General features: G+C 31.3%; 62 protein-coding genes, 1 other RNA gene and 1 pseudogene (1 of these 64 cut by a window edge). 47 read left to right on the top strand and 17 right to left on the bottom strand.

Features of this window, described 5'->3' with window-relative positions:
* Both B2217_RS01775 and nusB read right to left on the bottom strand, forming a co-directional pair.
* Positions 1–122, bottom strand: the start of a protein-coding gene (locus B2217_RS01775; protein WP_291122026.1) for a DUF1573 domain-containing protein. It extends 370 nt beyond the left edge of the window; 122 of the gene's 492 nt are visible here — the first part of the coding sequence; the start codon lies at positions 120–122; its stop codon lies beyond the left edge, outside the window.
* A 44-nt stretch (positions 123–166) separates the two neighbouring features.
* Positions 167–1,189 carry a transcription antitermination factor NusB gene (gene nusB, locus B2217_RS01770; RefSeq protein WP_286512255.1) on the bottom strand — a complete coding sequence of 341 codons (1,023 nt, stop codon included), beginning with the start codon at positions 1,187–1,189 and terminating at the stop codon, positions 167–169.
* Here nusB and B2217_RS01765 point away from each other — a divergent pair.
* Positions 1,180–2,937, top strand: a complete 1,758-nt coding sequence (locus tag B2217_RS01765; RefSeq protein WP_180905861.1) for an ABC transporter ATP-binding protein — start codon at positions 1,180–1,182, stop codon at positions 2,935–2,937. The genes nusB and B2217_RS01765 overlap by 10 nt on opposite strands.
* A 117-nt stretch (positions 2,938–3,054) precedes the next feature.
* Positions 3,055–3,435: a PUR family DNA/RNA-binding protein gene (locus B2217_RS01760; protein WP_114998930.1), complete on the top strand. Its 381-nt coding sequence runs from the start codon at positions 3,055–3,057 to the stop codon at positions 3,433–3,435.
* 56 nt (positions 3,436–3,491) lie between these two features.
* On the opposite strand, the gene B2217_RS01755 is transcribed toward B2217_RS01760, so the two are convergent.
* Positions 3,492–4,013, bottom strand: coding sequence for a hypothetical protein (locus B2217_RS01755; RefSeq protein WP_180905862.1), 522 nt, complete (start codon positions 4,011–4,013; stop codon positions 3,492–3,494).
* Between the two features lie 180 nt (positions 4,014–4,193).
* Positions 4,194–5,387, bottom strand: coding sequence for an ADP-forming succinate--CoA ligase subunit beta (sucC, locus tag B2217_RS01750; RefSeq protein ID WP_180905863.1), 1,194 nt, complete (start codon positions 5,385–5,387; stop codon positions 4,194–4,196).
* Positions 5,388–5,790: 403 nt separating this feature from the next.
* On the opposite strand from sucC, the gene B2217_RS01745 reads away from it, so the two are divergent.
* The 3 genes from B2217_RS01745 (at position 5,791) to B2217_RS01735 (ending at position 7,942) form a co-directional block, all read left to right on the top strand.
* Positions 5,791–6,465 carry an ABC transporter ATP-binding protein gene (locus B2217_RS01745; RefSeq protein ID WP_180905864.1) on the top strand — a complete coding sequence of 225 codons (675 nt, stop codon included), beginning with the start codon at positions 5,791–5,793 and terminating at the stop codon, positions 6,463–6,465.
* On the top strand, positions 6,466–7,230 hold the full coding sequence (locus B2217_RS01740; protein WP_180905865.1) for a TIGR02757 family protein: 765 nt from the start codon (positions 6,466–6,468) through the stop codon (positions 7,228–7,230). It begins immediately after the preceding gene.
* A 61-nt stretch (positions 7,231–7,291) separates the two neighbouring features.
* Entirely contained in the window at positions 7,292–7,942 is a 651-nt protein-coding gene (locus B2217_RS01735; RefSeq protein ID WP_180905866.1) for an alpha/beta hydrolase, read from the top strand.
* Positions 7,943–7,985: 43 nt separating this feature from the next.
* On the opposite strand, the gene B2217_RS01730 is transcribed toward B2217_RS01735, so the two are convergent.
* Positions 7,986–8,501: a Smr/MutS family protein gene (locus B2217_RS01730; protein ID WP_114998950.1), complete on the bottom strand. Its 516-nt coding sequence runs from the start codon at positions 8,499–8,501 to the stop codon at positions 7,986–7,988.
* 104 nt (positions 8,502–8,605) lie between these two features.
* On the opposite strand from B2217_RS01730, the gene B2217_RS01725 reads away from it, so the two are divergent.
* From B2217_RS01725 to B2217_RS01680, 10 genes are read left to right on the top strand one after another with little or no spacing between them, the layout of a single operon-like run.
* Positions 8,606–9,790 (top strand): glycosyltransferase, encoded by a 1,185-nt coding sequence (locus B2217_RS01725; RefSeq protein WP_180905867.1) that lies wholly within the window; start codon positions 8,606–8,608, stop codon positions 9,788–9,790.
* Positions 9,777–10,688, top strand: coding sequence for a glycosyltransferase family A protein (locus B2217_RS01720; protein WP_180905868.1), 912 nt, complete (start codon positions 9,777–9,779; stop codon positions 10,686–10,688). The genes B2217_RS01725 and B2217_RS01720 overlap by 14 nt, the downstream gene beginning before the upstream one ends.
* A 3-nt stretch (positions 10,689–10,691) precedes the next feature.
* A complete protein-coding gene (locus tag B2217_RS01715; protein WP_180905869.1) occupies positions 10,692–12,134 on the top strand; it encodes an MBOAT family O-acyltransferase in 1,443 nt (480 codons plus the stop codon).
* Between the two features lie 3 nt (positions 12,135–12,137).
* A complete protein-coding gene (locus B2217_RS01710) occupies positions 12,138–13,070 on the top strand; it encodes a hypothetical protein (protein ID WP_280045528.1) in 933 nt (310 codons plus the stop codon).
* Between the two features lie 4 nt (positions 13,071–13,074).
* Entirely contained in the window at positions 13,075–14,223 is a 1,149-nt protein-coding gene (locus B2217_RS01705; RefSeq protein ID WP_180905871.1) for a glycosyltransferase, read from the top strand.
* Positions 14,224–14,232: 9 nt separating this feature from the next.
* Positions 14,233–15,060 carry a hypothetical protein gene (locus B2217_RS01700; protein ID WP_180905872.1) on the top strand — a complete coding sequence of 276 codons (828 nt, stop codon included), beginning with the start codon at positions 14,233–14,235 and terminating at the stop codon, positions 15,058–15,060.
* Entirely contained in the window at positions 15,061–15,936 is an 876-nt protein-coding gene (locus B2217_RS01695; protein ID WP_291122025.1) for a UbiA prenyltransferase family protein, read from the top strand.
* Positions 15,926–17,248, top strand: a complete 1,323-nt coding sequence (locus tag B2217_RS01690) for an FAD-binding oxidoreductase (RefSeq protein ID WP_291122024.1) — start codon at positions 15,926–15,928, stop codon at positions 17,246–17,248. Before B2217_RS01695 ends, B2217_RS01690 begins: the two co-directional genes overlap by 11 nt.
* Entirely contained in the window at positions 17,245–17,970 is a 726-nt protein-coding gene (locus tag B2217_RS01685; RefSeq protein ID WP_038335306.1) for an SDR family NAD(P)-dependent oxidoreductase, read from the top strand. The genes B2217_RS01690 and B2217_RS01685 overlap by 4 nt, the downstream gene beginning before the upstream one ends.
* Positions 17,970–18,560 (top strand): HAD-IB family phosphatase, encoded by a 591-nt coding sequence (locus B2217_RS01680; RefSeq protein ID WP_291122023.1) that lies wholly within the window; start codon positions 17,970–17,972, stop codon positions 18,558–18,560. The genes B2217_RS01685 and B2217_RS01680 overlap by 1 nt, the downstream gene beginning before the upstream one ends.
* 5 nt (positions 18,561–18,565) lie before the next feature.
* Here B2217_RS01680 and B2217_RS01675 read toward each other — a convergent pair whose 3' ends face one another.
* Positions 18,566–19,921, bottom strand: a complete 1,356-nt coding sequence (locus B2217_RS01675; protein ID WP_291120772.1) for a hypothetical protein — start codon at positions 19,919–19,921, stop codon at positions 18,566–18,568.
* Between the two features lie 71 nt (positions 19,922–19,992).
* On the opposite strand from B2217_RS01675, the gene B2217_RS01670 reads away from it, so the two are divergent.
* Genes B2217_RS01670 through B2217_RS01625 form a run of 10 tightly spaced genes read left to right on the top strand, consistent with a single transcriptional unit; the run spans position 19,993 to position 30,548 of the window.
* Positions 19,993–21,129, top strand: a complete 1,137-nt coding sequence (locus tag B2217_RS01670; RefSeq protein ID WP_291122022.1) for a glycosyltransferase — start codon at positions 19,993–19,995, stop codon at positions 21,127–21,129.
* A 3-nt stretch (positions 21,130–21,132) separates the two neighbouring features.
* Positions 21,133–21,681, top strand: a complete 549-nt coding sequence (locus tag B2217_RS01665; protein ID WP_181816277.1) for a serine O-acetyltransferase — start codon at positions 21,133–21,135, stop codon at positions 21,679–21,681.
* A 6-nt stretch (positions 21,682–21,687) separates the two neighbouring features.
* On the top strand, positions 21,688–22,752 hold the full coding sequence (locus B2217_RS01660; RefSeq protein WP_291122021.1) for a glycosyltransferase: 1,065 nt from the start codon (positions 21,688–21,690) through the stop codon (positions 22,750–22,752).
* Complete coding sequence (locus B2217_RS01655; protein ID WP_180905880.1) at positions 22,752–23,741, top strand: glycosyltransferase family 2 protein; 990 nt, start codon at positions 22,752–22,754, stop codon at positions 23,739–23,741. The genes B2217_RS01660 and B2217_RS01655 overlap by 1 nt, the downstream gene beginning before the upstream one ends.
* 6 nt (positions 23,742–23,747) lie before the next feature.
* Positions 23,748–24,866, top strand: coding sequence for an EpsG family protein (locus B2217_RS01650; RefSeq protein WP_180905881.1), 1,119 nt, complete (start codon positions 23,748–23,750; stop codon positions 24,864–24,866).
* Positions 24,857–25,603, top strand: a complete 747-nt coding sequence (locus B2217_RS01645; RefSeq protein ID WP_244958004.1) for a glycosyltransferase family 2 protein — start codon at positions 24,857–24,859, stop codon at positions 25,601–25,603. The genes B2217_RS01650 and B2217_RS01645 overlap by 10 nt, the downstream gene beginning before the upstream one ends.
* Positions 25,590–26,693, top strand: coding sequence for a glycosyltransferase family 4 protein (locus tag B2217_RS01640; protein ID WP_291122020.1), 1,104 nt, complete (start codon positions 25,590–25,592; stop codon positions 26,691–26,693). The genes B2217_RS01645 and B2217_RS01640 overlap by 14 nt, the downstream gene beginning before the upstream one ends.
* A 2-nt stretch (positions 26,694–26,695) precedes the next feature.
* Positions 26,696–27,481 carry a polysaccharide biosynthesis/export family protein gene (locus tag B2217_RS01635; RefSeq protein WP_291122019.1) on the top strand — a complete coding sequence of 262 codons (786 nt, stop codon included), beginning with the start codon at positions 26,696–26,698 and terminating at the stop codon, positions 27,479–27,481.
* A 2-nt stretch (positions 27,482–27,483) separates the two neighbouring features.
* The gene (locus B2217_RS01630; RefSeq protein WP_291122018.1) at positions 27,484–29,967 is read left to right on the top strand and encodes a polysaccharide biosynthesis tyrosine autokinase; all 2,484 of its coding nucleotides are present in this window, start codon (positions 27,484–27,486) and stop codon (positions 29,965–29,967) included.
* Between the two features lie 5 nt (positions 29,968–29,972).
* Positions 29,973–30,548, top strand: a complete 576-nt coding sequence (locus B2217_RS01625) for a sugar transferase (protein ID WP_180905885.1) — start codon at positions 29,973–29,975, stop codon at positions 30,546–30,548.
* 53 nt (positions 30,549–30,601) lie between these two features.
* On the opposite strand, the gene B2217_RS01620 is transcribed toward B2217_RS01625, so the two are convergent.
* The 4 genes from B2217_RS01620 to glmM form a co-directional block, all read right to left on the bottom strand.
* A complete protein-coding gene (locus B2217_RS01620) occupies positions 30,602–32,230 on the bottom strand; it encodes an acyl-CoA carboxylase subunit beta (protein ID WP_114998982.1) in 1,629 nt (542 codons plus the stop codon).
* Positions 32,231–32,293: 63 nt separating this feature from the next.
* On the bottom strand, positions 32,294–32,887 hold the full coding sequence (locus B2217_RS01615) for an ACP phosphodiesterase (RefSeq protein ID WP_280045538.1): 594 nt from the start codon (positions 32,885–32,887) through the stop codon (positions 32,294–32,296).
* Positions 32,888–32,991: 104 nt separating this feature from the next.
* Positions 32,992–34,371, bottom strand: coding sequence for a tetratricopeptide repeat protein (locus B2217_RS01610; RefSeq protein ID WP_291122017.1), 1,380 nt, complete (start codon positions 34,369–34,371; stop codon positions 32,992–32,994).
* 92 nt (positions 34,372–34,463) lie between these two features.
* A complete protein-coding gene (glmM, locus tag B2217_RS01605) occupies positions 34,464–35,846 on the bottom strand; it encodes a phosphoglucosamine mutase (RefSeq protein ID WP_291122016.1) in 1,383 nt (460 codons plus the stop codon).
* Between the two features lie 119 nt (positions 35,847–35,965).
* Here glmM and B2217_RS01600 point away from each other — a divergent pair, with 119 nt between their 5' ends.
* The gene (locus B2217_RS01600) at positions 35,966–36,280 is read left to right on the top strand and encodes a GlsB/YeaQ/YmgE family stress response membrane protein (RefSeq protein ID WP_291122015.1); all 315 of its coding nucleotides are present in this window, start codon (positions 35,966–35,968) and stop codon (positions 36,278–36,280) included.
* A gap of 66 nt (positions 36,281–36,346) precedes the next feature.
* On the opposite strand, the gene B2217_RS01595 is transcribed toward B2217_RS01600, so the two are convergent.
* The 4 genes from B2217_RS01595 to ffs all read right to left on the bottom strand — a co-directional run bounded on the left by B2217_RS01595 (position 36,347) and on the right by ffs (position 40,781).
* Positions 36,347–36,913, bottom strand: a complete 567-nt coding sequence (locus B2217_RS01595; RefSeq protein ID WP_221853941.1) for an acetate uptake transporter — start codon at positions 36,911–36,913, stop codon at positions 36,347–36,349.
* A 213-nt stretch (positions 36,914–37,126) separates the two neighbouring features.
* On the bottom strand, positions 37,127–38,971 hold the full coding sequence (gene yidC, locus B2217_RS01590; RefSeq protein ID WP_038335391.1) for a membrane protein insertase YidC: 1,845 nt from the start codon (positions 38,969–38,971) through the stop codon (positions 37,127–37,129).
* A complete protein-coding gene (locus tag B2217_RS01585; protein WP_291067165.1) occupies positions 38,949–40,601 on the bottom strand; it encodes a CTP synthase in 1,653 nt (550 codons plus the stop codon). Before B2217_RS01585 ends, yidC begins: the two co-directional genes overlap by 23 nt.
* A gap of 81 nt (positions 40,602–40,682) precedes the next feature.
* Positions 40,683–40,781: signal recognition particle sRNA small type (ffs, locus tag B2217_RS01580), an RNA gene on the bottom strand.
* A gap of 229 nt (positions 40,782–41,010) precedes the next feature.
* On the opposite strand from ffs, the gene B2217_RS01575 reads away from it, so the two are divergent.
* Genes B2217_RS01575 through B2217_RS01560 form a run of 4 tightly spaced genes read left to right on the top strand, consistent with a single transcriptional unit; the run spans position 41,011 to position 44,993 of the window.
* A complete protein-coding gene (locus B2217_RS01575; protein WP_114998993.1) occupies positions 41,011–41,580 on the top strand; it encodes a DUF4199 family protein in 570 nt (189 codons plus the stop codon).
* 3 nt (positions 41,581–41,583) lie between these two features.
* Positions 41,584–42,546, top strand: a complete 963-nt coding sequence (locus B2217_RS01570) for a glycosyltransferase family 2 protein (protein ID WP_114998995.1) — start codon at positions 41,584–41,586, stop codon at positions 42,544–42,546.
* Between the two features lie 17 nt (positions 42,547–42,563).
* A complete protein-coding gene (locus tag B2217_RS01565; RefSeq protein ID WP_125349699.1) occupies positions 42,564–43,268 on the top strand; it encodes a GIN domain-containing protein in 705 nt (234 codons plus the stop codon).
* A 9-nt stretch (positions 43,269–43,277) separates the two neighbouring features.
* Complete coding sequence (locus tag B2217_RS01560; protein WP_286495354.1) at positions 43,278–44,993, top strand: phospho-sugar mutase; 1,716 nt, start codon at positions 43,278–43,280, stop codon at positions 44,991–44,993.
* Between the two features lie 82 nt (positions 44,994–45,075).
* Here B2217_RS01560 and B2217_RS01555 read toward each other — a convergent pair whose 3' ends face one another.
* The 3 genes from B2217_RS01555 to B2217_RS01545 form a co-directional block, all read right to left on the bottom strand.
* Entirely contained in the window at positions 45,076–46,173 is a 1,098-nt protein-coding gene (locus B2217_RS01555; protein WP_038335433.1) for an inorganic phosphate transporter, read from the bottom strand.
* 114 nt (positions 46,174–46,287) lie between these two features.
* Positions 46,288–47,394 (bottom strand): inorganic phosphate transporter, encoded by a 1,107-nt coding sequence (locus tag B2217_RS01550; protein ID WP_260509517.1) that lies wholly within the window; start codon positions 47,392–47,394, stop codon positions 46,288–46,290.
* A 22-nt stretch (positions 47,395–47,416) separates the two neighbouring features.
* A complete protein-coding gene (locus B2217_RS01545; RefSeq protein WP_038335434.1) occupies positions 47,417–48,061 on the bottom strand; it encodes a DUF47 domain-containing protein in 645 nt (214 codons plus the stop codon).
* Between the two features lie 414 nt (positions 48,062–48,475).
* Between B2217_RS01545 and rpsL the strand changes: the two genes are divergently transcribed.
* The 17 genes and pseudogenes from rpsL to rplE all read left to right on the top strand — a co-directional run.
* The gene (gene rpsL, locus B2217_RS01540) at positions 48,476–48,859 is read left to right on the top strand and encodes a 30S ribosomal protein S12 (protein WP_019974211.1); all 384 of its coding nucleotides are present in this window, start codon (positions 48,476–48,478) and stop codon (positions 48,857–48,859) included.
* A 12-nt stretch (positions 48,860–48,871) separates the two neighbouring features.
* A complete protein-coding gene (rpsG, locus tag B2217_RS01535) occupies positions 48,872–49,348 on the top strand; it encodes a 30S ribosomal protein S7 (RefSeq protein WP_019974210.1) in 477 nt (158 codons plus the stop codon).
* Positions 49,349–49,354: 6 nt separating this feature from the next.
* Positions 49,355–51,478 carry an elongation factor G gene (fusA, locus tag B2217_RS01530; protein WP_180905902.1) on the top strand — a complete coding sequence of 708 codons (2,124 nt, stop codon included), beginning with the start codon at positions 49,355–49,357 and terminating at the stop codon, positions 51,476–51,478.
* Between the two features lie 10 nt (positions 51,479–51,488).
* Complete coding sequence (rpsJ, locus tag B2217_RS01525; protein ID WP_019974208.1) at positions 51,489–51,794, top strand: 30S ribosomal protein S10; 306 nt, start codon at positions 51,489–51,491, stop codon at positions 51,792–51,794.
* 247 nt (positions 51,795–52,041) lie between these two features.
* Entirely contained in the window at positions 52,042–52,671 is a 630-nt protein-coding gene (rplC, locus tag B2217_RS01520; RefSeq protein ID WP_026357390.1) for a 50S ribosomal protein L3, read from the top strand.
* A complete protein-coding gene (rplD, locus tag B2217_RS01515; RefSeq protein ID WP_038335460.1) occupies positions 52,662–53,291 on the top strand; it encodes a 50S ribosomal protein L4 in 630 nt (209 codons plus the stop codon). The genes rplC and rplD overlap by 10 nt, the downstream gene beginning before the upstream one ends.
* Before the next feature lie 10 nt (positions 53,292–53,301).
* Positions 53,302–53,586: a 50S ribosomal protein L23 gene (rplW, locus tag B2217_RS01510; protein WP_038335466.1), complete on the top strand. Its 285-nt coding sequence runs from the start codon at positions 53,302–53,304 to the stop codon at positions 53,584–53,586.
* Between the two features lie 15 nt (positions 53,587–53,601).
* Complete coding sequence (gene rplB / locus B2217_RS01505) at positions 53,602–54,426, top strand: 50S ribosomal protein L2 (protein WP_038335472.1); 825 nt, start codon at positions 53,602–53,604, stop codon at positions 54,424–54,426.
* A gap of 3 nt (positions 54,427–54,429) precedes the next feature.
* On the top strand, positions 54,430–54,708 hold the full coding sequence (gene rpsS, locus B2217_RS01500) for a 30S ribosomal protein S19 (RefSeq protein WP_019974202.1): 279 nt from the start codon (positions 54,430–54,432) through the stop codon (positions 54,706–54,708).
* Between the two features lie 9 nt (positions 54,709–54,717).
* Entirely contained in the window at positions 54,718–55,134 is a 417-nt protein-coding gene (gene rplV / locus B2217_RS01495) for a 50S ribosomal protein L22 (protein WP_019974201.1), read from the top strand.
* 4 nt (positions 55,135–55,138) lie between these two features.
* Positions 55,139–55,861: a 30S ribosomal protein S3 gene (rpsC, locus tag B2217_RS01490; protein ID WP_019974200.1), complete on the top strand. Its 723-nt coding sequence runs from the start codon at positions 55,139–55,141 to the stop codon at positions 55,859–55,861.
* A gap of 36 nt (positions 55,862–55,897) precedes the next feature.
* A complete protein-coding gene (gene rplP, locus B2217_RS01485; protein WP_038335490.1) occupies positions 55,898–56,317 on the top strand; it encodes a 50S ribosomal protein L16 in 420 nt (139 codons plus the stop codon).
* 22 nt (positions 56,318–56,339) lie between these two features.
* Positions 56,340–56,528, top strand: coding sequence for a 50S ribosomal protein L29 (gene rpmC, locus B2217_RS01480; protein ID WP_038335494.1), 189 nt, complete (start codon positions 56,340–56,342; stop codon positions 56,526–56,528).
* A 16-nt stretch (positions 56,529–56,544) separates the two neighbouring features.
* Entirely contained in the window at positions 56,545–56,799 is a 255-nt protein-coding gene (gene rpsQ / locus B2217_RS01475; protein WP_019974197.1) for a 30S ribosomal protein S17, read from the top strand.
* An 8-nt stretch (positions 56,800–56,807) separates the two neighbouring features.
* Positions 56,808–57,176, top strand: coding sequence for a 50S ribosomal protein L14 (rplN, locus tag B2217_RS01470; RefSeq protein ID WP_019974196.1), 369 nt, complete (start codon positions 56,808–56,810; stop codon positions 57,174–57,176).
* Positions 57,177–57,185: 9 nt separating this feature from the next.
* Complete coding sequence (gene rplX, locus B2217_RS01465) at positions 57,186–57,500, top strand: 50S ribosomal protein L24 (protein WP_038335509.1); 315 nt, start codon at positions 57,186–57,188, stop codon at positions 57,498–57,500.
* A gap of 1 nt (position 57,501) precedes the next feature.
* Positions 57,502–57,671 (top strand): annotated as a pseudogene (rplE, locus tag B2217_RS01460) (50S ribosomal protein L5); the annotation flags it as partial.

Below are 57,671 nucleotides of genomic sequence, written 5' to 3'. Positions count from 1 at the left end.
ACATTTTCAGCTTGTTGAGCTGTTTCTTCTGCTGTAAAATTGTCGCTAGCTTTTTTCTCTCCACAAGAGCTGATTGCGAATGATAATGCAAATGCACCTAATATAAATAATTTACTTTTCATTTTTATAATTATTTGTCTTAGTCAAAATTAAGAAAAAATAGTGATTATAATAAACCTCTACCGTATTTTGGTAAATTATTATTGTCTTTTAACTCTTTTAATGTTTTATCTAAGATTCCGTTAACAAAAACACGCGATTTTTCTGTCGAATAACTTTTCGCTAATTCCACATATTCGTTGATCGTAACTTTTGCAGGAATGTTAGAGAAATATAAAAATTCTGTCAAAGCCATTTCTAAAATAATCAAATCGATTGTTGCAATACGATCTAATTCCCAGTTTTGAGCTTTTTCGTCAATGATTTTTCTTGTTTCTGCTTGGTGACGAATAGTTTTACGGAATAATTCTTCAGTAAATTTTTTGTCATCTAAATCTTTGTAAACTTTGAACAAAGAAATCAACGGAGAACTGTTTTGACGGAACGATTTTATCGTTGTGTGCACCATCGCATTTGCAATATGTACATCGTCTGCCCACGTGATTTGAATTCCTTCTAAGTAATCGTGCAAATCTTCATATTCAGCAATAAATTCTACGAAAAAGTTCAAGATAAATTCTTTGTCTTCTTCAAAAGAATGTTTGTCGCTGCTCATGTACGTTTTGTACAATTCGCTTTCTGTCAAATTTTTAAAGATATTGTTTGGATAAGAATCATAAATATCCCAAAGTAAAAATTTGTTGTCATTTGAATAACGAGTTAATTCAAGATTTTGTTCAATAATTTTGAATATTTTATTCTGAACAAATTTTAAATTTGGATTTAAATCTTCTTGGGTTGGAAAGTTTTTTGATTTTGCAAGTTCAATTTTATGCTCTGCAATGTCCTTTTGAACTTTGATCAAATTTAGGAGATAAATGTACAAATCGTAGATTTGATCGATACTTTTCATCATATTTTTCTCGACCGCTCTTTCTTCGCCTTCAGTTCCTAAACTATTGTAAGCATAGATATTCTGCATTACTTTTTCGCGTAGTTGTCTTCTTCCCAACATAATTTCAATGATATAACGTCTAATAAATTGATGCAAAGGTAAAAAAAAGAATGTAATTTTGTTTTGTGAAATCATTACAAAAGTTAAATAAATTTTTATGGAAGTATAAATGGAGAATATTTTTGGGCTTCATTTTTACGATTTGTGCCAATTGGGTGCAGGTTTATTCCGTTACATATATTAGAGAAGCAATCAATACAGTTGAAGAATTGCTACGAAATTTTAAGAAAGAAGGAACAGATAACCTCGATCTTTTGAAAGATGGTTTGATGTATGCAAGTTTGGCGTTTTTCTTTTTTAAAGTTTTGGGAGGAGTTTTGACGGTTGGTACTCGACAAATGATTATTGTGGCATCGCGTTATATTGAGTTCGATTTGAAAAATGTGATTTACGATAAATATCAAAAATTATCGTTGTCCTTTTACAAAAAACACAAAACGGGCGATTTGATGAATCGTATTACCGAAGATGTCGGATTGGTGCGTATGTATCTTGGACCTGGAATTATGTATCCGATTGATTTGGTATCGCGAGTTGTGATTATTGCGTATTTTATGTTGCAAATTGATCAACAATTAACGCTTTATACATTGGCTCCTTTGCCGATTTTATCATTGTTAATCTATAATGTTGCACGAAATATTAACAAGAAAAGTAAGCGAGTACAAGAACAACAATCTACGATTTCGTCATCTGTACAAGATACTTTTGCTGGAATTCGCGTGATAAAATCATTCAATTCAGAAGAATTTATAAAATCTAAATACGAAGTAGAAGCAGACGAATATCAGAAACGTGCGCTTAATTTAGCTCAAATTCAGGCAGCTTTTGGACCATTGATGGTTGTTGTAGTTGGAGTGAGTAATCTGGTGATTTTGTATTTGGGAGGAGTAAAATATATAGAAGGAACAATGGATATTGGTTCTATTGCTCAATTTTTCCTTTACCTAAATATGTTAATTTGGCCATTTACTTCCTTAGGTTGGATTACGATGGTTGTACAACGTGCAGAAGCATCAATGTCTCGTATCAACGAGTTTTTGAATGCAGAAACTGATGTAAAAGAAAAACAATTAGTGAATCACGAAGTAGAAGGAACAATCGAATTTAAAAATGTGACGTATATCTACGAAAACACTGGAATTAAAGCGTTGGATAATGTTTCGTTCAAAATTAATAAAGGTGAAACTTTAGCGATTCTTGGAAAAACAGGTTCAGGAAAATCGACAATTGCTTTGTTAGTTGCGCGTTCGTTGGAACCAACTTCTGGTGAAATTTTGATTGATGGTAAAAATATTCATGATATTAATGTAGAATCTATTCGAGAAGAAATTGGTTATGTACCGCAAGAAGCTTTCCTTTTCTCGGATTCGCTAACCAATAATATTTTGTTTGGTTCTGATGATACAGATGAGCAAACGGCCGAAATTTTTGCGAAAAAAGCGGTTGTTCATGACAATATTGATCGATTTAAAGAACGTTACGAAACAGTTGTTGGAGAACGTGGCGTGACGCTTTCTGGAGGTCAAAAACAACGTGTTTCTATAGCTCGTGCATTGGTAAATGATCCACAAATATTAATCTTTGATGATAGTTTATCAGCTGTAGACACCGAAACCGAAGAACAAATCTTAAATAATTTATCTTCTGAAATTAATGGTAAAACAACCATCATTATTACGCATCGTGTGTCTTCTGCAAAGCGCGCTGATCAGATTTTGGTTTTAGAAGATGGTCATGTTTTAGAAAATGGTTCCAACGGCGAATTATTAAATAAGCATGGTTATTATTATGAATTGTACAATAAACAACTGCTAGATTAAGTTTATTTATAGAGATTTAATAAAATAATAGAAAATAATTGTTTAAAATGTTGTTGTTTTCTTAATTTTTTTTAGATTTGTTAGGAAACATTTAACAATTAAACTCTATTTAGACTTATGAATGATTTTGAAAACCAAGAAAAGGTGGATGCAGAAGGAGTCTTTTCAAAGGTATTAAGGGCTGGAAGAAGAACTTATTTCTTCGATGTTCGCGAAACAAGAGCAGGGGATTATTACTTGACGATTACAGAAAGTAAAAAAAATACGCAGGACGATGGAAATGTGTATTACAAAAAACATAAAATCTACTTGTACAAAGAAGATTTTGAAAGTTTCAAAGATATGTTAGACGAAACGACCGATTTTGTTTTTGCACAAAAAGGACAAGAGGTAATTTCGGAAAGACATCAAAAAGATTTTGATCCAAAAAATAAAGTTGTGAGTAAAGAAGAAACGCAAGTTGAATCTTTTACCAATATCGATTTTGACGATATATAGACTTTACTAAATATGCGTAAAAAGAAACCTCCGCTCAAGTTATTGAGCGGAGGTTTTTATTTATTTAATTTTTTATAAATCTCAAAAGAAAAATTTCTATAAAAATCTTCTGTTAAAAATTGATTAAGCCCATATTGTTCATAGATACTTTTATTCAAATCTAATGGCAAGCCTAATTGATGCCCATAATACAAATGAAAATCTTTTATTTTATTATTTTCAATCATATAATCAATATACTTATCAGTTTCATCGTGTTTATTTGATTCTTCTTTTATTCGTATTAAATTCAAAACAGAATTTTCTTCATAAAATGTAATTTTAACTTCTGCTTTACTTTTTTTGAAATAATTTGTAGCTTCAATTTTTAAATTATATTTTTTGATTTTAGTTTGAATAGAATCATTGATAAATAATTCAAAAGAATCAACTAATTTGTCTTCATTTTTATCAATTAAACGTGAATTAATTTTAAGATTAGAAAATTCAGAATTTGCATTTGGTAAAACTGAACTCGATTTACAATTGAATGATATAGTAATTATTAATAATTGTAGAGTGGCATATATGTATTTCATTTTTGAATATGTTAATTGCTTCAAAAATAATCAATATTAGTAAAATTATTTAATTACAAAATGTCGAGCTGAATTTAATCTTGTGGGATTCTGAAATAAGTTTAGAATGACAATAAATCACAAAAAAAACTCTCAAAGAAATCCTTTGAGAGGTTTGATATATTGTAAATAAGTTAAATCTTAACCTACTAATTCTTCTACTTTATCAGCAGCATCTTTTAATGTGATAGCAGAGTGAACAGCGAAACCTGATTCATCAATCATTTTCTTAGCGATTTCTGCATTTGTTCCTTGTAAACGAACAATAATTGGCACATTAATTTCGTCACCCATATTGTTGTAAGCATCTAAGATACCTTGAGCAACACGATCACAACGTACAATACCACCAAAAATGTTGATTAAGATAGCTTTTACGTTTTTATCTTTTAAGATAATACGGAAACCTTTTTCTACACGTTCAGCATCAGCAGTACCACCAACGTCTAAGAAGTTTGCAGGATTACCACCAGATAATTTGATGATATCCATAGTTGCCATTGCCAAACCAGCTCCGTTAACCATACATCCTACGTTTCCGTCTAATTTTACGAAGTTTAATCCAGCTTCACCAGCTTCAACTTCTGTTGGATCTTCTTCTCTTGTATCACGTAAAGCAGCGATATCTGCATGACGGAATAATGAGTTATCATCGATAGATACTTTAGCATCTACAGCGATAATTTGATCGTCAGATGTTTTAAGAACTGGGTTAATCTCGAACATAGAAGCGTCAATCGCAACGTATGCATTATATAAAGCAGTGATAAATTTAACACCATCTTTGAAAGCGTTTCCTGATAAACCTAAGTTGAAAGCAACTTTACGCGCTTGGAAACCTTGGATTCCTACAGCTGGATCAATTTCTTCTGTAAAGATTTTGTCTGGCGTGTGCTCAGCAACTTCCTCGATATCCATTCCACCTTCAGTAGAATACATAATCATGTTTTTACCAGTAGCACGATCTAATAATACAGAAACATAGTATTCTTCAGTTTCAGATTCACCTGGATAATAAACATCCTCAGCAATTAAAACTTGATGAACTTTTTTACCTTCAGCCGAAGTTTGAGGTGTTACTAACTGCATTCCGATGATTTCGTTTGCTTTCTCTTTAACTTCGTCCAAGTTTTTAGCAAGCTTTACTCCACCACCTTTTCCACGACCACCTGCGTGTACTTGTGCTTTTACGACATGCCAACCTGTACCAGTTTGTTCTGTTAATTGTTTAGCAGCTTCTACAGCTTCTTCTGGTGTAGTAGCAACGATACCACGTTGTACTTTTACACCATATTTACTAAGAATTTCTTTTCCTTGATATTCGTGAAGATTCATTTTTTTTGATTTTTCAATTACAAAAATAAAAATATTGTTGATGTATTCTAAATTTTGCCATATTAATTTTATCAGCTTATGCTAAAAAAGTGGTTAATATTGTTTATTTAGAGGTTACAAGATACGAATATTAATGATTTAAAAAGTCAAAACAATTGTTATATAATTTTTAAATCGTACCAAGTACACTAAAAATTGTTTGTTTTGGGTTTAAAGCATTTTCGACGGAGGATTGATTTTATAATTTTATCAATAAAAAACCGTCAATTCTAGTGAAATTCTATTCTCGATACAATTTTTTATCATTTCATTTCTAAAAATCACTCGAACTGACGAATTTTAATTCAAAAAAAACTTATTACTTATGATTTAAGACTTAGTACTTAATTTATATCTTTACCTCATGATAAAAGCAGAAAATATTGTTAAGAAATTTGGTGAATTAGAAGTGCTAAAAAATGTTTCTTTATCGATTGCAGAAAAAGAAATCGTTTCTATTGTTGGTGCTTCTGGAGCAGGAAAAACAACTTTGCTTCAAATTTTAGGAACATTAGAAAAAAGTTCTGAACCAAAGAAATATAATACTTCTATACAGATTGCGGGACAAGATATCACGAAATTAAACGATCGCGATTTATCTAAATTTCGTAACGAAAACATTGGATTCATTTTTCAGTTTCATCAATTGTTGCCAGAATTTAATGCAATAGAAAATATTTGTATTCCAGCTTTTATCAAGAAAACAAAAAAAGCAGAAGCCGAAAAGCGTGCAAAAGAGTTAATGTCTTATTTAGGACTTTCGCAGCGTTTGACGCATAAACCGAATCAACTTTCTGGAGGAGAACAACAACGTGTAGCAGTTGCTCGTGCACTAATCAATCAACCAAAAGTTGTTTTTGCTGATGAACCTTCTGGTAATTTAGATTCTAAAAATGCTGAAGAATTACACGAATTATTTTTCAATCTTCGAAACGAATTTGGGCAAACTTTTGTTATTGTGACGCATAATGAAGAATTAGCAAACATGACCGATCGAAAATTGGTGATGGCTGATGGAGTTTTTCAAACAGAAATGTAAATGAATCAAAAAGAGTTAAAGGATTTTTTAGACGAAAAAGTTCTTCAATATAATACATTAGACTTTATCGATTCTGATCCAGTACAGATTCCGCATAGATTTTCTGCGAAAGAAGATATTGAAATTGCAGGGTTTTTAGCAGCAACAATTGCGTGGGGAAATCGTAAAATGATTATCAATAATGCGAATAAAATGATGCAGTTAATGGGAAATTCACCTTACGATTTTGTGATGAATTTCTCTGAAAATCATTTAGAGAATTTGGATGGATTTGTTCACAGAACATTCAATAGTGAAGATTTGAAATTTTTCATGCAATCGCTTCGTAACATTTATCAAAATCATGGAGGGTTGGAACAAGTTTTTGCAAAACATCAAACTTCAAATTCGATGCAAGCATCAATTTCGAATTTCAAACAAACTTTTTTCGAGATAGAGCATCCAACTCGAACAACTAAACATATTTCAGATCCGCTGAATAATTCAGCTGCAAAGCGTATCAATATGTACTTACGTTGGATGATTCGTGATGACAAACAAGGCGTAGATTTAGGAATTTGGAAATCCATACCAACTTCTATTCTTTCGTGTCCTTTGGATGTACATTCGGGAAATGTTGCACGAAAATTAAATATTCTGACTCGAAAACAAAATGATGCAAAAGCATTAAAAGAACTGGATACAAAATTGCGAGAAATGGATGCAAATGATCCTGTGAAATATGATTTTGCTTTATTTGGTTTGGGTGTTTTCGAAGGGTTTTAACTGAACTGAAAATAATTTTATTTAGAAAAATTAGAATTAAATTCGCTAAAAATAAGTTTGTATGAAAGATTTGAATGGAATAAAATATATCGAACGTTTACCTGTTGTTTCGACTGAAAAAACGCCTCTTTTTGTGCTGATACATGGTTATGGAAGCAACGAAGAAGATTTGTTTTCGTTTGCACAAGATTTGCCGCAGAATGCGCATATTGTAAGTGTGCGTGCGTTGCATGATATTGTGTATGGCGGATATGCGTGGTATGATATCAATTTTGTGAACAATGAAAAATGGATGGATGAAATGCAAGCAATAGAATCTCGTAATAAATTGGTTGAATTTATTGATGCAATTGTTCAGCAAGAGAATTTAGATGCAGCAAATGTAACATTGATGGGCTTTAGTCAAGGTGCAATTTTGAGTTATGCGATTTCGCTAAATAATCCTGAAAAGATTAAAAACGTGGCTATTTTAAGTGGTTATCCAGAAGCTAAAATTATTGGAGATTTTGATCAATCGAAAGATTTTTCGAATTTAAATTTCTTTGTTTCGCATGGAACAGAAGATGTTGTATTACCAATTGAATTAGGACGAATGGGTGACGAGTTTTTAAAATCCTTGAATATTAATTTTGAATACCACGAATACAGAAGTGGACACGGAATTGTTCCTCAAAATTACTATGATTTGATGGATTGGATCAAAATATTTTAACATAAAGCTGAATTTAATTCAGCTTCTCATCATTATAAGATATTTAAATAAATTTAACTTCTATGGCGTCGCCGTGATATTCCTTGAACGAGGCGTCATAGAATTCGATATTCGTATAACGAAATAATAATTCGGTAATTTCTTTTTTCAGAATTCCTTTTCCGTAACCGTGAATTAAAATCAATCGAATTTGACTTTCGAACATGGCACGTTCCACCTCATTTCGAGCAACATCTAATTGCGTTTGTATAATTTGCGCATTATCCAAATCACGCCAATTATCAACCAGATTTTCGATATGCAAATCAATTTCTCGCGTTAAATACGGATGACGATGAGATTTGCGAAAAGTCTTAAACTTTGGTTTCGAAAATTCTTTGATTTCCTCATCTCGATATTCTTCATAGTCAATCTCAATATCTTTGATGATTTCGTCTTGATGATACTCATATTCAAAACCAAACTCATCATTAAAGTAAACAAAATCACCTTTCAATTTGGTAATTGTTCCCGAAATATTATCATCTATCACTTTAACTTTTGTTCCAATTTTGAACATTTTCTACTTTTTCTGCAAAATTAAGAATTATTTTATGAGTTTTTAGATTGTTGTATTATTCAATTCAAACTCAATGTTGTATTTTTGTTTATTAAACTAACCAAATGTCAAATCAACCTAGAAAAATAAAAGTACTTTTTAGGCTTCGTTCATTAGAAATGGGTGGAGTTCCAAGAGTAGTTTTAGATTTGTTGCGAAACTTACCAAAAGATAAATTCGACTTTACTTTGATGCTTAACTTGTATCAAGGCGAATTGATTAAAGAAATTCCTACTGATGTAAAATTAATTGTTGTAGAAAAAGGAAAAGAACAGATGAGTTCTAATGGTTTTATACAGAAATTACAATTAGTTTGGCGACGATTGAAGTTAGAAGTTTATGATAAATTTCCGTCAATTTTATACAAAATAAAAGTTCCAGAAAAATATGATATCGAAGTTTCCCCTGGTTATGCGGAATTTGATATGGTGTTAAATTCTCCTGATAAAAAATCAAGAAAAATAGGCTGGTTTCATACTGATGTTGGCTATGATAAAGATCAACAGAGAGTTTTGAGTAGAATTGAAAAGATGAAACGTTTTGATTTTATGATTTTTGGTTCGAAACAAACACGTCAAGTAATCGAGGATTTGTATCAAGTTACCTATCCAAAATCGACTATTATTTATAATGTGATAAAAGTGGATGAGGTTTTGAAAAAAGCCGAGCTTTTTGAGTATTCTTATGAAACAGATTTACCGGTTTTTTCGTCTATAGGACGATTACATCATCGCAAAGGTTATCATACCTTGATGAAGGTGCATAAACGATTATTAGATGATGGTTTTGCTCATAAAATTGCGGTAATTGGAGGAGGAAACGAAATGGAAAATTTGATCAATCAACGTAAACAACTAAATGTTGAAGATTCTTTTTTATTGTTAGATTCTCAAACCAACCCTTATCCTTATATCAAAGCGTCAGATTATTTTATTTTGCCAACACAATCTGAGTCATATCCATTGGTTATAGGTGAAGTAATGTGCATGCGTAAACCAATTATTTCGACAAATGTTGGTGGTATTGCAGAAATGATTGATGATGGAGTAGATGGAATTTTAATTCAATATAATGAAGATGAAATGTACGAATCGATGAAATCTTTTATGACGAATCATGATTTGGTGCAAAAAATTATTGAAGGAACTCAAAATGCGTACAATAAATTTGATGAAAAAGAGATTTATCGTCAAGTTTCTGAAGTTTTCGAACAACAATATCAAATCAAATTAGAAAATGAGCGAGGCTAAAATTACCATTGTCACGCCTTCATATAATCGCGCGCATACGTTGACGCGTGTGTATGATTCGTTAAAAAATCAGTCGTTCGAAGATTTTAAATGGATTATTATGGATGATGGTTCTACTGATAATACTAGAGAAATTGTTGAAAAATTTCAATCAGAAGGTTTAATTGATATTGAATATTTTTGGAATGAAAATCAACATAAACTCATTACTGTTTTTGAAGGAATAAAAAAAGTGACTTCTAAATATTTTATGATTGTTGATTCGGACGATTCTTATCCTGAGAATGCTTTACAAATATTATTTGATGAGGTAGAGAAAATCAAAAACCAAGACGAATATATTTCTGTAATGGGATTGTCGCAATATACAGATGGAAAAATTGTTGGAAATCAATATCCAAATAATGGATTTGATGGGTCAATCTTCGATATGCGTTACAAGTATAAAGTGCGTGGAGATAAGTTTGGAATTTTTATAACAAAGACTTATCAACAATTGTTGAAAAACTTTGATTATTCACCTTATAAAAGCAAAGGTTACATTCCACAATCGGTGTTTTTTAATACCTATGATGCTGATGGAGTGAAGACTAGATTTGTGAATAAAGTTGTTCGTAACTATCATTTGGATGAAGAAGATGCTAATTCTGTTTCCAATACACGTTGGACGGGAAAAAATACTTTTGGTTTGATGGAGGGTTATCGTTCTTTTCTAAATTCTTATGGAACAAAACTTTTTGGATATCCAAAAGCTTTAGTTCGTAATTTGGTTGGATATCAAGTTTATTCGATAATCAACCATCGAAATTTGTCAGAAATAAACAAAGGATTGAAGTACTTCAAATTGTTGTCGATATTGCTTTATCCGTTGTCGTATTTATATTTAAAATTGAAGTAAAGTATGTTATTTAATTCTATTTCTTTTGCGATTTTTTTACCAATCGTATTTACTCTTTATTGGTTATTGAGAAAGAATCTGAAGTTTCAAAATATTTTACTTCTTGTAGCAAGTTATTATTTCTACGGATGTTGGGATTGGCGTTTCATGTTTTTGTTAGGTTTTTCAACTTTCTTAGATTATTATTCTGGAATCAAGATAGAAGAAGCAACTTCTCAAAATCTTAAAAAAATCTGGTTAACAATTAGTATTGGAATTAATCTTGGTTTTTTAGGATTCTTTAAATATTACAATTTCTTTGCAGATTCTTTTGCAGAAATGCTAAATGGCTTTGGTTTAGAAGTTCATCCTTGGACATTGCATATTATTTTACCAGTGGGAATTTCGTTTTATACTTTTCATGGCTTATCTTATATCATTGATATTTATTACGGAAGAATAAAAGCAGAACGAAATGTTGTAGATTATTCAGTTTTCGTAAGTTTCTTTCCATTGTTAGTTGCAGGACCTATAGAAAGAGCAACTCATCTTTTACCTCAAATCAAAAAGAAGAGAGTTTTTGATTATTCTCAAGCAGTGGACGGAATGCGTCAAATACTTTGGGGTTTATTTAAGAAAATGGTAATTGCAGATAATTGTGCAATTTATGCGAATGAAATTTTTTCGAATCCTGAATCGCAATCTGGATCTAATTTAGTTTTAGGAGCTATTTTCTTTACATTTCAGATATATGGAGATTTTTCTGGATATTCGGATATCGCCCTCGGCGTAGCTCGTTTGTTTGGGATTAATTTATTAAAAAACTTTAATTATCCATATTTCTCTCGTGATATAGCAGAATTCTGGCGACGTTGGCACATATCGTTATCAACGTGGTTTCGCGATTATTTGTATATTCCGTTAGGAGGAAGTAAAGGCGGAAATTGGATGCGTGTTCGCAATACATTTATCATTTTTATTGTAAGTGGTTTTTGGCACGGAGCCAATTGGACTTTTATTTTTTGGGGGTTTTTGAATGCTTTATTTATAATGCCATCAATTCTGTTGAAAACAAATCGAAATAATTTAGAAATTATTGCGCAAGATAGGATGTTGCCAAATTTTAGAGAATTATTTAATATGATTTTGACGTTTAGTTTAACCGTTTTCGCCTGGATATTTTTCCGTGCAAATTCAGTTACTCATGCTTTCGAATATATTGGAGGAATTTTTAGTCAATCACTTTTCTCATTTCCAACTTTACGTAAAAGTGCTTTAGCTACGTTAATTTTAGTTGCATTTTTATTGGTGATTGAATGGATTGGAAGAAGAAATAATTATGGAATAGAGAAGTTCTTAATTTCTAAACCAAGATGGGTAAGATGGTGTTTTTATGCTTTTGTTGTGATGTTAATCGGTTTGTTTTTACAAACAGAAGAAAGTCCATTTATTTATTTTCAATTTTAAAAGATGAAGAAATTTTTAATTAACATAGGTCTATTCTCATTATTTGCAATTGTATTTTATATTGTTATAATGCCAATTTGGAGTTCAGCTTTACCATTCTATATGTCTAAAAATGTAAGAAGTTGTATGGGATGTTATGGACATACATTTACACGAATGCAAGATGCACAGAAGACTAAAAATGTAGATGTTTTGATTGTAGGTTCTTCTCACGCGTATAGAGGAATTGATCCTAGAATTTTAGAAAGAGATGGAATTACAGCTTTCAACTTAGGTTCAAGTGCTCAAACTCCAATCAATACAAAAGTTTTATTACATCAATATTTAGAACAAATTAATCCAAAATTGGTCGTTTATGAAGCTTATGCAGGAACAATGAATATTGATGGAGTGGAATCTTCTTTGGATATTTTGAGTAATAATAAAATTGATATCAATTCAATTGAAATGGCAAATGAAGTGCATAATTTATTAGCGTATAATACTTTAATTTTTTCTGGATTTCGTCAAACTTTTGGTTTGAATAAAAGATTTAAAGAAGAAATTCATCAAGGAGAAGATACTTATATTTCGCTAACAGGATTTGTCGAAACTGATTTTAGAAAAAATATATTTAATGATGAAAAAATCTCGAAATGGGATTTAAGGGAAAGTCAAAAAGATGAATTGATAAATAATATAGAGTTTATAAAAAGTAAAGGAATTGATGTTTATATTGTTCAAGCACCTATTACAAAAACGCTTTATAAATCAATTAATAATAATAAAGATGTGGATCGTTTTTTAAGTAATTTAGGTAATTATAAAAATTATCAAAACTTAATTGAATTGAAAGATTCTACAGATTTTTTTGACAATAACCATTTGAATCAAATTGGAGTTGAAAAATTCAATACAGTTTTGAGTAAAGATTTAAAGAATATTTTAAAGAAGTAGTAATATGACCAACCAACCAAAAAAAATACTATTTGTTTATTACAAGCTTTTCAAGGCTGGGGGAGTCGCACGCGTATTAGTTTCCTTGGCGAACGAATTAGTGGAGAAAGGTTATGATGTTTCAATTGTGATTATGATCAATGAAAAAAGTAGCTTTTTTGAATTAGACCATCGAGTTAAGATTATTGTAATTGATACTTTTTCGCATTGGGGATTTCAAAAAATTAATGTTAACTTGAATAAGTATTTTCCAAAATTGCCCTATAAAAATAACATCAAAAATTATGTGTATGATTTCGGTCAATGGGAAATGTTACATAAATGGATGAACAAGAATGGTCAAAATTATGATGTAATTATCTCAAGTTGGTATAAATTATCTGCTCAATTAGCATTGAATAAAAAAGTAAGAGGAAAGACAATTGCTTGGGAACATGCAAATTTTGAAGTAGGAGGAAAATTATGGAAAGATACTTTACGAAAACATTACAAAAATTTGAAAGGTGTTGTTTGTATTAACTCCAATTCTTTAGAACATTATAAAAATATTCATAAAAATGTTCACTTGATTCCTAATTTAATAGGAGAACCTTTTGAATCTTTTGATGAAAGTTTGATTGATCAAAAAGAAAATACGTTAATTTATGTTGGTCGATTAGATGCGGATAAAAATGTTGGTGAATTGATTGATATAGTTAATGAAATCAATTTAAAAGATTTTAAATTTAAGATTATTGGAGATGGACCATCTAAAAATGAGTTAGAAAACAAAGTGAAATCTATTGAGATTTTAAATGATAAAATTCTATTTTTAGGAAGTCAAACTATTTCAGAAATTTTTCAAGAACTTTCGAAAAGTAAAATTTTTCTTTTTACAAGTAAAACCGAATGTTTACCAACGGTTTTGATTGAAGCGAATTTAACAGCTAACGCATTAATTTCTTATAACTGCAAGTATGGACCTTCTGATATTGTGAATGAGAAAAATGGTTTTTTAATTCCTATGAATGATAAACAACTTTTTAAAGAAAAATTACAATACTTAATTGATTATGAAGAGGATTTAGAGTTACTCAATAAATTAAGTGGAGAAAATTCTGAAAAGTGGAGAAAAGATCTAATTATTAATCAATGGAATTCATTAATTGAATAATAATTTTGTATGATTAGTAAACAATTAAAAAATAAATTACGACGTTATAAATATCTGCTAAAATGGTATCTACAATATCATTTTCAAAAAGTCGAATCATATAAAAATAGAAAACCATTTGATGTATCTGAATCCCAAAATTTAGTGTTGGTTCCTCATGCCGATGACGAATGGATAGGTAATAGTCAGCTGTTATTGAAAAAAAATACAATCGTTTATTATTTTCAATTCTTAGGAAATAATTATAATGAAACAAATAAAACTGTAAGAAGAAATGAATTGATTGAATTAAAGAATAAAATTGGTTTTGAATTGGTTGTATCTAACAGTTATGAAGATTACTCAGATTTAAAAGAATTATTAAATAATAAAAGTATTTCTAATATATTTATTCCCTTTCCGATTGATTGGCATAAAGAACACATAAAAGTAAATACAATATTTCATCATATTTTATCAGGTTTACAAATTAAACCTAATTTGTTTTTTTATCATATTTCGGTTCCTTTGCCTATAGATTTTGAAATAAATTATATGCAAATGGATAAATCTGATTTACATTTTAAACAAACTATTTTTGCTGATATATATAAATCCCAGTATAATACACCAATAAAACGTCTAAATTATCAGCTAAGATTAAATGCTAAAGGTTCGGAATGTTATGCTACAGAAAACTTTGTGGAATTATCTTTTGAAGAGTGGACAGATTTATTAAATTTTGTGAACGATAATTACGACACTAAAATAAAGGAACTTATTTATTATATTGATGATTTAGGAAAAATTAGAGAAAAATCAAATCAGATTTATAGAGATTGGAAAAATAATAATTAAATGCTAAACTATTTAAAACTTATACGTGTTAACCAATGGGTAAAAAATTTATTTGTTTTTTTACCAATATTTTTTTCGGGAAATTTATTGAATATCGATTTGTTTATTGAGTCGTTTTATGGCTTTTTAATTTTTTCTTTTGTCGCGAGTAGTATTTATATTATCAATGATTACGTTGATATTGAAAAAGATAAAAAACATCCCGAAAAGAAAAATAGACCACTCGCAAGTGGTAAAATATCGAAGCAAAATGCTTTAATTCTATTTGTTATTTTAGTCATTGTAACATCAATTTTGATTTATTTTTTTGGAAATAAACAGGTTGCAATTCTTGTTGGAATTTACTTTTTTATGAATTTAGCTTACTCATTCAAATTAAAACAAATTGCAATTCTTGATGTGATGATAATAGCATTTGGTTTCTTACTAAGAGTTTTTGTAGGCGGTTATATGACGGGGATTTTAGTGACAGATTGGACGATTTTATTGGTTTTTGATTTGGCTTTGATTTTAGCTTTAGGAAAACGTAGAGGGGAATTAATCAACGCCGAACTCGAAGGTATTACAAGAAAATCGCTAGACGGATATAATCTCAATTTTCTTAATTCTGCCTTAGCTATAACATGTACTGTCGCTGTAATTTGTTACATGATGTTTATTCTTTCCCCAGAAACACAATCCAAATTTCACCATTATATTATTTATACCTTTGTCTTTGTTTTTGCAGCCGTTTTGCGCTATTTGCAACAGACGTTTGTATATGCTAAAACAGAATCTCCGACTAAATTGATTTTTAAAGATCATTTTCTTCAAATTTTAATTGTTATGTGGGGAATCTGTTATGTTTTATTGATTTATTTTAACAATGGAAAATAAAAAATTAATCCCAGTTGCCAATTGGGGACTATATCCATCTATAAAAGCCAATGTTGTCTCTCCAACTACAATTTTAGAATTTCAGGAAGCAATTCTTTCAAATGAAGAAGTTATTGCGAGAGGAAATGGTCGTTGTTATGGAGATGCATCATTACAAAATACAATTATTTCAACATCGAAATGGAATAAATTTATCGATTTTGATCGCGAACATGGAATTATAGAAGTTGAATCTGGAGTTTTATTATCAGATATTTTAGAAGTTGCAATTCCGGCAGGATATTTCATTTCAGTCACTCCTGGAACCAAATTTATTACAGTTGGCGGAGCAATTGCATCAGATGTTCATGGAAAAAATCATCACATCGATGGTTGTTTTTCTGATCATTTAATTCATTTCGATTTAATGATCGAAAATGGAGATATTTTACATTGTTCAAGAAATGAAAACACAGATTTATTTTGGGCAACAATAGGAGGAATGGGATTAACAGGGATTGTTATTTCTGCTAAATTTATGTTGAAAAAAATTGAGTCAGCATATATTCGAAATGAAGCAATTCAGGCAAAGAATTTAGATGAGATTTTTGATTTGTTCGAATCTTCTGAATCTTGGACATATAATGTTGCGTGGTTAGATTGTTTACAAAAAGGTACTTCCTTAGGAAAATCGATTATGTTGCGTGGCGAACATGCGACTTTAGACGAGTTACCTCAAAAATTCAAAAAGAATCCTTTAAAAATTAAGAAGAAATTAAACTTAAATATTCCATTTTTCTTTCCAAATTTTGCGTTAAATCCTTTATCAATCAAGATTTTCAATTGGTTATATTTTAATAAACAAGGTAAAAAGCATTTGAAAAATTATGTGGATTACGAAACATTTTTTTATCCGTTAGATGCTGTTCATAATTGGAATCGTATTTATGGGAAAAATGGATTTATTCAATATCAATTTGTGATTCCAAAGGAGACGGGAAAAGAAGGAATGCGAAAGATTTTGGAAACAATTGCTGCTAGTGGAAATGGTTCTTTTTTAGTAGTATTGAAATTGTTTGGTGATAATAATCCAAAAGCTTATAATTCGTTTCCAATGAAAGGATATACCTTGGCTTTAGACTTTAAAGTAAACAATAAACTAGAGAAATTAATTGCAAGTTTAGATAAAATTGTGATGGATTATGGAGGACATATTTACCGAACAAAAGACGCGATGTCCAATCCAGCCTTGACAGATTATTTACAACATATCGATTCTCCAAAATTCGAGTCGATGCAAAACGAACGTATCAATAGATTTAAGCAAAAATGATAGTAATAGGATCAAATTCTGATGTAGCAATAGCTTTTGTAGAAAAGGTTTTGAAAGAAGGTAAACGATTTCCGATGGTTTATTTATTTACATCAAACATCGAAAAAACAAAGAAATTAGCACTACATTTTTATGCAAAATATGAGCAAAAATGCGAGATTGTTCATTTCGATTTAACAAAAGAAAACGATTATTCTTTAATTTCTCATATCGATTCTGAATTATTGTTTTGTGCAGCTGGATATTTAGGGAAAAATTCGGAAGATGGTTTATATGATGATTGGAATACGAAACAAATAGTAGAAGTTAATTACTCAAAATTAATTGTCTTAATTAATCATTTTGCGCAGAAATTCGAAGCAAAAGGTTCGGGAACTATCATTGGATTGTCGTCTGTAGCTGGTGAACGTGGTCGTCAAAGCAATTTTATTTATGGATCTGCAAAAGCTGGTTTCACAGCTTATTTAGCTGGTTTGAGAAATTATTTATTCCATAAAAAAGTTCATGTAATGACGGTTATTCCAGGATTTATGGATACGCAAATGACAGCTGATATCGAAACACCAAAACCATTAACTGCTCAACCAGATCAAGCGGCTAATATTATTTATAAGGCTTATGTCAAAAAGAAAAATGTTGTTTATGTGACATTTTTATGGTGGGGAATTATGATGATAATTCGTAATGTTCCTGAATTTATTTTCAAAAAAATGAAAATGTAATGAATCGCAATTTATACCTTTTTGATTTTGATGGAACATTAACTTGTAAAGATACCTTATTCGATTTTTTAAAATTCTCTTTTCCTAAAGTTTACTTTATTAATTATCTGATATTTATTCCATTATTTATCGTTTCAAAATTGAAGATAATTGATGCTGGTTTTGTAAAAGAAATGTTTATTTCTAAATTTTTGAAAGGAAAATCTTATGTTGAAATTAATCAATTAGCTCAAAATTATTTCGAAAAAAATCATCAAGAATTAATTTATTCTAAAGCTGATGAATATATTAAATCATTAAGTAATTATAATGACAAATTTATCGTTTCGGCTTCAGTCGATTTTTGGATTCAACCTTATGCAGATTATTATGAAATGGGACTAATTTGTACCAAAGCAAAATATGATGAACAAGGCTTTTTTACAGGGAAATTTGCTTCACCAAATTGTAATTACCAAGAAAAAAAGAATAGAATCGAGAAAGAAATTGATTTGTCTTTATATGACCAAATCATAGCTTTTGGTGACACAAAAGGTGATGAAGCAATGTTTTCGATCGCCACAAAATCTAATTTTAGATATTTTAATTAACTCATTTACCAAAAATAATCTCCTATTAATTGCATTACGAATGTTTGTAGAAGAGCAATATAAGCTATGTTTTTTAAAACGTTTACTTCCTTTACATTGATTAATAGTAAAAGTATATAAGGGTAAAGATAAAGGCAAGCTCTTGCTGTTTCTCCTGTTCCATAGGCACCTGTCAAAAACATTAGCATTAAAGAGAGGAACGCTATTATTGGCAAATAAAAATTAATTTCATTCTTTTTAAGATTAAATACTTTTGGGGTAAATAGGTAGGCGAAAAAACCAAAAGACAAGAAAAGTAATATTTCACTAATGTTCTCTAAACGTGTAAAAAGATAAACAATTGGTTGATGAAATCCTCTAAAACCATTAGGGTTTTCAAGTTTTGAAGCATTGAAAAAAGCTTCAATATGGTTATAATCAAGTATTAATTGAAGTAATAAAATATAGAAAAGAAATAAGATTCCTACAATTATAAAGTTAATGATTGTGTATTTATTTTTTTCAATGATTAATTGATATATTGATAATATTGCTGCAACACAGGCAAAAAAAGTTCCACTAAATGATATACTATTTGCTAAAGAAAATCCTATAAATGCTAATAATATTCCTTTAATATTTATAGAATTCGATCTTGATATGATTAACATTCCATATAAAAAAATTAAACTAAAAAATAGAAACACAGCATCTATTGATACAATACTATAAATGTTCACAGCAGGAATAAGTGCAAAAATTAAGAGAAGAATATTTCTTTTAGAGTTTTCTATTTTGAAAAAATCAATAATTTTTACCAAAGGAAAAAATGAACAAAGTGAAAGAATAGACATTCCGATAGCTAAACCAAGTACTGACTCGTTAAAAATTTTGTAAATAATATATTGTATCCAAACAGCAAAAGGAGGATGTGTTTTGGCATGCATTGTTAAAGTATCTTGTATCTCATTATAACTTGAAATGAATGTATAGCCATTTTTAATTTTAACTACATCATGAAAGTATTGAAAATCAGTATCAAGAAATGATCTTAAAAAAGTTTGATGGATTGAACCTTGAGCTAGGTTTCCAAATATTATTAACAAGATGTAAGCAATAAATAATTTTAAAATACTTAGATGATGATAATTTTTTAATGCGAATAAACCTGTTAATAAAAAAAATATTGAAAATAAGACACCTTGAAAAGTGATAGTAGAAAAATATACGACACTTATTGGAAAAGTAATTCTGGAACCAGTAAAAAAATGGTTTTCGTTTAAAAAATAATTCAATCCAACCATCACAATCCATCCTATAATTAATAATCCTATAATTTTGAATGGGCTTGTTTTTAGAACTGATTTAAAATTTTCTAACATAGTTTTAGGTTATTTTAAGTAATTTATTTTTAAGGTTTCACAAAATTATTAATTTTGCACAAACCTAAACTATGAAAAAGAAAATATTAATACGTATTGGCTCACTTCGTCATGGAGGTGCTGAAAAAGTATTGGTAACTTTTCTCAAAAATCTTTCACCAGAAAAATACGAAATTGATTTGTTGTTAAATCTTTATTCGGGTAAATATCTCAAAGATGTGCCGTCTTGGATTAATATCTATTATTTGAATAAAGGTGAAATGATTACGACAAATCGTCCGCAGGATATTCCGAAAAAAGCTTTTCGAGTGATTTATCAAAAGATTTTGTCATCATTTCCAAAGTTGCTTTACAAATTTATTTTACCGAATAAAAAATACGATATAGAGTTTGCGGCAATTCATGGAATGGCAGATGAAATCTTGAATTCTCCGATTAAATCTTCTAAAAAAATAGTTTGGATTCACAATGATTTGTCGAATATTCCTGAATATACAACAAAACGATTGAAAAACTTTTTCAAGTTTGATCAGATTCTAGTGATTTCAGAAAAAATTAATCAATTATTTTTAGGTTTAGCAAATTCAGATGAACAAAAACAAAAAGTGGTTCGAATTTATAATCCTATTGATGTCAATGAAATTAAAAAGTCAGCATTAGAACCTTGTGAGATTCAGAAAAAAACTGATCAACCGACATTTGTTTCAATCGGAACAGTTTTTCCACAAAAAGGATTTGATCGTCTATTGAGAGCGCATCGCAGATTGTTAGACGAAGGCTTTCAACATCAAGTTTGGATTGTTGGTGATGGTTATGATTTTCCGAATATCAAAAAATTGGTTGAAGAATTAAAAGTTGAAGAAACAGCACATTTGATTGGTTTCAAAGAAAATCCATATCCTTATTTTGTTCAAGCCGATTATTATATTTTGTCCTCTCGTTACGAAGGTTATCCAACTGTTTTATTTGAAGCGATGGTTTTAGCAAAACCAATTATTACAACAGATGTTTCGGGAGTTAGAGAAATGTTGAATGATGGCGAATTAGGGTATATTATCCATAATGAAGAGGAAGCAATTTATGATGGAATGAAATATTTTATTCAAAATCCTGAAATTGCCCATAAATATCAACAAATCATTGAAGGAAAAACATTACCTTTTGAGTTAGGTAATGCAGTAAATTCAATTGAAAAATATTTAAACTAAATTATGAAGACAATTATTCAGAAAGATTTTTATCGAAACTTTGGATATTGGACGAATTCTCCTTTTTTGAAAGGCTTTATAAGTCCAGGTTTTCGTTTTATTTATTGTTTAAGAAAAGCTCAACAATATTCTACAAAACATCCTTTAGGATTGATTTATCGTTTATTGCTGCGTCGTTATTCGATTAAATATGGCTATCAAATTTCTGCAAAAACAGAAATTGGAGCAGGTTTAAATTTAGGTCATTGGGGAACTGTTGTTGTTAATCCGAAATGTAAAATAGGAAAAAATTGCAATATAGCGCATGGCGTAACGTTAGGACAGACAAATAGAGGAAAATTGAAAGGTTTTCCAATTTTGAAAGATGATGTTTGGGTCGGTACAAATGCCGTAATTGTTGGTGGAATTACAATTGGAAATAACGTGTTGATTGCGCCAAACAGTTATGTAACGCAAGACGTACCAGATAATTCGATTGTGACAGGAAATCCAATGCAAATTATTTCGAACGAAAAAGCAACGGAAGGTTATATTAATAATAGAATTGATTAAAATTTTTTGAAAACAATACTTTTCATATTGCCAGATCTTAATCAAGGAGGTGCGGAGCGAGTAATTACAACGCTTTGTAATGAATTAGATCGAACAAAATTCTGTCCAAAATTGGTGTTGTTCAAAAAAGAAGGTTATTATTTGAATCATTTGAAAGATGATGTTGAAATTATTGAATTAAAGGTTTCTCGTATTCGTTATTCGATTTTCAAAATTATTCCGTTGATTAAAAAGTTGAAACCAGAAATCGTTTTTACAGGTTGGGGAGAAATTTCGGCTTTTTTATCACCAATTATTTCGTTGTTTCCTAAAACTAAGTTTATCACAAGAGAAACAAATGTGGTTTCTAAACATGTAAAACGTAAAGAAATTTTATTCTTTTATCGATTTCATAATAATTTTCATCAGATTATTGCACAAAGCGACGACATGAAAAATGATCTGATTGAGAATTTTAGAATTTCGGAAAATAAAATTGTGAAAATTAATAATCCTGTTGATTTTGATTTGATTAATCGATTAAAAATAGAAAGTGTTAATGTTGGTTTTAACATGAGCTATAAAAATATTGTGGCAATAGGAAATCTTTCACCACGAAAAGGTTTTGATCTTTTATTGAATGTGATGAATGAATTGAAAGGAGAAAATATACATTTAACGATTCTTGGTGATGGAGCTTTTAAAGATGAACTAGCTCAACAAAAAGGAGAGTTAGGTTTAAATAATGTAACGTTTAAAGGAAAAGTTTCAAATCCATTTGTTTATTTAAAGAATGCAGATTTGTTTGTGCTTTCTTCTCGTTACGAAGGTTTTCCGAATGTTTTGTTGGAAGCTGGAGCTTGTGGAACTTATAGTTTGGCAAATAATTGTCCAGGAGGAATCAATGAAATTGTACAAAAAGGAATTAATGCAGAAATTTTTCCAATTTCAGATTCAAAAGGTTTTGCAGAAAAAATAAAAGAGGCTTTGCAAGAAAATCATTTAGAAGAACAAATAATTTCGAGTATTTATTCTCGATTTAGTAAAGAAAAAATAATTCAACAATACGAATCAATTTTTGATAAAATATAATGTCAATTCAGTCTAAAATATCAGTCATTGTGCCAGTTTATAACACCGAAAAATATCTTTCGAAATGTTTAAATTCGATATTGAATCAAACGTTGAAAGAAATTGAAGTGATTGTTGTAAATGATGGTTCTAAGGATGATTCTCAAGAAATTATTGATGAATTTGTTTCTAAAGATTCGCGCATAATTTCTATTCAGAAAGAAAATGGAGGATTAAGTGATGCGAGAAATGCTGGTATTGATAAAGCAAAAGGAGAATTTATTGCTTTTATTGATTCTGATGATTATATTGATTTAACGATGTTGGAGAAAATGTATGAATTGGCGAAAAGAGATGAATCTGAAATTGTTTTGTGTGATTTGGTAAAAGTTGATGAAAATGGTAAAGAATTTCGTGATTTACCGCAATCGCCTCAATTGCCAGAAAAAATGATTTTAGCAGAAGATTTTACCATTTTTGGTGAAATGAGTTGCTTTGCTTGTAATAAAATCTTCAAAAAATCGTTGTTTGAGAATCATCAATTTAGAAAAGGAATTCATTTTGAGGATATAGAATTGATTCCGAAATTGGTTTTAGATTCTAGTATTATCTCTAAAATAAATGAACCTTTTTATAAGTATTTCGAACGACAAGATTCTATTACAAAAACACATACGGAGAAAGGTTTGGATATGTTTGTTGCTGTAAATGAGGTGACAAATTATTTTTATCAGAGTAAATACAATACATTTGCAACTGAGTTAAAGCGTTTTCAAATTATACAAGGTTATTATTCGTATTTAGCTTATTTGGCTTATGTGAAAGATAAAAAATTGAAGCGTAAAATGTTAAATGTTTTGAATGACTTTTTAAAGGCAAATAACTTAACAAAAAAAGAACTTAAAAACTACAAGCGTTTTGATAAAAACTATTTAAATTCATTACCATTGAAAAAAAGATTTTTTTACCATTTAGCCATGATTTATCCTCAACTATTACTTAAATTTTAATCGGTAGTGAGTTTTATTTATTTATTCATATTTGCATTTCTACTTGTTGCATCTTTTTTAGAGTTTTCTAATAAAAAGGTTAGTAAACAATCATATGTATTAATTGTTGTGATAATGTGTTTAACTGCTGGATTGGGATATGCATTGAGTCCTGATTGGGTAGCATATTTTGATACTTTTAATGCATTGGCTTATGTAAATTGGTCAGAGTTTGGTCGTTTTGCCTATATGGCAGGTATGGAGAAAGGATATTTAGGCCTGAATAAAATACTTGTTGATTATGGTTTTGATTTTGGGATGCTTACTTTAATAGTTGCAACAACTTCTCTTATTCTAAAGACAACAACTTTCTATAAATACGGAGGATTTCCTTTTTTAGTATTATTTATTTATGCGATGCCGAATTTTATGTTCGAAGAGCATGTACATATTAGGCAAGGATTAGCAAATGCAATTGCACTTTATTCTATACGTTATGTAATCGATCGTAACCTAATAAAGTTTTTGATTTGTATTACAATTGGATTTCAATTTCATGAATCTATAATTGTTTTTTTACTTGCTTATTGGATTGCCCCAATGAAGTTTGATGAAAAATTTATAGGCTGGTTAGTTGTGTTTTCAATTATAGGGTTTTATACAGGTTTAAATTCAATTATAGAAATCATTATGGATTTTATGCCAATTGGTCAAGATAAATTTGAGAGTTATCAAAGTCAGTTATATGATCAAGGTAATGGTGTAGCAGTAGGTGATTTCGTGAAGATTATTTCAATTCTTTCAATTATTATTTATAATAAATATGCTGTAGAAGATAAATTATATTGTTATTTCCGTAATCTTTTTGTTTTTGGAGTTTTATTATACTTTTTTTTAGGAAAAGGAATTTTTGGTGTTAGATTACCTGGATTTTATTTAGTTTTCTTAGGGCTTGCAGTTGGTAGATTAGTATATGTATTTGATGGGGATAAATTTAAAAGAAATTTTATTTATTTGAGTTTTGTGTCTTATACTGTATTATTGATTTTTTGGTTTCAAATAAAGCAAGCACATAAATCAAATTTCTCAAATTATAGAACAGTTTTTAATAAAGAAGCGGTTTACGGGCTATGGAAATGGAATTAATATCTATAATAACGCCTTGTTATAATTCAGAAAAGTATATTTCAGAAACATATGATTCAATAAAATCTCAAAATTATAAGAACTGGGAGTGGATTATTGTAGATGATTGTTCATCAGATAAATCTGTCGAAATAATTCAATCATTTAATGATGAACGAATAAAATTAGTTATTCAATCTAAAAACCAAGGTGCTGCCTATGCTAGAAATTTAGCATTAAATAAAGCACAAGGTAGATTTATAACATTTCTCGATAGTGACGATTTATGGCTTCCTAATTTTTTAGAAACTACAATTAATTATTTAATAGAGAATAATGAAGAGTTAGTTTATTCAAGTTATAAACGGGTTGATGAAAATTTAAAACCATTGTTAGCAGATTTTATTGCTGTAGACAAAGTAGATCGAAATCGAATTTTATATAATTGTCCTATTCCGATGTTAACATCTGTATATGATTCAAAACGAATTGGAAAAATACCGGTTCCAGATGTAGAACTTCGGGAAGATCATGCAATGTGGATAGATTTGTTAGGTAAAATAAAATATGCAAGAGCAATCAATGAATCTTTAGCTATTTATAGAATTAGAAACAACTCAGTTTCTCGAAATAAATTACGAATTGTAAAAAAACAATATAATGTTTATAGATATTATTTAAAAATGAATTTTTTTAAATCGTCTTATTACACTTTTTTTTGGGCAATTAATGGAATAAAAAAATATGGAAAATTTTAAATTATTAGAGTATTTATATACATTAAATATCTCTCCCTTATATGTCAATATATTTGGAGCATTTTTTTCTGCTTTATTTATTACATTAATATCGATTCCAAAAATTATACGAATATCATATAAAAAACAATTGATGGATGTGCCTGGAGAGAGAAGTTCTCATGAAAATAAAGTGCCAACTTTAGGAGGTGTAGCTTTATTTTTTGGGATTGTTGTATCCACCTCAATATTTGCAACTGAATTAGGTGTTAACTATTCTTTCTTTTTATCTGCAATTACAATATTATTTTTTATTGGATTAATGGATGACTTATTAGTTGTAGCTCCTGATAAAAAATTATATGGTCAGATTATAAGTACTATTTTAATCATTTTTGGTTCTGGTATAATGATTAAGTCATTTTCAGGGTTATTTGGAATCTATGAAATTCCTTACTTTATTGGAGTTATTTTAACCATTTTTGTTTTCATAGTCTTAATAAATGCGTTTAATTTAATTGATGGAATTGATGGTTTAGCTGCAGGAATTGGTATAGTAATTAGTTTGTGTTTTGTTTATATATTCTATAGAATATTTGATTACGGAATTGGAATTTTGGCGATTAGTACACTAGCAGTTTTATTAGGTTTTGGAAGGTATAATTTGTCTAAAAAGTTTAAAATATTTATGGGAGATACTGGTTCTATGGTTATAGGATTTATTTTGACTTTTATGGCAATTCGTTTTTTATATATTAGTGAAACATCAAGTTTAGGATTAAAAACGGGTCCTGTTTTACTTCTTTTTATTTTTGTAATTCCAATAGTAGATACATTATCCGTTTTTACAATCCGGATTCTTAGAAAAAGAAGTCCTTTTTCAGCTGACAAAAACCATCTTCACCACCAGTTTTTAAAATTAGGGTTAACTCATATTCAAACTTCTATAATATTAGTACTTATTAACATTTTTTTTATATTCATTGGGTATTATTTTAGAAATATTGAAATTAATAAACTATTTTTGATCTTTATTGTTTCATCAATTAGTTTTGTTGTCTCTCTACGATATGCTGTAGTATTAAAAAAGAATAAAAAAATATCATTATAAAAATGCTTAACTTAAAATCAACTTTAACCAAAACCTTTATTTTGTTGATAATCATGAATTTGTTTTCATGTATATCTTTAAAAGATGTTCAACTAATTCAGCCAGATCCTAATTTAAAATTAGATGCAAATGGTAAGATTTCTTTTGAAAAACCTGAATATCATATTCAAAAAAATGATCAAATTTTAATTAATATTTCTTCTGCTGCAGGAGCTTCTATGGGAATTCTTAGTGATTTTATTACTTCAGGTAATAGTACTCAAGCAGGAAATGGAGTGTATGTAAGACAAGACGGAGCAATTGAGTTACCTCGTATTGGGAAAATAAAATTAGAAGGTCTTACTATTGAACAAGCTCGAAAGAAAATTCAAGATGAGTTCTATAAAATCTACGATGAAAAGGGAACTTTTATCGATGTAAATTTAGCGGGAATAGAATATACTATTGTAGGAGAAGCAAGTCAAGGAGTTTTTAGAGCACCTAAAAAAAATGTGACGTTACTAGATGCTTTTGCCCAATCTGGAACGAATAATATCTATGCTGATTTAAAGAATGTACGAATTATTAGAACAGATTTAGATGGAACAAAGCAGGTTTATGTCGATTTAACAAAAGAATCTATTATGAATTCTGAGTATTATTGGATTCAGAATAATGATATTATTGTTGTTAATCCTCGTAAAGAAAAAGTATGGGGTGTAGGACTAAATCCTCTTACTGTTGTTACTACTGTAATGGGAGCAATTGCAACAATTTTAGGAGTTTATTTATTCTTTGATAAAATATAATAATGGCAGATACAACAATTAATCAAAAAGTTAAGAAAAAACAATCTGACTTTATTGATGTAGAAAGGCTTATCCCAAGATTATTGAATGCTTGGCCATTATATATAATTTCGATGCTAATCGCGTTGGCGGTAGCATATTATCTTAATAATTGGAGGCTGAACAAAATTTATACAGCAAATACAACATTTAAAATTAAAGATAATAGTTCTGCCAATAATTCATTAGCCTCTAACTCTATTAATTTTATTTGGGGAGGAAATGCAAATAAAATTGATGGGTTATCGTATACATTAACTTCTCGTATTCATAATGAGAAAGTTGTAAAAAGAGCAGAATCTTATATTTTCTATACTGAAGAAGGACGTTTAAAAAAATCTAATATATATAAATTAGATGCTCCTTTTCATGTTCATATTGATACATTACATCAACAAGTTGCATATGTTGATGTAAAAGTAAAACCTAAAGATCATAACTCTTTTTATTTTGAAGTCGAGAACAAAAATGGTTCTTTATATCAATTTACTAAAGATAGTATTATAAAGTCTGACGAGTTGAATTTACCTAAAATTGGTTATTATAATCAATGGATGGTAGGTAAAAATTATAAAATCATGTTGACTCGTTCAAATGTACCATTTTCTGAGAGCTCAATATCATTTAAATTAGTCACAATCAAAGATGCAACAGGAAGAGCTGTACAGAATTTTAATGTCACAAATCCATCTAAAATTTCAAGTATAATAGCTGTTTCAAAAAATGCTGAAAGTTTGAATGAAGCAGTTGATATTTTAAACAATTCAATTCAAGTTTTAATAGAAAATGAATTAGCAGAAAGAAATTTATCAGCCTACCAAACACGTAAATATTTACAAGAACGAATTGCAGCAGTAAAGCTTAAGCTAGATAGCGCAACAAACAATTTGCAAGAGTTACAGAAGAAAACAGGAGTTTATAATTTCGATACAAAAAAAGGTGAGCTTTTAGGGAAGCTTACTGAATTAGATAAAGAACGCGTAACTGTAGAAGAGAAAATCAATGCATTACATCGTTTAATGCCTAAAAAATCGAGTAGTGTTGATAATTTAATTGCGCTTAATATTGCCGGTCTTGATGTGTCTTATTACATGACGAATGTTGATCAATTAGATAATCTTGAAAATCAGCGCGAGCAAATGCTTAAGGTTTATAAATCTAACACTGATGAGATTAGAGAAATTGATCGTCAATTAGCTAAAACTAGAAATAACATTTCGAATGTAGTTAATGCGCATTTACAAAAGCTGAATACTGATCTGTCAATGATTAATGCTAAGTTAGCGGAATCTGAATTCAAAGCGAAAGATTTACCTTACGAAGAAATTGAATTTGTTGAAGCGAATCGTGGATTTGAATTGAATAGTACATTGTATTCAACTTTAATTAATCAATTAAATACAACTGATTTATCTTTAGCATCTATCGTATCTGATATCACAATTATTGATCCAGCTAAAAATCAAGGTCAAGGTTCTATTTATCCAAATCCGCAGCGTAATTATTTAATAGCTTTGGGAATTGGTTTATTGATTCCTTTGATTTATGTAGTGATTAAAGAATTATTAGATTTCAAAGTTCGTGTATTAAAAGATATTACAAGTCGTACGAATATTCCAATTATTGGTTTAGTTGGTCCATTAGGAGATAATTCGCCTTTAGTTGTAATCAATAATCCAAAATCAGGAATTTCAGAATCGTTTAGATCAATTCGTTCTAATCTAAAATATTTATATAAGAATCCAGGACTTGAAGAACATAATAAAACGATTTTAGTAACTTCATTTATTGGAGGTGAAGGAAAGACTTTCAACGCGATGAATATTGCGAGTTCAATCGGTTCTATGGATAAGAAAACGGTTCTGATTGGATTAGATTTACGTAAACCAAAAATATTTGATGATTTTAACATCAATAATAAAACAGGTGTTACAGACTATGTTGCGGGTGATTTAGAATTAAATCAAATTACGCAACGTACAATTTTACCAAATTTAGATATTATTACAGCAGGTCCAATTCCTCCAAATCCTTCAGAATTGATTTTAAGTAAACGAATGGATCAATTATTTGCTGAATTGAAAGAGAAATATGAATTTGTAATTATAGATTCACCACCGATTGGTTTGGTAACAGATTCGTACGATTTGATGCGTTATGCAGATTGTACATTGTATGTAACTCGCTACAATTATTCGGAGAAAAACTTTATCAATGCGATTTCTAATAAATATGATGAAGGTGAAGTTTCGAATGTCGGAATTATATTCAACGATTTCCAAATTAAAACTGGCTACGGTTATGGTTATGGCTACGGCTATGGCTACGGCTATGGCTACGGTTATGGTTATGGCTACGGTTATTTTTCTGGAGATGAGAATTTTGATAATTCATCGTTTGGAAAAATAAAACGTTTAGCTTCTCGAATTAAAGGTAAATTCTTTTAATTGAAATGATCTTAAAGAACATATTTGATTATATACTTGCATTAATCCTACTAATATTTTTAGTGGGATTAATTGTTTTGTTAATTATCATAAGTTCTATAGATACCAATCAATTTGGCGTTTTTACACAGAAAAGAGTAGGGAAGAATGGAAGGTTTTTCAAGATTTATAAAATTAGAACGATTAAAGGAATTTCTAAATCGACAATAACAACCAATCAACATCAAATTACCAAAATTGGAAAGATTCTTAGAGATTATAAATTAGATGAATTACCTCAATTATTCAATATTCTAAAAGGAGAAATGAGTTTTGTTGGTCCTCGACCTGATGTCGCTGGTTATGCGGATAAATTGATTGGAGAAGATAGATTGATGTTGAAAGTTAAACCAGGAATAACTGGTCCAGCTCAATTAAAATATAGAAATGAGGATGAAGTTTTGTCTAATGTAGAAGATCCAATCCAATATAATGATGAAATTCTTTGGCCAGATAAAGTCAAAATTAATGTAGAATATGTAAAGAATTGGAGTTTTCGACAAGATTTGATTTACATGTTTCAAACAATATTCAAAAAATAAAAAGAGAATCCTAAATTGGATTCTCTTCTATTTTTAAAAATATTTTCGTTTTTCTAAACTTGAATAACACCTAAATTAAATTGTTTCTCAATAGGAGCATGATTTGCAGCTTCAATTCCCATCGAAATCCATTTACGCGTATCTAAAGGATCAATAATTCCATCTGTCCACAAACGTGCCGCAGCATAATAAGGACTTGTTTCATCATTGTATTTTGCTGTAATTTCGTTCAAAAGTTCTTGCTTTTTCACTTCATCAACTTCTACACCTTGCGCTTTCAATGTCGCTTCTTTTATTTGTAACAAAACTTTCGCCGCTTGCTCGCCTCCCATAACTGCCAATTGAGCCGAAGGCCAAGCCGCAATTAATCTAGGGTCATATGCTTTTCCGCACATAGCATAGTTTCCTGCACCATAAGAATTACCAACTATGATCGTGAATTTTGGAACAACAGAATTAGAAACTGCATTTACCATTTTCGCACCATCTTTGATAATACCACCATGTTCAGATTTAGATCCAACCATAAAACCAGTCACATCTTGTAAGAAAACTAACGGAATTTTCTTTTGGTTACAATTCGCAATAAAACGAGTCGCTTTATCCGCAGAATCTGAATAAATCACACCACCGAACTGCATTCCGTCTTTTTTAGACTTCACGATTTTACGTTGATTAGCTACAATTCCAACCGCCCAACCATCAATTCGAGCATAAGTACAAATAATTGATTTTCCATAATCAGGCTTATATTCGTCCAATTCTGAGTTATCAACAATTCTGTTAATAATCTCATACATATCGTACTGCTCAGCACGAGATTCAGGTAAAATACCATAGATTTCTTGCTCATCTAAAGCAGGCTTTGCTGCTTCAATTCGATTAAATCCAGCTTTTTCATAATCACCAATTTTACCAACAATAGATTTTATTCTATCCAACGCATCTTTATCATCTTTTGCTTTATAATCAGTCACGCCAGAGATTTCGCAATGTGTTGTTGCTCCACCTAAAGTTTCGTTGTCAATATCTTCTCCAATAGCTGCTTTTACCAAATAACTTCCTGCCAAGAAAATAGAACCTGTTTTGTCTACAATCATTGCTTCGTCGCTCATAATTGGTAAATATGCTCCACCAGCAACACAACTTCCCATCACAGCAGAAATTTGAGTAATTCCCATTGATGACATGATTGCATTATTGCGGAAAATTCGACCAAACATTTCTTTATCAGGAAAAATCTCATCTTGCATTGGTAAATAAACACCTGCGCTGTCCACCAAATAAATAATTGGCAATTTATTTTCCATCGCAATTTCTTGAGCACGCAAATTCTTTTTACCTGTAATTGGGAACCAAGCACCAGCTTTTACTGTCGCATCATTTGCAACAACAATACACTGTTTACCAGAAATGTAACCAATTTTCACAACAACACCTCCCGAAGGACATCCGCCGTGTTCTTTGTACATTTCATCTCCTGTTAAAGCACCAATCTCTATGTTCGGTTTTTTTTCGTCCAAAAGATAATCAATACGTTCCCTTGCAGACATTTTTCCTTTGCTATGCAACGCATCAATTCTTTTTTGACCTCCGCCAAGGTAAACTTGTTTCAGTTTTTGGCGTAGTTTAGAAAGTAATAATTTGTTATGATCCTCTCTTTTATTAAAAGTTAAATCCATTGTGGTTTTCTGTTTGTTTACAGCCCTAAACTAATGAATTTTATCGAATTCTTAAAATGAAATTTAGACTTGAGAATCAATGAATACAAAGTTCTTGCAATGCGTTTGGATTTGAGGAAAAAATGATAGAAAATCAGTTTCTAGATTCGCATAATTTTTTTCAAATTCGGGAATGATTTGATGTAAATTATTCTCAAATTTTGCTCGACTTCCGATTCCTTTTAATGTTTTTTGAACGCCTTCTATGGTCGAATAATTTTCGAACCAATCATATTTCAACAAATAAAAAATGATTTCTTGTAGTTTTTTTGGAAGCGAATTGTATTCATCCTTAAATAATTGATAACAATCTGATTTGAATTTTTCGAAAGGAGTTTCAGAATAATTATTCCAATATTTAATCAAAAAATAATCATAAATCACATCAATAATAATTGGTGCAAATTTGTGTTGTGTTTCGTGAAAATAACTTGAACTTTGTTTGACAGTTTCGTGAGAATCTGTAAATGTATCAATTGAACGATGCAATAAAATGCCTTTCTGAATATCTTCTGGAAAATCTAAATATTGTTTTCCCTTTACAGTTTCACCAAGCAAATTTCCAATTTGAAGCGATTGATTTCCGAAAGATAAATATTGATGTGCGACAAAGTTCATAAGGCTTGTTTAGTATCATAAAGTTAAGTTTTTTTGAATAAACCTGTGTTATTTTACTGTGAAGAAAAAAGCCATCTAAAAAAGATGGCTTAAGAATTATATTTTTATTCGTTATTTCCAGAAATTTGATTGATTTTTTCTTCTAAAATCGGATAATATTCGATCATAGAATCTTTTAAATTTCGATCCAAACTTAATGCATTTTGCAACGCTTCATTTCCTAATTGATCTTGCTCTGTAATATAATAGACATTACTCAATTGATAGAAAAATTCGGCACGATTAAAATTCTTTAAAGCGCCTGTTAATAAGACTGCAATCGCTTCCTCGTATTCGCCAACAGCAATTAAAGTTTCGACGTAAGCAAACCAAGTATGGAAAACTAAAGGCTTTAATTGAACCAATTTCGAAAGGTTTTTTATAGCTTCCTCAAACTTCATTTGTTTCAGAAAATAGTAAGTTGAATCTGTATAATATTCGTAATTATCGCCATTCAATTCTATCGCTCGCTGAATGTAATATTCGGCTTCTTCAATATTTTCTAATTTGTTGTAAAGCGAAGCTGCTTTTGCCCAAACTTTATCCAATTGCGGATCTTCTTTTATCGCAATATGATAAGCTTTCAACGCTTTTTGTGGTTTCTCTAACTTTTCATACAATTCACCAATTTTCATATGCGTAACAGCAGGCGAATCATCAAATTCTAATGTTTCTTCTAATGTTTCTATTGCCTTGTTGTATTCTCCTAATTCTTCTAAAGAAACTGCTTTGTTAGCATGACCAACAATAGAGTTAGGATTAATCGCAAGCACGTAATCTAACGCATTTATAGCTTCGTCATACATTTTTTTGTGATTGTACAACAGACCAAGTTGCAACCAAGAAACTTCCGAATATGGATTATCGTCAATAAAATCTTTTAGAAACTCGATGCATTCATCAGGATTATGAATTTCTTCGTAGCATTGAATAATAGAGTAGAAAGTATAATCGTTTTCTGGATTGAATTTCAATGCTTTTCTGAAAGCAATCAATGCAGAATGAACTTCATCTAAATTCAAATATTCATTTCCGATACTATTGCAAATAAAATCGGTTTCTTCGTCGTCTATTTGCAAAGCTTCTTCATAAAAACTTATCGCTTTTCGAGGCATATTTTTCATTCCCCAAAATCGCGCTTGTACAAGAAGATAATCTAACTCGTTTGCGGCTAAATCTTTTAAATCTTTGATGAGTTTTGCAGCTTTTTTTAAATCCTCAATTGTAAGAAAATATTCAATTCTCTTGATTTTGATATCTATATTTTCAGGATGCATTTTTTCTGCAAAATCCAACGAACGTTTTGCATATTCGCTATCATTTACTTCAAGATAGAACTCAATAATTTCGACCAAATCCTCCGAATCGTAATACTTATATTCACGATTATCAAGCATTTGCTCAAAACCTTCAATTAGCTCGTTATTAAAAAAATCTTCGTCCATAGTGATAGACTAATTTACAAAATAAAATGTGCAAAAATCATAACGAATTGTTAGAGTTTTGCACATTTGTTAAACAATTAAAATAGATTGTTTTAGATGATATTTTTTATGCTTTCGATCATTTTATCAGCTAATTTATTTGCATTTTCTTCTGAGGTACTTTCAGTATAAATACGAATAATTGGTTCTGTGTTTGACTTTCTTAAATGAACCCATTCAGTAGGAAAATCAATTTTAACTCCATCAACTGTATTGATTTCTTCGTTTTTGTAAACTTCCTGAATTTTAACTAACAATTCGTCAACATTGATTTCTGGTGTTAATTCGATTTTCTTTTTCGCCATAAAATATGCTGGAAAAGAAGCTCTAATTTCAGAAACTGATTTATCTTGTTCAGCTAAATATGTCAAGAATAAAGCAATTCCTACTAAAGAATCGCGCCCGTAGTGTAATTCTGGATAAATAATACCACCGTTTCCTTCTCCACCAATTTTAGCATCAACGTTTTTCATTTCAACTACAACATTTACTTCTCCAACTGCTGATGGTGAATATTTTTGACCATATTTTTCAGAAATATCGCGTAATGCACGAGAAGAAGATAAGTTAGAAACTGTTGCTGAAGGCGTTTTTGACAATACATAATCTGCGACTGCAACTAATGTGTATTCTTCTCCAAACATTTCACCTTTCTCATCGATAATTGCTAAACGGTCAACATCTGGATCTACCACAATTCCGAAATCAGCTTGTTCGTCGATTACTTTTTTACAGATATCACCTAAATGTTCTTTTAAAGGCTCTGGATTATGTGGAAAATTCCCGTTTGGTTCGCAATACATATCGTAATGAATTACACCTAAACGTTGTAATAACTTAGGAATTGCAATTCCTCCAGTTGAATTTACTGCGTCAATCGCAACTTTGAAATTTTTCTCTTGAATCGCTTTTGCATTCACTAATGGCAAAGCCAAAATTTTCTCGATATGTAAATCAATTGCATCATCAAAAGTTTCATAAGAACCTAAATCATCAACTTTAGCAAATGTATAATCATCTTTATCTGCGAAAGCTAAAATTTGCGCACCATCTGTTGCAGAAACAAATTCTCCTTTTGCATTCAATAATTTCAACGCATTCCATTCTTTTGGATTGTGAGAAGCAGTTAAAATAATTCCTCCATCTGCATGCAAATGTGTCACCATAACTTCTACAGTTGGCGTTGTAGATAAACCTAAATCGACAACATTAATTCCTAATCCTTGTAAAGTTGAACAAACTAATTGAGAAACCATTTGTCCAGAAATACGAGCATCACGCCCTACAATTACTTTATATTCTGATTGATTTGATTGATTCTTAAGCCAAGTTCCGTAAGCTGCTGCAAATTTTACAGCGTCTATTGGAGTTAAATTATCTCCTGGTTTTCCTCCGATTGTTCCACGAAAACCTGAAATAGATTTGATTAGAGACATAAATTTTATTTTATAGTGTTACAAATTTACAAATTACAAAAACTTTTCTTATCTTTTTGGAACGATTTTAGTTAAGATTTACTTAACAATTTTTAAAACCATAAAAAATAGTATTAATTATGATGACAACTTCATTTATTATGTTAGGTATTACCGTAGTTTGGAGCTTTTTGGTATATTTAGTGTTCGGTTTAATTTGTGCTGGAATTGCTAAAGCAATAATGCCAGGTAAAGATCCGGGAGGATTTTGGGTAACTGCACTTATAGGTATTGTTGGTGCATATTTAGGAGCGTATATGCGTACAATTTTAGGAATTTCTCATGATGGAGAAGTAAGTTTTTTCAGTCCATTGGATTGGATTTTTTCAATCTTAGGATCATTAATTTTATTATTTATCTGGAAAAAATTATTAGCTCCAATGTTTAATAAATAATTCATTACAATTATAAAAAAAATCCTTTATCAGAGACTGATAAAGGATTTTTTTTGTTCATATTATTTATAAAGGAAGAATGTTTTTCTCGTATTTCTGATTAATCATAATTGCAGAAGCTTCGTAGAAAGCAATAAATCCGCAGATGATTCCTGTCCAACCAGCAAAATGTAAAATGCTTTGATCTCCTGTAAAGTTTCCTGCTGCTAATAAAAAGAATAGTAAGGTTAACGATCCGAATAATAATTTACCAACCAAATTGCCTTTTAGTGTTTGGAAAAAGTTGATTAATGTAAATAATCCCCACATTCCTAAATAACATCCCATCGCATTTCCGTCTGGTTTTTCTACGCCAAACATTGGTGCTAACCATGTAAATACAAGTGTTAACCAAAAAGCGCCATAAGACATGAATGCAATACTACCAAAGTTGTTTCCTTTTTTCCATTCCATAACGCCAGCCACAAATTGTGCTCCGCCTCCAAAGAAAACACCCATTCCCATAATCATACTATTAACAGGGAAAAAACCTGCATTGTGTATGTTTAATAAAATAGTTGTCATTGCAAAACCAAATAATCCTAAAGGTCCAGGATTTGCTGTTTGGTCTTTAATTGAGTAAATATTATTCATGTTATTTATTATTTTTAGACAATAATAATCTGAAAATAATAAATAAAAAAGAATTTATTCATAAAAAGTGTGTAACGTACACTACAAAAGTATTTTAAATGAATAAATTATTGATATTTAATAAATTGGTTACTAAAATTTTTATTGTCTTAAATAAATAAAAAAATCCGTTAATTATTATTAACGGATTTTTGAATTTGAAATATAATGTGATTATTTCTTTTTGTTCTTTTGTTGTTGCTCTTGCATTTCTTGAGCTTGTTTCATCATTTCTTGCATTTTCGAAGCAAACTTACCTGTTTTTTTAGGTTTCGTTTTATTTGTTTCGATGATTTGATGAATCTTCGCTTCGTGAATCATATATTTCTTAATATATAACACGATGAAAATATTAATCGCATTGGATACTAAATAATACCAAGATAAACCTGAAGCGTAATTGTTAAGGAATACAAAGAAGAAAACTGGCATTACATACATCATGTATTTCATGAATTGCATGTTTGGCATTCCTTCTTGTTGTGGCATTTGGAAGTTATCCATAGATCCAGAAACTTTAAAATAAATCATCATTGCAACAATGTATAATAAAGCGAATACACTTAAGTGACCATTAAGGAATGGAACCCATTCTGGTAATTTGATTAAATCATCGAATGCTGTTAAATCATCTACGAACCAGAAAGGAACACCTCTCAAGTCGATTAAGTTCGGGAAGAAACGGAATAACGCATAGAAAATAGGAATTTGTAATAATGCTGGTAAACATCCTGCTAATGGATTGATTCCTGCATTACGATAAATTGCCATTGTTTCTTGTTGCTTCTTCATCGCATCTTTTGGATCCTTGTATTTTTCGTTGATTTCATTCAACTCTGGACGAACAACTTTCATCAATGCAGATTGACGGTATTGTTTGTACATAATTGGAGATAAAATCAATTTTACAACGATTGTCATCAAGAAGATTACCCATCCGTAAGTGATTCCTACAGAAGCTAACCATTTGAAAACATTCAAGAAGAAATATTTATTCAACCAACCAAATAATCCCCAACCAAAGTCAATTAAGTTTTGGAATCCTTTGTCGTTGTAATCTTTCAACATTTTATAATCCAATGGAATAAAATCCCATGTGAATTTAGAATTGATTTCACTATTTTTCAACTCTAATTTAGAGTTTAAGTGATAGTGTTTACTATAAGTTAAATCCTCTTTATCAGAGTTTTTAGAACCACCTTTTGTTGTTTTAAACCCTTCATCATTTGATAAAACTGTTGCGAAGAATTGTTGTTTGTTGGCTACCCAAGAAATAGCTTCCTCTTCTTCCCATTCGTCAGAACCAAATAATTCGTATTCGATGTCTTTGTTTCCTTTGAACTGAAAATAAGTATGTGACCAATATTTCTCTTGATCTTTCCCTTTCTCAGTACTGAAACCGTCCATTGTCCACGCTAAATCTACATTTTTCTCAGAAGTGATGTTAGATAAACCTTGCGTTTTAACTTCGAAATCGATACCATAAGAATCTCCTAATGTATAGATGTATTGAATTTGACTATTTTGAGCATTCGCTGTAAACGTCACAATTGTATTGTTCGCATTTTTCTGTACTTGAGGCACAAATACTAAATCCGAAACATTAAGAACAGCTCCTTGTTTTGTTTTGAATGATAAATTGAACTTACTTGATCCATCTTTTATCAAATGTAAAGGATCTTTATGTCCATCTTTTTTGTCATTGTAAGCTGTATATCCAACGATTTGTACGTCAGAAATTTGAGCTCCTTTTGGCGAAAAAGTAACTTTTAATTTATCATTACTAACTTCAACATCTTTTGCTAATGTAGGATCTACAGTTTGAAAAGCTTGTGTTGTAGCTGTTTTATTTAATTGTTCCTGTTTTTTCGCTTGCTCTTGCTTTTGAACTAATTCTTTTTTCTGTGCTTCGACCTCCGCTTCCGAAGGTTTGTTTAGAAAATAGAATACGCCAAAAAGAATTGCAATTAAAATAAAACCAATCGTTTGGTTAAAATCAAATTTTTTCTCTTGTTGCATTTAATAAATCATTTTGTTTATTCAATAAAGAAGCTTCGATAAAACTTATAAATAAAGGATGTGGCGAAGCAACTGTACTTTTATATTCCGGATGGAATTGTACACCTATATAATATGGGTGTTGATTATGTTCTAAAATTTCTACTAATTCTGTTTCAGGATTTTTACCAACTGGAATAAAATTGTTTTCAACAAATTCATCATAAAAATCATTGTTGAATTCGTATCTATGACGATGACGTTCTAAGATTTCGGTTGTGTTGTAAATTTTCTCAATTTTTGAATTAGGAGTTAATTCACATTTCCAATTTCCTAAACGCATTGTTCCTCCTTTGTCCGAAACATCTTTTTGATCTTCCATCAAACTGATAACAGGATAAGGCGTTGTTAAATCCATTTCTGCTGAATCTGCTTTCTCGTAACCTAAAACATTACGCGCAAATTCGATTGCCATAATTTGCATTCCCAAACAAATTCCTAATGTTGGAATATTATTTCTTCGTGCATAATTTGCAGCAATTATTTTACCTAAAATACCACGATCTCCAAAACCTGGCGCGATCAAAATTCCCGAAACTCCTTTCAATTGCTCTCCAACATTGTATTCTGTAATATCGCCAGAATATACCCAACGAACTTTTACATTCGTTTCGCAAGTTGCAGCAGCATGTGTAAATGCTTCTGTAATTGATTTATAAGAATCGTGTAACGAAACGTATTTACCAACTAAAGCAATCTCGATTTCGTTTTTAGGATTTTTATGATTTGATAAGAATTTGTTCCAAACTGTAAAATCTGGTTCTTGATCAGTTGGCAAATCTAAGCCTTTTAAAACAACTTCATCAAAATTTTGTTCATGTAATAAGAATGGAACCTCATAAATTGTGTCTGCATCCATACTTTCAATCACATTTTCTTTGCGAACATTACAGAATAAAGCCAATTTAGCTTTTACATCCTTTGGTAAATGACGCTCTGTACGTGTAACTAAAACATTGGCATGAATACCATTTTCCATTAATGTACGAACAGAATGTTGAGTAGGTTTTGTTTTTAATTCACCCGCAGCAGCTAAATAAGGGACTAATGTTAAGTGAATAACAGAAGAATTGTGTTCTCCTAATTCCCAAGTTAACTGACGGATAGATTCGATATAAGGTAAAGACTCAATATCTCCAACCGTACCTCCAATTTCAGTAATGATGATATCATAATCACCTGTATTACCTAATAATTTGATACGACGTTTGATTTCGTTTGTGATATGAGGAACAACTTGAACTGTTTTTCCTAAATAATCTCCACGACGTTCTTTTTCTATAACTGTTTGATAAATACGACCTGTAGTAACTGAGTTAGCACGAGATGTTGCTCGGTTCAAGAAACGCTCATAATGTCCTAAATCTAAATCGGTCTCTGCACCGTCTTCCGTAACGTAACATTCTCCATGCTCGTAAGGATTAAGTGTTCCTGGGTCTACATTTATATAGGGATCCAATTTCTGAATTGTTACTCTATATCCTCTTGCTTCTAGTAGCATTCCTAATGATGATGCTACGATTCCTTTTCCTAACGACGATGTTACTCCTCCGGTAACGAAAATGTACTTTGGTGCTTTGTTTGTTTCCATTGAATCTTTAAATCAATGGTTGCAAATTTACGAATAAATAATGGGGTAAAAAAAAGTGGGAGTGAAATTTAGAAAAATAAAAATAGGCAAGCGATCTACATCACACCGCTACGACCGTATACCTTTGCTACGTTCCCGTCCTGGAGGATTCAACAGGAGCTGGTTGTGTAGGACTTGCCTGATGCAAAGGTAAGAAAGTTTTGTAAAAATAAAAGTGTTTATTGAAAAAACTTTCTTGTTGCTTAGGTCTGATTGAATTAATAGATTGATTTACAAATAAAAATTAGAACTAAAAAAGTAATTGATATTGTAAAAAATAATTGAAGAAAAGAATTTATGAAGATAAATTCCTTTTTAAATCATACAATTTAATAGAGAAAGAATTACGAGATATAATTATCTTTGCAGAATGATTAGTTTTAATAAAATTTTCAAAAACTCTTTGGTGCTTACAGCAATTACATTAGCATTGTTTTTCGCGCTTTACTTTTATTTTTCTTTAAACGGAACAGTTTCTGTAAAAGATTATTACACTTACAGCTTCATGATTTGCTGTTTTATTGTATTACCTTTGTATGCATTATATTGTTTTTTAATAATTTTCAATTTATCGAAAAATAAAGCAAAAAATCATCAAACTTCAGAAGAATTAATGACTTTCAAAGAAGGTTTTAAAGTTGGTTTCTACACGATTTTCTTTGCAGGAATCATGAGTTTGATTGTTATTTTTGTATTCTTCAATACTTATGGAGAATGGGCACAAGATAGTTTGAAACAAGGGTTATTAGATACTTTTACGTCTAATATGTCTGATCCAAAAGTCGCAAAAGATATCGAAACATTTAGAAATTCGGATGATTATAAAACACTTAATTTATTTACTGTGAAAAACTTCTTCGGATTATCCTCAATTTTCTTATCTTTCTACATCGCAATTGCAGCGATGTTTTCACAATTCTTAAAAAAACGTGTTTTTTAACATATGGATATTTCAGTTGTTGTTCCTTTACTGAACGAACAAGATTCCTTAGAGGAATTATTCTACAGAATCAAAAAAGTCTGTGAACAGAATGATTTTACATTCGAAGTTATTTTCGTTGATGACGGGAGTACAGATGATTCGTGGCAAATTATAGAGTATATTGCCAACTTCAATACAGAAGTGAAAGGAATTAAATTCCGTAAAAATTATGGTAAGTCTCCAGCACTTAGCGCGGCTTTTAAAGAAGTGAAAGGTGATGTTGTGATTACTATGGATGCAGATTTACAAGATTTTCCTGAGGAAATACCGTCGTTATACAAAATGCTGAAAAACCAAAAAGCAGATATTGTTTCGGGTTGGAAAGAAAATCGTCAAGATAATAAATTGACAAAAAATCTTCCTTCGAAATTATTCAATGGTGTAGCACGTAAAACCTCTGGTGTAAAATTGCACGATTTTAACTGTGGTTTGAAAGCTTATCGTTGGGAAGTAACGCAAAATATCGAATTGTATGGTGATATGCACCGTTATATTCCTGTTTTAGCGAAAAATGCGGGATATTCGAAAATTATTGAGAAAAAAGTAAAACATCAAGCGCGTAAATATGGTGTTTCAAAATTTGGAGCAAATCGTTTTGTAAATGGTTTCTTGGATTTGATTACACTTTTCTTTGCGTCAAGGTTTGGGAATAAACCAATGCATATTTTCGGTTTATTGGGTACATTGATGTTTATTTTAGGGTTTTTCGCTTCATTTTATTTAGGAATCGAGAAATTATATAAAGTTTATATTTCCCATACACCAGCCAGATTAATCACAGATAGTCCTTATTTTTATATTTCGTTAGTTTTTATGATTTTAGGAACGCAATTATTTTTGGCGGGATTTTTGGGCGAGTTAATTGTTCGCAATAATCGCGAAAAACAATTGTATTTAGTTCAAAAAGAATTGAATTTAAACTAATTAAATAACCAACTACTATGAAGAAAATATTTTTATTAGGATTTTTAGGTTTAGTTGCAACTTCGTGTTCATCATCAATTGATGGAGAAGGTGCTGCAACGGCTCAAAAAGAATATACAGCTGATAATATCAAAGATTTGAGCGTTTCGTGTAATTGTAATGTTATTTTAGTTCCAGGAAATAAATCTGGAGTTAAAGTAGAATCGCATCAAAATATTATTGATAATTTAGAAGTTGAAGCAAAAAATAATGCGGTTACAATCAAAGAAAAATCAAATGTAGACCATTATAGTGCCTATGATTTGTACGTTTATGTGACACGAGATTTAGAAAAGATTGATGCAAATAAACAAACTTCTTTGACTACTTCTGGAACATTGAATGTTGATGAATTGACTATCTCTGCGAAAGATCAAGCGAGAATTAATCAAACTTTTTTGATTACAAACAACTTTGATTTGAAAGCAGATGATCAATCTAATATTATGTTAGAAGGAACTGCTGGAACTATGAAAGTGAAAGCTTATGGCGAAGCACAATTGAATTTATTCAAATACGAGGTCAATGAAGCTAATTTCACAACAGATGATAACGCTTTATTAGACATCAATGCACGCCAAACCTTATATGGTTCTGCAAAAGGAAACTCAATTGTAAATTTTATGGGCGATCCTAATAAGGATACAAAAATTGCCGACCGCGCCCAAGTATTAAAAAAATAAAAGATAAGAATGACTTCAAGTTTAGATAATGCTAAATTATGGCTTTCTGACGCTTATGATGCGGAAACAAGAAAAGCTGTTCAAGATTTAATTGATAATAATCCAACCGAATTAGACGATTCTTTTTATAAAAACCTTGAGTTTGGAACAGGAGGAATGCGTGGTATAATGGGTGTTGGAACAAATCGTTTAAACAAATATACACTTGGTGCAGCAACGCAAGGTTTAGCAAATTATATTAATCAACAATTTCCGAATAAAGAGAAAAAAGTTGCGATTGCATACGATGTTCGTCACAATTCGGATACGTTTGCAAAAATGGTTACCGATGTTTTGACTGCGAATGGAATCAACGTTTATTTGTTTGAATCTTTTCGCCCAACGCCAGAATTGTCTTTTACAGTTCGTCATTTAGGTTGTGATGCTGGAATTGTGTTGACAGCTTCCCACAATCCTCCGATTTACAATGGTTACAAAGTTTATTGGAATGATGGAGCGCAAATTGTTCCGCCACAAGATGGAGAAATTATTAATGAAGTAAATAATGTAAAAGTAGAAGAAATCAAATTTCAAGGTAACGATGCATTGTTAACGTATATAGGTAAAGAAATTGATGAAGCTTTTATTGATGCATGTGTAGCGAACGGAAGTTTTACACAAGATGGTAAGGAAGATATAAAAATTGTTTTTACTTCTATTCACGGAACTGCCGTTGCAATTACGCCAAAAGCTTTTGATAAAGCTGGTTTTACTCAAGTTCATCAAGTTGCTGAACAAGCAATTCCAAGTGGAGATTTCCCAACAGTAAAATCGCCAAATCCAGAAGAACCAGAGGCTTTGACTATGGCAGTTACTTTAGCGAATGAAATTGGTGCTGATGTTGTGATTGGAACAGATCCTGATGCGGATCGTGTAGGTGTTGCAACGCGTAACAATGAAGGTGAAATTGTTTTATTAAATGGTAACCAAATGAATACTGTTTTGGCTTATTATTTATTAGAAAAATGGCAAAAATCGGGGAAATTAGTTGGAAATGAATTTATCGGATCGACAATCGTAACGTCTGATATTTTCTATGATATTGCTGCGAAATTCAATGTTGATTGTAAAGTAGGATTAACAGGTTTCAAATGGATTGCTGATATGATTCGCAAATTCGAAGGCAAAGAAAGTTTTGTTGGAGGAGGAGAAGAATCATTCGGATTTATGGTTGGAGACTTTATCCGTGATAAAGATTCTGTTACAACAGCTTTATTGGTTTCTGAAATTGCTGCTGTACAAAAAGCAAAAGGAAGTTCTCTGTACAATAAATTAATGGAAATCTATCTTGAAATCGGAAAAGCATATCAAGAAGATTTAATTAGTATTGTAAAACCTGGAAAAGAAGGTGCAGAGTTAATTGCTAAAATGATGGTTGAATTTAGATCAAATCCTCCAAAAGAATTAGCAGGATCTAAAGTTGTTCGTGTAAAAGATTTTCAATCTTCTATCGACAAAGATTTAATTTCTGGTGAAGAAAAAGCGATTGAGATACCAAAGTCAAATGTATTGATTTTCTATACAGAGGATGGAAGTAAAGTAGCTTGTCGTCCTTCTGGAACAGAACCAAAGATTAAATATTATTTCTCTGTAAATGCTTCACTTTCTAACAAAGAAGATTATCCAGCTGTTCAACAAACGTTGTTAGCGAAAATCGATTTATTGAAAGAAGATTTTAGCAAATAATCATTCAAGAATAAATATTAAAATAAATAGAAAATGGCCGTCAATTTTGACAGCCATTTTTTATATGATTAAATTTTTAATGTTAGAAAAACATCGAAAATAGATAATAAAATCCTGTTGCAATAAGTGCAGAAACTGGAATTGTCAAAATCCAAGCCCATAATAAACTAATTGTAACTCCCCAACGAACGGCAGAAACTCTTTTTACCATTCCAACACCAATAATAGATCCTGTGATCACGTGAGTTGTAGAAACTGGCATTTTGATATGTTCAGTAAAAAATAATGTAATAGCTGAAGCTGTTTGAGCAGTGAAACCTTCGATAGGAGTAATTTTTGTAATTTTATTTCCCATCGTTTTTAGGATTTTCATTCCGCCACCTAAAGTTCCTAAAGCAATTGCAGAGAAACACATAATCGGAACCCAATCGTGAATATCAGTACTACTTGTTGTGATGAACCAATGCTTCCAATTGAAAACATCATTCAAAATCCAATCATTCATATCCGTATTAACAATTGCAGTTTGATTAGCAAGTAAAGCAAACGTGATCACTCCCATTACTTTTTGAGAATCATTCAAACCATGACCAATACTCAACATCGCAGAAGAAACTAATTGCAATTTCTTGAACCAAGCATCTGCTTTATGTGGTTTTGCATTTCGACAAAGATTCAGCGTGATGATGTAAATAACATTACCAGCGACTAAACCAATAATTGGTGCAACCAAAATAAAAGCGATAATCGTTAAGATAATCGTACTGTTAATAGCAGAAAAATCATAACCTGTTGCAGCTAATGCACCTCCAGCTAAACCACCAATCAAGGTGTGAGATGAAGAGGAAGGGATTCCTAATTTCCAAGTTAAAATATTCCAAGTGATTGCTGCAGAAAGCGCCGCCATAACAACGATAGATGGATTGGATCCAAATGCGACGACAACATCTTCTTTAATAATTTTTGCGATTGTGTCTGCAACTCCAAATTCTCCAATGATAAATTTGGCAATGAAGAAAGCAACAAAATTGAAGAATGCAGCCCATATAACGGCTTGAATAGGAGTTAAAACCTTTGTAGTAACAACCGTTGCAATAGAGTTTGCGGCATCGTGAAAACCATTTAAGAAATCAAATAAAATGGCTAAGCCGATAATGATAAATAATACAGTTAATTGCATGGCGCAAATTTAAAACTTTATTAAACTTATCATTTATCAATTTCGAAAATTATTTCAAAAATAAAAAAGGAGCTAATAAAAGCTCCTAAATATTAATGATATTGATTGTTATTTTTAAACAAATAATGTTACGATGTAGTAGATTAATGCAGCTAATAATGCAGAGACTGGGATAGTAAGAACCCACGCCCAAAGTAAACTGATTGTAACTCCCCAACGAACTGCAGATACACGTTTCGTTAAACCTACACCAATAATAGAACCTGTAATTGTATGCGTTGTAGAAACTGGAATTCCGAAATGCTCAGAAATATAAAGCGTCATTGCTCCAGAAGTTTCAGCAACTACACCTTCCAATGGCGTTACTTTTGTAATTTTAGAACCCATCGTTTTGATGATTTTCCATCCACCACCCATTGTACCTAATGCGATAACAACAAACGATGTAATAGGAACCCACATCCAATGCGCTACGAAATACTGGAATTTATCTTCTGCTTGTACATAAGCCGGATCAAAATCGACATTAATGTGATAAAAGATAACCGCTGCTCCAATAATACCCATTACTTTTTGCGCATCATTCATACCATGTCCTAAAGAGAAAAGAGCAGAAGAAACTAATTGTAATTTCTTGAACCACCATTCTGCTTTTGCAGGTTTGGCTCTTTTGCAAATATGAAGCGTGATTATGGTTAATATCGAGGCGATAATCATACCAATTAATGGTGCTAATACGATAAAGCAAATAATTGGAATTACTTTTTTGTAAACAATTACATCTTCTCCACCAGCAGAAAAACCACCGGCGTGAGCTAATGCAGCTCCAATGAAACCACCAATTAATGTATGAGAAGAAGAAGAAGGAATACCAAACTTCCATGTTAATAAGTTCCAAGAAATTGCAGCGATAATTCCAGCTAAAATAACTTCTAGTGTAATAAAATGCTCGTTAATCGACTTTGCAATAGTGTTACCAATCTTAAATTCTCCAATCCAATAAACTGAAATAAAGTAAGCAGCAAAGTTGAATGCGGCAGCCCAAAGTACAGCTTGAAAAGGCGTTAAAACCTTAGTTGCAACAATTGTAGCAATTGAGTTTGCGGCGTCGTGAAAACCATTAATATAATCAAAAACAAAAGCTAAGACGATAATAGTAATCAATAACATTCCTGGCGTAGACGATAACATGCTCGAAAACGCTGAAAAAAAATCTGTCATAATCTTTTAGATTAAGTTTTGGTTATGAATGTTTTACCGCTACAGCTTCCAATACGTTAGCAACACTTTTACACTTGTCTGTTGCAGATTCTAATGAAGATAAAACCTCCTTATACTTGATGATATTTTTAACATCAGTTTCGTTTTCGAAAATTTCCTGAACTGCTTTATCAAAAATACGATCCGATTTATTTTCTAATTTATTGATTCGTTCACATATTTCGTAAATACGATTTACGTTTCTCAAATCTTTCAATTGCTCAATTCCCTCTCCGATTAATTGACAAGCCTCTAAGTTAACAGCTGTAATTTTGCGGATAGATTTTGTAATTTTATCTACTTGATAAATATTGATACGATTCGCTGCTCCATTTAAATTATCTGCAACATAATCGATAGATTTTACTAATTGATAAATATCTTCTCTGTCAAAAGGTGTGATAAAGTTTTTGCTTAACTCTAAATTTGTTTTTTGAGTAAGATATTCAATTTTGCTTTCTATCTTAGAAATTTGCGCGATGTAATCTTCGCGTTCTTCAACTGGAGCGTTTACACATTCATGTAACAATTCAGCTAATTTGATTAAACTTTTTGAAGCTTCCTCGAACAAAGGATAGAATACTTTATCCTTCGGAGTAAATAATTTAAAAAATGAGTTTACCGACATTCAATAATGTTTTGAAGTGCAAAATTAATTTTTCTAATGTAAAATTAACATTAAATAAATATTATGCGAACGTTTTTATTAAAATATATCGATAATTATATGATATTCAGATTAATTAAAAATACGAAAAGTTATTAGCTTAGAGAAAAATAATATAGGATAAAGTTTTAATAAATTTTGTTGTCAATAGATGTAGATAAGATACTATCACTTATCAAAAATTAGGTTTATTGATAATTTACTTGTTTTGTTATTCTTGAATTAAAATTCTGTAAAATATAGTTTATAATTCTTTAAAAAATTATAAATCAATGTAAAATAAATCCATTATTATTTGTTTTTGTATAAATTATTTGTAGTTTTGCATGCCCAAAAAATGGGTTTAATCCAAATTTAAAAGGAAATTTAATTAGTATGCCAACAATTCAACAATTAGTTAGAAAAGGTAGAAAAAAACTAACCAAGAAGAGTAAATCGGCTGCATTGGAATCATGTCCACAACGCCGCGGTGTTTGTACACGTGTTTACACTACAACTCCTAAGAAACCTAACTCAGCAATGCGTAAAGTTGCTCGTGTTAGATTAACAAACGGGAAAGAAGTTAACGCGTACATCGGTGGTGAAGGTCATAATCTTCAAGAGCACTCGATAGTATTGGTTAGAGGAGGTAGAGTTAAAGATTTACCAGGTGTGCGTTACCACATTGTACGTGGAGCGTTAGATACTGCGGGAGTAAACGGACGTACTCAACGTAGAAGTAAGTATGGAGCGAAACGTCCTAAAGATGCTAAAAAATAAATTTAAGGTAAGATGAGAAAGACAAGAGCTAAAAAAAGACCTTTACTTCCAGATCCTAAATTTAATGATCAGTTAGTAACTCGTTTCGTAAACAACTTAATGTACGACGGAAAAAAATCTGTAGCATTCAAAATTTTCTATGATGCGTTAGAAATCGTAGATTCTCGTAAAGAAGATGCAGAAAAAACTTCATTAGACATTTGGAAAGAAGCATTATCTAATGTAATGCCTCACGTAGAAGTACGTTCTCGCCGTGTTGGTGGAGCTACATTCCAAATTCCAATGGAAATTCGTCCAGACCGTAAAATTTCAACAGCAATGAAATGGTTAATCAAATATTCTCGTAACAGAAACGAGAAATCGATGGCTCAAAAATTAGCTGGAGAAATTATTGCAGCTGCTAAAGAAGAAGGATCTGCCGTTAAAAAACGTCAAGATACTCACAAAATGGCAGAAGCTAACAAAGCATTCTCTCACTTTAGATTCTAATACACGATGGCAAGAGATTTAAAATACACAAGAAACATTGGTATTGCTGCTCACATCGATGCAGGAAAAACTACAACGACAGAGCGTATCTTATTCTATTCAGGTAAGAATCACAAAATTGGAGAAACTCACGAAGGATCAGCTACAACTGACTGGATGGAGCAAGAGGCTGAAAGAGGTATTACAATTACTTCTGCAGCTGTAACAGTAGATTGGACATTCCCAACAGAACAAGGTAAACCATTACCAGACGCTAAAGGATACCACTTTAATATTATCGACACTCCTGGTCACGTTGACTTTACAGTAGAGGTAAACCGTTCTTTACGTGTTTTAGATGGTTTAGTTTTCTTATTCTCAGCAGTAGATGGAGTTGAACCTCAGTCTGAAACAAACTGGCGTTTAGCAGATAACTATAAAGTTCCTCGTTTAGGTTTCGTTAACAAAATGGACCGTCAAGGAGCTGACTTCTTAAATGTATGTCGTCAAGTACGTGAAATGTTAGGATCAAACGCTGTTCCTATTGTATTACCAATCGGTGACGAAGCAGACTTTAAAGGAGTTGTAGATTTAATTAAAAATCGTGCAATTGTATGGCATGATGAGAATCATGGTTCTACATTTGATGTTGTTGAAATCCCAGCTGATATGGTTGATGATGTAAGACAATTCCGTGGTCAATTAATTGAAGAAGTAGCTGCGTATGATGAGAACTTATTAGAGAAGTACATGGAGGACGAAAACTCTATTACTGAAGAAGAAGTTCACGCTGCATTACGTGCTGCAACATTAGACATGTCTATCATCCCAATGACTTGTGGATCTTCGTTCAAAAACAAAGGTGTACAATTCATGTTAGATGCTGTATGTCGTTACTTACCATCACCAAGTGATAAAGAAGCGATCCCAGGAACTGACCCAAAAACTGACGAGCCTATCACAAGAAAGCCTTCAGTTGATGAGCCATTCGCAGCATTAGCATTTAAAATTGCTACTGACCCATTCGTAGGTCGTTTAGCATTCTTCCGTGCTTATTCAGGTGGATTAGACGCTGGATCTTACGTGTTAAATACTCGTTCTGGTAACAAAGAACGTATTTCTCGTATCTTCCAAATGCACGCGAACAAACAAGAGCCTATCGAGAGAATCGAAGCAGGTGATATTGGAGCTGCAGTAGGTTTCAAAGATATTAAAACAGGAGATACTTTATGTGATGAAAAAGCACCTATCGTATTAGAGTCTATGGACTTCCCAGATCCAGTAATTGGTATCGCAGTTGAGCCTAAAACGAAAGCTGACGTTGATAAATTAGGTATGGCTTTAGCTAAATTAGCTGAAGAAGATCCAACATTCCAAGTAAAAACTGATGAGGCTTCTGGTCAAACAGTTATTTCTGGTATGGGTGAGTTACACTTAGATATCATCGTTGACCGTTTAAAACGTGAATTTAAAGTAGAGGTTAACCAAGGAGAGCCTCAAGTAGAGTACAAAGAATCATTCTCTCGTCCAGCTAATCACCGTGAGGTTTACAAAAAACAATCAGGTGGTCGTGGTAAATTTGCTGATATCGTTTTCGAAATGGGACCAGCAGATGAAGGAAAAGTAGGTTTAGAATTCGTTTCAGAAATTAAAGGTGGTAACGTTCCAAAAGAATTTATCCCTTCTATTGAGAAAGGTTTCAAAGCTGCAATGAAGAATGGACCTTTAGCAGGATTCGAAATGGATTCGTTAAAAGTTACTTTAAAAGATGGATCTTTCCACCCTGTGGATTCTGACCAATTATCTTTCGAGTTAGCTGCTCAAATGGGTTACAAAGCTGCTGCAAAAGCTGCTGGTGCTCAAATCTTAGAGCCTATCATGAAGTTAGAGGTTTTAACTCCAGAAGAAAACATGGGAGACATTGTAGGTGACTTAAACCGTCGTCGTGGTCAAGTATCAGGAATGGATGATAGAAATAACGCTAAAGTTATTAAAGCTATGGTTCCATTAGCAGAAATGTTCGGATATGTAACTTCATTACGTACATTATCTTCTGGTCGTGCTACATCTACAATGGAATTCGATCACTACGCTCCAGCACCAACAAACGTGTCTGAAGCTGTAATCGCTAAAGCAAAAGGTAACGCTTAATTCAAGAAAAATGAGTCAAAAAATTAGAATAAAATTAAAATCTTACGATTATTCTTTAGTTGATAAATCAGCTGAAAAAATCGTAAAAACTGTAAAAGCTACAGGAGCTGTTGTTAATGGACCAATTCCATTACCAACTCACAAAAGAATCTTTACAGTTTTAAGATCTCCACACGTTAACAAAAAATCTCGTGAGCAATTTCAATTATCAGCTCACAAAAGATTATTAGACATTTATTCTTCTTCATCTAAAACAGTTGATGCTTTAATGAAGTTAGAATTACCTAGTGGTGTTGAAGTAGAAATTAAAGTATAGTTAGCTGTATTTTAAATAAATATAAACCCTGAGACGTGCACATCTCAGGGTTTTTTTATGAATTACTGTAAGAATGCTTTGATTGATATTTTTCGCTGTTTGTAAACTTTTGAAAAATAATCAATTGAAAGTTTGTTGTTTACAAATTAATTCATACATTTGCATGCTAATTTTAGAGAAGATCTCTAGTGGTCGAAAGTCCACATTCTCTGAAATATTAAACAAATTATTAACATATTTTAATCAAATGTCAGGTATCATTGGTAAAAAAATCGCGATGACTAGCTTATTTGATGAGAACGGGAAAAATATTCCTGTGACAATCGTAGAGGCTGGGCCATGTGTGGTTACTCAAGTCAGAACCGTAGAGAAAGATGGGTACGTTGCTGCTCAACTTGGTTTCGATGACGCAAAAGAAAAAAACACGACTAATGCTTTAAAAGGTCACTTTAAAAAAGCAGGAACTACTCCAAAGAGAAAGTTAGTTGAGTTTTACGGAGAAGAATTCGTAAACTCTTTAACATTAGGAGGAGAAGTTAACGTTGAGTTATTCAACGAAGGAGAATTTGTAAGTGTTACAGGTACTTCAAAAGGAAAAGGTTTCCAAGGTGTTGTTAAACGTCATGGTTTCGGTGGGGTAGGTCAAGCTACACACGGTCAACATAACCGTTTAAGAGCTCCAGGTTCTATCGGTGCTGGTTCAGATCCATCTCGTGTATTCAAAGGAATGCGTATGGCTGGAAGAATGGGTGGTAAACAAGTTACTGTTCAGAACTTAAAAGTACTTAAAGTGGATACTGAGAAAAATCTTTTAATTGTTAAAGGTGCTATCCCAGGTCCTAAAAATTCATACGTAATCGTTAGAAGATGGAAGTAGTAGTATTAAACATCAAAGGTCAAGAAACTGGAAGAACAGTATCTTTAGACGAGGCAGTTTTCGGAATTGAGCCTTCTACACACACAGTGTACTTAGAAGTTAAACAATATTTAGCAGCTCAACGCCAAGGAACGCACAAAGCAAAAGAAAGAGCTGAGATTGCGGGATCAACTCGTAAAATCAAAAAGCAAAAAGGAACAGGTACAGCTCGTGCTGGTTCTATCAAATCTCCAGTGTTTAGAGGAGGAGGTAGAGTTTTCGGACCACGTCCAAGAAACTACTCTTTCAAATTAAACAAAGCACAAAAGAGATTAGCTAAAAAATCAGTTTTATCACAAAAATTAGCTGAGAATGAAATCAAAGTTGTTGAAAACTTTTCTTTCGAAGCACCAAGAACTAAAGAGTTCAAAACTGTTTTAACTGATTTAGGATTAGAGAACACAAAATCATTATTCGTATTAGGTGAATCTAATAGCAATGTATATTTATCTTCTCGTAACTTACAAAAAGTTAAAGTTGTTACAACTGAGGAATTAAATGTATTTGATTTAATCAATGCTTCTCAAATCGTATTTTTAGAAGGTTCTTTAGCAACAGTTCAAGAAAATTTAACAAAATAAGACGAAGAAAATGGGAATCATAATTAAACCAGTAATTTCAGAAAAAGCAACTAATAACAGTGAGTTGTTAGGGCAATATTCGTTTTATGTAGACACAAAAGCTAACAAAATTCAAATTAAAGAAGCTGTAGAAAAAACTTACGGTGTATCTGTAGTTTCTGTTAGTACTTTAGTATCTGCTCCAAAAGTAAAAACTCGTTACACAAAAACAGGTTTTCAAACTGGAAAAACAAATAAGTTGAAAAAAGCGATCGTTAGCTTAGCTGAAGGTCAAGAAATAGAGTTGTTCGGATAATTTAAGAATTAAAAAATGTCAGTAAGAAAATTAAAACCTATCACCCCGGGACAACGTTTTAGAGTGGTTAATGAATTTGCGGCAGTAGATAAAAATGCTAAGCCAGAAAAGACATTAGTTGAAGGAAAATCTAAATCGGGTGGACGTAACAACACTGGTAAAATGACAATGCGTTATATCGGTGGTGGACACAAACAAAAATATCGTATCATCGACTTCAAACGTGATAAAGAAGGTGCTGCAACTGTAGAATCTGTACAATACGATCCAAACAGAACTGCATTCATCGCTTTATTATCTTACGAAGATGGTGAAAAACGTTACATTATTGCTCAAAATGGTTTGAAAGCTGGACAAGTAATTGTTTCAGGTGAAAACGTAGAACCAGAAGTAGGTAATGCTATGAAGCTTAAAAACATGCCATTAGGTACAGTAATCTCTTGTATTGAGTTACGTCCAGGGCAAGGAGCGGTTATGGCAAGAAGTGCAGGTACTTATGCTCAATTAGTTGCGCGTGATGGTAAATATGCTATCGTTAAGTTACCAAGTGGTGAATCAAGAATGATTTTAGTGGAGTGTAAAGCAACAGTAGGTGTTGTTTCTAACACAGACCATCAGTTAGAAGTTTCTGGTAAAGCTGGTCGTTCTAGATGGCAAGGTCGTCGTCCAAGAACTCGTCCAATGGTTATGAACCCTGTAGATCACCCAATGGGTGGTGGTGAAGGTCGTGCGACAGGAGGTATCCCTCGTTCTCGTAACGGTATTCCAGCGAAAGGTTACAAAACTCGTGACAAGAAGAAAGCGTCTAACAAATATATTGTTGAAAGAAGAAAAAAATAATTTATGGCACGTTCATTAAAAAAAGGACCATTCATCCACTATAAATTAGAAAAGAAAGTTCTTGCTAACGTAGAAAGCGGTAGCAAAAACGTGATCAAAACATGGTCAAGAGCATCAATGATTTCTCCTGATTTTGTTGGTCAAACAATCGCAGTACACAACGGAAAGCAATTTATTCCTGTTTATGTTACTGAGAATATGGTAGGTCATAAATTAGGTGAGTTCGCTCCTACACGTACTTTTAGAGGTCATGCCGGAGCTAAAAACAAAGGAAAAAAATAGTAAAGGGCCATGGGATCTAGAAAAAGATTAAGTAACGAAAGAATCAAAGAAGCTAACAAGCAGGTAGCTTTTGCGAAATTAAATAATGTTCCTACTTCTCCTCGTAAGATGAGATTAGTAGTAGATATTATCCGTGGAGTTGAAATTCAAAAAGCTTTAGGTATTTTAAAATATACTAAAAACCACGCTTCAATCCGTTTAGAGAAATTGTTATTAAGCGCTATCGCTAACTGGCAAATCAAAAATGAAGGAGCTGATGTTGAAGAAGCTGGATTATATGTTAAAGAAATCTCTGTTGATAGTGCACGTCAATTAAAAAGAATTCGTACTGCACCTCAAGGTAGAGCACATAGAATCAGAAAACGTTCAAACCATGTAACTTTGGTTTTAGGAACTAAAGAAGATAAACAAAAAGTACAAGATTAAGAATATGGGACAAAAAACTAATCCAATCGGAAATCGTTTAGGAATCATCAGAGGATGGGATTCTAACTGGTACGGTGGAAATGATTACGGTGATAAAATTGCAGAAGATGCAAAAATTCGTACTTATTTAAGAGCACGTTTGTCTAAAGCCGGAGTTTCTCGTATTTACATCGATCGTACTTTAAAATTAGTTACAGTAACTGTAACTACTGCTCGTCCAGGTATCATTATTGGTAAAGGTGGACAAGAAGTTGACAAATTAAAAGAAGAGTTAAAGAAAATCACTGGTAAAGAGGTTCAAATTAACATCTTCGAAATTAAGAGACCAGAATTAGATGCAATCTTAGTAGGGGATAGTATCGCTCGTCAAATTGAGAATCGTATTTCTTACCGTCGTGCTATTAAAATGGCAATTCAATCAGCAATGAGAATGAACGCAGAAGGAATCAAAGTTCAAATCTCTGGTCGTTTAAACGGTGCAGAGATGGCACGTTCTGAAACTTATAAAGATGGACGTATTCCTTTGTCTACATTCCGTGCAGACATTGATTACCACATTTCAGAAGCTCATACAACTTATGGTCGTTTAGGGATCAAAGTATGGATCATGAAAGGTGAGGTATATGGTAAGAGAGAATTATCTCCTTTAGTTGGATTACAGAAAAAACAAAAAAAATCTGACAACAACAGAAAGGGAGGTGAAAGATCTAATAATAGAAAGCGATAATTTAGTTTAACAACTAACATAAAGAATTAAGTAGATATGTTATCACCGAGAAGAGTAAAGTTTAGAAAAACCCAAAAAGGTAAGATGAAAGGTGTTTCTCACAGAGGAACTCAATTAGCTTACGGGACTTTCGGGATCAAATCTTTAGACGAAGCGTTTATTACAGCACGTCAAATCGAGGCAGCTCGTATTGCTGCAACTCGTTTCATGAAGAGAGAGGGTCAATTATGGATTAAAATATTTCCAGATAAACCAATTACTAAGAAACCAGCAGAGGTACGTATGGGTAAAGGTAAAGGTGCACCAGAATATTGGGTAGCTCCTGTACAACCAGGTCGTATCTTATTCGAAGTAGGAGGTGTGCCAGTAGAGGTTGCAACTGAAGCATTGCGTTTAGCAGCTCAGAAGTTACCTGTTAAGACTAAGTTTATCGTTGCACGTGATTTCCAAAATTAATAATTTCAAAAATTAAGAAAAAATGAAAGCAGCAGATATTAGAAATCTAAGTGTTGAGGAGTTACAAGCTAAAATAGCTGAAGAACAAGCGAACTACGATCAATTAAAATTGACAAACGCTGTTTCTCCTGTAGCAAATCCAATCGGTATTAGAGACTTACGCAGAACAATTGCTCGTTTGAATACCGTGTTAAACGAAAAACAATCATAACAGTAATCTGTAACTGATGGAAAGAAAATTAAGAAAAGAAAGAGTAGGTTTAGTTACATCAAACAAAATGGAAAAAACCATTGTTGTAGCTGAAACTAAGAAGCAAAAGCACCCATTCTATGGGAAATTCGTTTTAAAAACGAAGAAATATACAGCGCACGACGAAAATAACGAGTGTAACGAAGGTGACACAGTGCGTATCATGGAGACTCGTCCTTTGTCTAAAAACAAAAGATGGAGATTAGTAGAAATCATTGAAAGAGCTAAATAAGATAAGTTATGTTACAACAAGAATCTAGATTAAAAGTTGCAGATAACACAGGAGCTCGTGAAGCATTAGTAATCCGCGTTTTAGGTGGTACTAAAAGAAGATACGCATCAGTAGGTGACAAAATCGTAGTTGCGATCAAAGAAGCTACACCTTCAGGAAACGTTAAAAAAGGTGCTGTATCAAAAGCTGTTGTAGTTAGAACTAAAAAAGAAGTTCGTAGAAAAGACGGTTCATATATCCGTTTCGACGATAATGCATGTGTATTATTGAACACTCAAGGAGAAATGCGTGGTACTCGTGTATTCGGTCCAGTTGCTCGTGAGTTACGTGATAAAGAATATATGAAAATTGTATCATTAGCCCCAGAGGTATTATAATAGAACAACATGGCAAAGTTAAAAATTAAAAAAGGAGACAAAGTAGTCGTTTTATCAGGATCTAACAAAGGTCAAACTGGTACTGTGTTACGCGTATTCCCTGACAAAGCTAAAGCTATCGTTGAAGGGGTTAATATTGCAAAAAAACGTGTAAAGCCAAGCGCACAAAATCCACAAGGTGGAGTTGTTGAAAAAGAAGCTCAAATCTATTTATGTAAATTGGCTTTAGTAGATCCAGAAACTGGGAAAGCAACGAAAGTAGCGATCAAAGAAGAAGGAGGGAAAAAAGTAAGAATTGCTAAAAAATCAGGAAAAGCTATCTAAGATGAGTACAACAACATACACACCTCGTCCGCAGGTTAAATATAAAGAAGAGATTGTAGCTGCTCTTAAAGAAGAGTTCGGATACAAATCTATTATGCAAGTTCCTAAATTAGAGAAAATTGTTTTATCTCAAGGTTTAGGTGCGGCTACAGCTGACAAAAAAATCGTTGA

Origin of the sequence: Empedobacter sp. UBA7620, assembly GCF_002484185.1 — a bacterium.
GTDB lineage: Bacteria > Bacteroidota > Bacteroidia > Flavobacteriales > Weeksellaceae > Empedobacter > Empedobacter falsenii_C.
This window is presented reverse-complemented; position numbering and strand designations above follow the sequence as displayed.

What these genes read in the sequence shown, in the direction of transcription:
- nusB (WP_286512255.1), bottom strand. Translation starts at nt 1,189, where the DNA reads ATGATTTCACAAAACAAAATTACATTCTTTTTTTTACCTTTGCATCAA.
- B2217_RS01760 (WP_114998930.1), top strand. Translation starts at nt 3,055, where the DNA reads ATGAATGATTTTGAAAACCAAGAAAAGGTGGATGCAGAAGGAGTCTTT.
- B2217_RS01755 (WP_180905862.1), bottom strand. Translation starts at nt 4,013, where the DNA reads ATGAAATACATATATGCCACTCTACAATTATTAATAATTACTATATCA.
- sucC (WP_180905863.1), bottom strand. Translation starts at nt 5,387, where the DNA reads ATGAATCTTCACGAATATCAAGGAAAAGAAATTCTTAGTAAATATGGT.
- B2217_RS01745 (WP_180905864.1), top strand. Translation starts at nt 5,791, where the DNA reads ATGATAAAAGCAGAAAATATTGTTAAGAAATTTGGTGAATTAGAAGTG.
- B2217_RS01740 (WP_180905865.1), top strand. Translation starts at nt 6,466, where the DNA reads ATGAATCAAAAAGAGTTAAAGGATTTTTTAGACGAAAAAGTTCTTCAA.
- B2217_RS01735 (WP_180905866.1), top strand. Translation starts at nt 7,292, where the DNA reads ATGAAAGATTTGAATGGAATAAAATATATCGAACGTTTACCTGTTGTT.
- B2217_RS01730 (WP_114998950.1), bottom strand. Translation starts at nt 8,501, where the DNA reads ATGTTCAAAATTGGAACAAAAGTTAAAGTGATAGATGATAATATTTCG.
- B2217_RS01725 (WP_180905867.1), top strand. Translation starts at nt 8,606, where the DNA reads ATGTCAAATCAACCTAGAAAAATAAAAGTACTTTTTAGGCTTCGTTCA.
- B2217_RS01720 (WP_180905868.1), top strand. Translation starts at nt 9,777, where the DNA reads ATGAGCGAGGCTAAAATTACCATTGTCACGCCTTCATATAATCGCGCG.
- B2217_RS01715 (WP_180905869.1), top strand. Translation starts at nt 10,692, where the DNA reads ATGTTATTTAATTCTATTTCTTTTGCGATTTTTTTACCAATCGTATTT.
- B2217_RS01710 (WP_280045528.1), top strand. Translation starts at nt 12,138, where the DNA reads ATGAAGAAATTTTTAATTAACATAGGTCTATTCTCATTATTTGCAATT.
- B2217_RS01705 (WP_180905871.1), top strand. Translation starts at nt 13,075, where the DNA reads ATGACCAACCAACCAAAAAAAATACTATTTGTTTATTACAAGCTTTTC.
- B2217_RS01700 (WP_180905872.1), top strand. Translation starts at nt 14,233, where the DNA reads ATGATTAGTAAACAATTAAAAAATAAATTACGACGTTATAAATATCTG.
- B2217_RS01695 (WP_291122025.1), top strand. Translation starts at nt 15,061, where the DNA reads ATGCTAAACTATTTAAAACTTATACGTGTTAACCAATGGGTAAAAAAT.
- B2217_RS01690 (WP_291122024.1), top strand. Translation starts at nt 15,926, where the DNA reads ATGGAAAATAAAAAATTAATCCCAGTTGCCAATTGGGGACTATATCCA.
- B2217_RS01685 (WP_038335306.1), top strand. Translation starts at nt 17,245, where the DNA reads ATGATAGTAATAGGATCAAATTCTGATGTAGCAATAGCTTTTGTAGAA.
- B2217_RS01680 (WP_291122023.1), top strand. Translation starts at nt 17,970, where the DNA reads ATGAATCGCAATTTATACCTTTTTGATTTTGATGGAACATTAACTTGT.
- B2217_RS01675 (WP_291120772.1), bottom strand. Translation starts at nt 19,921, where the DNA reads ATGTTAGAAAATTTTAAATCAGTTCTAAAAACAAGCCCATTCAAAATT.
- B2217_RS01670 (WP_291122022.1), top strand. Translation starts at nt 19,993, where the DNA reads ATGAAAAAGAAAATATTAATACGTATTGGCTCACTTCGTCATGGAGGT.
- B2217_RS01665 (WP_181816277.1), top strand. Translation starts at nt 21,133, where the DNA reads ATGAAGACAATTATTCAGAAAGATTTTTATCGAAACTTTGGATATTGG.
- B2217_RS01655 (WP_180905880.1), top strand. Translation starts at nt 22,752, where the DNA reads ATGTCAATTCAGTCTAAAATATCAGTCATTGTGCCAGTTTATAACACC.
- B2217_RS01645 (WP_244958004.1), top strand. Translation starts at nt 24,857, where the DNA reads ATGGAATTAATATCTATAATAACGCCTTGTTATAATTCAGAAAAGTAT.
- B2217_RS01640 (WP_291122020.1), top strand. Translation starts at nt 25,590, where the DNA reads ATGGAAAATTTTAAATTATTAGAGTATTTATATACATTAAATATCTCT.
- B2217_RS01635 (WP_291122019.1), top strand. Translation starts at nt 26,696, where the DNA reads ATGCTTAACTTAAAATCAACTTTAACCAAAACCTTTATTTTGTTGATA.
- B2217_RS01630 (WP_291122018.1), top strand. Translation starts at nt 27,484, where the DNA reads ATGGCAGATACAACAATTAATCAAAAAGTTAAGAAAAAACAATCTGAC.
- B2217_RS01625 (WP_180905885.1), top strand. Translation starts at nt 29,973, where the DNA reads ATGATCTTAAAGAACATATTTGATTATATACTTGCATTAATCCTACTA.
- B2217_RS01620 (WP_114998982.1), bottom strand. Translation starts at nt 32,230, where the DNA reads ATGGATTTAACTTTTAATAAAAGAGAGGATCATAACAAATTATTACTT.
- B2217_RS01615 (WP_280045538.1), bottom strand. Translation starts at nt 32,887, where the DNA reads ATGAACTTTGTCGCACATCAATATTTATCTTTCGGAAATCAATCGCTT.
- B2217_RS01610 (WP_291122017.1), bottom strand. Translation starts at nt 34,371, where the DNA reads ATGGACGAAGATTTTTTTAATAACGAGCTAATTGAAGGTTTTGAGCAA.
- glmM (WP_291122016.1), bottom strand. Translation starts at nt 35,846, where the DNA reads ATGTCTCTAATCAAATCTATTTCAGGTTTTCGTGGAACAATCGGAGGA.
- B2217_RS01600 (WP_291122015.1), top strand. Translation starts at nt 35,966, where the DNA reads ATGATGACAACTTCATTTATTATGTTAGGTATTACCGTAGTTTGGAGC.
- B2217_RS01595 (WP_221853941.1), bottom strand. Translation starts at nt 36,913, where the DNA reads ATGAATAATATTTACTCAATTAAAGACCAAACAGCAAATCCTGGACCT.
- yidC (WP_038335391.1), bottom strand. Translation starts at nt 38,971, where the DNA reads ATGCAACAAGAGAAAAAATTTGATTTTAACCAAACGATTGGTTTTATT.
- B2217_RS01585 (WP_291067165.1), bottom strand. Translation starts at nt 40,601, where the DNA reads ATGGAAACAAACAAAGCACCAAAGTACATTTTCGTTACCGGAGGAGTA.
- B2217_RS01575 (WP_114998993.1), top strand. Translation starts at nt 41,011, where the DNA reads ATGATTAGTTTTAATAAAATTTTCAAAAACTCTTTGGTGCTTACAGCA.
- B2217_RS01570 (WP_114998995.1), top strand. Translation starts at nt 41,584, where the DNA reads ATGGATATTTCAGTTGTTGTTCCTTTACTGAACGAACAAGATTCCTTA.
- B2217_RS01565 (WP_125349699.1), top strand. Translation starts at nt 42,564, where the DNA reads ATGAAGAAAATATTTTTATTAGGATTTTTAGGTTTAGTTGCAACTTCG.
- B2217_RS01560 (WP_286495354.1), top strand. Translation starts at nt 43,278, where the DNA reads ATGACTTCAAGTTTAGATAATGCTAAATTATGGCTTTCTGACGCTTAT.
- B2217_RS01555 (WP_038335433.1), bottom strand. Translation starts at nt 46,173, where the DNA reads ATGCAATTAACTGTATTATTTATCATTATCGGCTTAGCCATTTTATTT.
- B2217_RS01550 (WP_260509517.1), bottom strand. Translation starts at nt 47,394, where the DNA reads ATGACAGATTTTTTTTCAGCGTTTTCGAGCATGTTATCGTCTACGCCA.
- B2217_RS01545 (WP_038335434.1), bottom strand. Translation starts at nt 48,061, where the DNA reads ATGTCGGTAAACTCATTTTTTAAATTATTTACTCCGAAGGATAAAGTA.
- rpsL (WP_019974211.1), top strand. Translation starts at nt 48,476, where the DNA reads ATGCCAACAATTCAACAATTAGTTAGAAAAGGTAGAAAAAAACTAACC.
- rpsG (WP_019974210.1), top strand. Translation starts at nt 48,872, where the DNA reads ATGAGAAAGACAAGAGCTAAAAAAAGACCTTTACTTCCAGATCCTAAA.
- fusA (WP_180905902.1), top strand. Translation starts at nt 49,355, where the DNA reads ATGGCAAGAGATTTAAAATACACAAGAAACATTGGTATTGCTGCTCAC.
- rpsJ (WP_019974208.1), top strand. Translation starts at nt 51,489, where the DNA reads ATGAGTCAAAAAATTAGAATAAAATTAAAATCTTACGATTATTCTTTA.
- rplC (WP_026357390.1), top strand. Translation starts at nt 52,042, where the DNA reads ATGTCAGGTATCATTGGTAAAAAAATCGCGATGACTAGCTTATTTGAT.
- rplD (WP_038335460.1), top strand. Translation starts at nt 52,662, where the DNA reads ATGGAAGTAGTAGTATTAAACATCAAAGGTCAAGAAACTGGAAGAACA.
- rplW (WP_038335466.1), top strand. Translation starts at nt 53,302, where the DNA reads ATGGGAATCATAATTAAACCAGTAATTTCAGAAAAAGCAACTAATAAC.
- rplB (WP_038335472.1), top strand. Translation starts at nt 53,602, where the DNA reads ATGTCAGTAAGAAAATTAAAACCTATCACCCCGGGACAACGTTTTAGA.
- rpsS (WP_019974202.1), top strand. Translation starts at nt 54,430, where the DNA reads ATGGCACGTTCATTAAAAAAAGGACCATTCATCCACTATAAATTAGAA.
- rplV (WP_019974201.1), top strand. Translation starts at nt 54,718, where the DNA reads ATGGGATCTAGAAAAAGATTAAGTAACGAAAGAATCAAAGAAGCTAAC.
- rpsC (WP_019974200.1), top strand. Translation starts at nt 55,139, where the DNA reads ATGGGACAAAAAACTAATCCAATCGGAAATCGTTTAGGAATCATCAGA.
- rplP (WP_038335490.1), top strand. Translation starts at nt 55,898, where the DNA reads ATGTTATCACCGAGAAGAGTAAAGTTTAGAAAAACCCAAAAAGGTAAG.
- rpmC (WP_038335494.1), top strand. Translation starts at nt 56,340, where the DNA reads ATGAAAGCAGCAGATATTAGAAATCTAAGTGTTGAGGAGTTACAAGCT.
- rpsQ (WP_019974197.1), top strand. Translation starts at nt 56,545, where the DNA reads ATGGAAAGAAAATTAAGAAAAGAAAGAGTAGGTTTAGTTACATCAAAC.
- rplN (WP_019974196.1), top strand. Translation starts at nt 56,808, where the DNA reads ATGTTACAACAAGAATCTAGATTAAAAGTTGCAGATAACACAGGAGCT.
- rplX (WP_038335509.1), top strand. Translation starts at nt 57,186, where the DNA reads ATGGCAAAGTTAAAAATTAAAAAAGGAGACAAAGTAGTCGTTTTATCA.